Origin of the sequence: Allobosea sp. Root483D1, from assembly GCF_001429505.1 — a bacterium.
GTDB lineage: Bacteria > Pseudomonadota > Alphaproteobacteria > Rhizobiales > Beijerinckiaceae > Allobosea.
Window position 1 is genome coordinate 674,182 of sequence record NZ_LMJW01000001.1, and the last position, 54,275, is coordinate 728,456.

A 54,275-nucleotide genomic window follows, 5' to 3' on the forward strand; every position below is an offset into this window, starting at 1 on the left:
TGCCCTCGTCGCAGGCGCGCCCGACATAGAGTGCGTCGGCGAAGGTCCGAAGCTCGTTGGCCGGGTCGAGCATCAGCGTCATGCGATGGCCGACCATCTTCGCGACATGCAGGACGTTGGCCGCCTCCTCGCGCGCATCACCATCGTGCCAGCCATGGACCTTGAAGGCGCGGTAGCCGAGATCGTAGCAATGTTCGGCGAAATCGACGAAGGCCTGCGGCGAGTCGAGCCCGCCATTGCGGTCGCCGTGATAGGTCGAGGCGTAGGTCTTGAGCTTGCTGCGGAAGCCTCCCAATAGCTGCGAGACCGAGGCGCCGAAGCGCTTGCCGGCGAGGTCCCAGAGCGCGATGTCGATCGGCCCGATGCCCATGCCGTCATGCTGGCGGAGTTCCCGCTTCATGTCGTTCCAGATCTCCTCGCGGTGATCGGGATTGCGGCCGAGAATGTTGGGCGCGAGCGAGAGCGTCTGGGCCATGGTGGCGCGGGTGCCGCCCCAGTGCATGACATACTGCCCCTCGGCGCCGTCCTCGCTGCGGATGATCACGGCGAACTTGGTCAGTTGCAGCTCGGAATTCGGCTTGTAGCCGATGTTGTAGATGGCGCGGGCGTTCTCGGCCGACGGCCCTAGATTCTTGGCCTTGAACGAGAACTCGACGATCTCGACTTCGCTGATCCTGGTCATGTGAATTCCCTTAGAAGCCAGCCACATGCGGCAGCCACAGGCTGAGCGCGGGCACATAGGTGATGATGGCGAGCGCGACGATGAGAGCGATCAGGAAGGGCCAGAGCTCGCGAAAGAGCGGACCGAGCCTGACTTTCGTGATCGCCATGGCGACAAAGCAGAGCACCCCGACCGGCGGGTGGACCTGGCCGATGACGAGGTTGACCAGGAGCACGATGCCGAAATGCACGAGGTCGATCTGCAGCGACATCAGCAGCGGCAGCAGGATCGGCACCAGGATGATCATGATCGCGATCGTCTCCATGAACATGCCGGCGATCAGCAGGGCGATGTTCAGGATCAGCAGCACGACCAGCGGATCGGTCGAGATCGAGCTCATATAGGCGGTGACGAGCTGCGGCGTCTGGCCGACGGCGAGGATCCAGCTGAACGGCGAGGCCGCCGCGACGATGGCGAGGATCACCGCCGTCTCGCGCGCCGTGCCGACCAGGATCGCCGGCAGATCGGCGAGCTTGATCGAGCGGTAGACGAACATGCCGACGATCAGCGAATAAGCGGCGGCGACGCCGGCGATCTCGGTCGCGGTAAAGAGCCCGGCGCGGAAACCGACGATGATCAGCACCGGCATCAGCAGCGCCAGAGAAGCGTATTTGAACTCCTTCCAGAGATTGCCGAGCGAGAAGGCGCCCGCTGGCCGGAAGTCGCGCTTCAGCGCCAGGATCGCGATCGTGGCCATGATGCAGCCGGCCATGACCAGGCCGGGGATGATGCCGGCGACGAAGAGCTTGCCGAGCGAGACATTGGCCTGCCAGGCATAGACCACCATCAGGATCGAGGGCGGGATGATCGGCCCGAGCGTGCCGGCGACGGCCGAGAGCGCCGCGCCGAAGGCGCGCGGATAGCCCATCTTCTCGAGCTGCGGCACGAAGACCCGCGCCGCCGCGGCGGTGTCGGCGACCGAGGAGCCGGAAATGCCGGAGAGGAAGACCTCGCCGACGACCAGCGTATGGGCCGGGCCGCCGCGGATATGGCCGACCAGCGCCTTGGTGAAGCTGAACAGCCGCTCGGAGATGCCGGACGCGTTCATCAGCGAGCCGGCGAGCGTGAACAGCGGGATCGCCAGCAGCGGGAAGGACTGCACGCCGGCAACGATACGCTGCGCCGCCACGGTGAGCGGGATGCCCTCCATTGAGATCGCGAGCAGGGCCGAGCCCGCCATGGCGATCCAGATCGGCGTGCCGACCACGAGCATGACGGCAAAGGAGACGAGGAGAATGGTCACCATGGCCGCTAGTCCCGCGTCGTGATGTCGGACCAGAGGACGCCGGTGACGCCTTCGTCGATCAGGTTGCGCAGGAGATGCAGCAGCGAGAGCACGCTGCCGAGGAAGAGCGGCGCGATCGCCCAGCCGGCGGATATGCCGAGCATCGGCGTCAGGTTCGGCATTTCGCGCTGGAGATAGCGCCAGGAGAAGAAGGTCAGGGTTCCCAGCACCACCGCAGTGGCCGTGAAGGCGAGCAGGCCGAAGGCGAAGCAGAGCCAGCGCGGCGCGAACAGCACGATCACGTCGATGATGATGTGCGTGCGGGCGTGGAAGGCGTTGGCGATGCCAAGGAAGATCATCCAGCCGAACAGGATGAGGATGAGCTCCTCCGACCAGGTCAGCGGGTCGCTTAGCACGTAGCGGAAGACCACGGCGGCGCAGACCAGCGCGGCGATGGCGCCGTGCAGCAGCGCGAGGGCGAGGCTCTCCACGCGGCTCGACCAATCGTCGAGCCGCCGGATCAGGGTGATGGCTGTCATCGCCGGGACTAGCGCTTGCGCTGCGTCTCGATCGCCGCGAGCACACGATCGAGATGGGCCTTGCCCCAGCGCCCTTCCATCGCGGTCGCGACGACCTTGGACTTGGCGGCGAAGGCGTCCCGATCGACGTCCTCGATGATCTTGGAGCGGCCGGACTTGCGGATATCCTCCAGCATCGAGGCTTCGCGCTTCTGCTGGAGATAGGTGTTCATCGCCGAGGCGCGGGCTGCTTCGGCGAACAGGACCTCGCGATGCTCGGGCTTCAGCCGCGCCAGGCTGTCCTTGTTGATGACGATCATGTTGTTCTGGAGCATGTGCCGGGTCATCGCGACATAGCCCTGCACCTCGTAGAACTTGCGCGAGAAGATCGTCGGGATCGGGTTCTCCTGGCCGTCGACCGTCTTCTGCTGGAGCGCGGTATAGACCTCGCCGAACGGCACCGGCGTCGGGGCCGCGCTATAGGCCTTGATCATCTCGACCCAGACCGGGCTCTCCGGCACACGGATCTTGAGGCCGTGCATGTCCTCGGGCTTCTTCACGGCGCGGTCGAGCGTCGTCATATTGCGCCAGCCCCAGTACCAGATGCGGGTGACCGGCACGATGTTGTGCTTGTCGCGCAGCTCGTCGAAGACCGGATCGAAGGCGTCGGAGCGAATGATCGCCTCGGCCTCGCCCCAGTCCTTCCAGAGGAAGGGTGCGCTCGGGATCTCCAGGGCCGGCACCAGCGAGGATGCAGCTGCCATCGAGGGGGCGGACAGGTCGAGCGCGCCTTCCTTGACCTGCTTGAAGAGATCGACCTCCTTGCCGAGCTGCTCGGCCGGGAAGACGTTGATGGTGACCGCGCCGCCCGTGCCCTTCTTCACCCGGTCGGCGAACTCCTGGAAGAGCTCGCCGGCGATCTCGGCGGTGGTGTTGGCGTGGCCGAAGCGCAGGGTCTGCGCCTGCGCCGCGCTGGCGAGGAAGCCGCCGGCGATCAAGGCCGCGGCGGCAATGCGTCTCAATATCATGCGTCTTCTCCCTGATGTTGGACCGGGCCGTTTTCGGCCTCGGGGCGTTCCGGCTATTTGATCAGCCGCTCGTAAGAGCCTTCGAGATGCAGGCGCATGGCTCGCGCCGCTGCATCGGGATCGCCCGCCTCGAGCGCGTCGACGATGCGGAAATGCTCCTGATGGGTCAGGCCGACATCCTGCTCGCGCGTCAGGTAGAGCCGCGAGATGTGCAGGTGGAAGCGCAGGTCGTCATAGCTCTTGAGCGCGACCTGGTTGCCGGCAGCCTGCAGGATGATGCGGTGGAAGCGGTCGTCGCCCTCGGTGAAGCCGCGATGGCTGCGATACTCGCGCGCTGGCTCACCCGCCATCATCGCCGCGACCTCGTCGCGCAGCGCCTGGATGACATCCGGGCCGGGCCTGCGCCGTGCCGCCTGCGCTGCCGCCCAGGGCTCGATCACGCCGCGGAAGCTGTAGACATCCTCGTAATAGCGCTGGTCCGGCAGCGGCGCCGTGGCGAAGCCGATGAAGGGCTCGGCCCTGACCAGTCCTTCGGCGACGAGCCGCGCCAGAGCCTCGCGGATCGGCGTCGAAGAGACCTGAAGCTCGCGGGCCAACCCGTCGACATTGAGCTTCTCGCCCGGCGCATAGGCCTGGTCGAGGATGCGCTCCTTGATCGCCTCGTAGACCTGGTCGCCGAGCACGACCCGTTCGATCCTGCGCGCACCGCTCAAAGCTCTATATCCTATATCTTGGATCGTGCACGATCCTGAGACGAGCCCTCGCTGGAGTCAACCCATTCGTGGGACAGGCTGGTGCGCGCTGGATCGCTGGCCTGAGCACCCGCGCTGATCGAATCGCACGATTCGGTCAGCTCACCCCTCACCGGATCATGGCCGGGAACGGTCCATGCGCCGGACAAAACGCCGCATTCACAAGGGCCGTCGGCCCTGGTCAGGGCATGGGAGCCGCAGCCACACGCGCCTGCGTGCCCTTGCGGCCGGAAGCGCCGCCACACCGGCCCACCCCGCTACCCCCAGCTTCGTACCCCAGCGCGGCCAGCATTCCACCCCTTTGATAATCAAAGCTTATTCTTACTGACCTCGGCATCCGGCACGGACTTCTCCCCGGAAAGCGGCCGAGTGATTTACCGCTCGTTAACCATTCGCTTCCTACATCTGGGCAACCGAAAATTTACCAAGATGACCGCCGTGTTAACCAAACCCCGGCCGATCCGCCTCAAGGGGCGATCCTACCTTGCGCTGACGCTGACACCCGAGCTGCCCTTCGAGGACTGGCTGGTGCGGCTCGACGATCTCGCCGGCCGTTCCGCCGGTTTCTTCCTGCGGCGGCCAGTGGTGCTCGATGTCGAGGGCCTGGAGATCGACCGTGCGCAATTGCGCGACCTCGTCGGCAAGCTCGGCGCCCGCAATGTCCGGATCATGGGGATTGAGGGCGCACGCCCCTCAATGCTCGGCAACGATCTGCCGCCCGCCATGTCGGGCGGAAAGACGACCGGGGATATCGAGGAACCGACGGCCGAGCCGGCCAAGGAAACCCCTGTCGCCGAAAGCGTGGTGGTGACACCTGCCGCCCCGCTGCCCGCGAAAGCCGTAGCTTCGATCATCGTGACCCAGCCGGTACGCTCGGGGCAGTCGATCTTCGCCGAAGGCGACGTGACCATCATCGGCTCGGTCGCCTCCGGCGCCGAAGTCATCGCCGGCGGCTCGATCCACATCTACGGGACGCTGCGGGGGCGGGCGATGGCCGGCACCATGGGCGACGCCAGCGCGCGCATCTTCTGCCGCAAGCTCGAGGCCGAGCTGGTCGGAATCGACGGCTACTACAAGACGGCCGAGGACCTGGAGCCTGGCCTGCGCGGCAAGCCCGTCCAGTTCTGGCTCGAGGGCGAAATCTTCACGGCCGGGTCACTGGCCTAGCGCGCTTTCCGTTCGATCGGAGCCGGTCGGGCGACAGGAATTCGCGCAACTCAGAATGTCGACCAAACAACGCGTCCACCGGAACTAGGAGAGGTCAATGGGCAAGGTCATCGTGGTCACATCGGGCAAGGGCGGCGTCGGCAAGACGACCTCCTCCGCCGCCCTGGGCGCAGCTTTGGCGCAGAGCGGCGACAAGGTCGTGGTCGTCGACTTCGATGTCGGCCTGCGCAATCTCGACCTGATCATGGGTGCCGAGCGGCGGGTGGTCTACGACCTCGTCAACGTCATCCAGGGCGAAGCCAAGCTGACGCAGGCGCTGATCCGCGACAAACGGGTCGAGACGCTCTATCTGCTGCCGGCCTCGCAGACCCGAGACAAGGACAACCTCACCTCCGAGGGCGTCGAGAAGGTCATCAGCGCGCTGAAGAGCCATTTCGACTGGGTGATCTGCGACAGCCCGGCGGGCATCGAGCGCGGTGCCACTCTCGCCATGCGCCATGCCGACATCGCGATCGTCGTGACCAATCCGGAGGTCTCTTCGGTGCGCGATTCCGACCGCATCATCGGCCTGCTCGATTCGAAGACGCTGAAGGCCGAGAACGGCGAGCGCATGGAGAAGCACCTGCTCCTCACCCGCTACGACCCTGCCCGCGCCGAGCGCGGCGACATGCTGAAGGTGGACGACGTCCTCGAGATTCTGTCGATCCCGCTGCTCGGCATCATCCCGGAGAGCATGGATGTGCTGCGCGCCTCCAATATCGGCTCGCCCGTCACCCTGGCGGATGAGCGCAGCGCCCCCGCGCTCGCCTATTTCGATGCCGTGCGCCGCCTCAAGGGCGAGAACCTGCCGATGACCATCCCCGGCGAGAAGCGCGGCTTCTTCGGCAAGATCTTCGGAAGGAAAGCGGCATGAACCTGCGTCGTCTCTTCTTCCGGCCCCAGTCGGCTCCCGCCGCGCGCGAGCGCCTGCAGGTCCTGCTCGCCCATGAGCGCCTGTCGGCCGATGGCTCCGACCTCGTGACCAAATTGCGCGACGAGATCCTGCGCGTGATCGCCAAGCATGTGCAGGTCGACGACGACAAGGTCACCGTCCGGATGGAGCGCGGGCCCCAGGTCTCGACGCTCGCCGTCGACATCGAGATTCCGTTCGATGCGGGCAAGAAGGCGGCCTGAGGGCCGCCTTCTCATCGTCCAAGGCGTTGTAGCCTCACATCACGGCCGGCCCTCGGCCGTCATATTCGGCGTCCGAGACCTTATCGAGCCAGTCGACGACCTTGCCGTCCAGGGCTTCCTGCACGGCGATATGGGTCATCGCCGTCTCCGGCCCGGCGCCATGCCAGTGCTTCTCGCCCGGCGGAAACCAGACCACGTCGCCCGGCCTGATCTCCTCGACCGGGCCACCCCAGCGCTGCACCCTGCCGAAGCCCGCAGTGACGATCAGCGTCTGGCCGAGCGGATGGGTATGCCAGGCCGTGCGCGCGCCAGGCTCGAAGGTGACGCTGGCGCCCTGCACGCGCTCTGCTGCATGCGGATTGAACAGCGGATCGATGCGGACGGTGCCGCTGAACCAGTCGCTTGGGCCTTTCGCCGACGGCCGGGTTCCGGCGCGGATGATGTTCATGGTGTCTCCTTAGGCCTGCGTGCGCGAGTAAATTCGATGCCGGTACTCTAGGGCGCTTTCGCTCAAGGCTGCACCGTCATTGCGAGCGCAGCGAAGCAATCCAGGGGCGGCAGCGCTCTAGGTCTTCCTGGATTGCTTCGTCGCTTTCGCTCCTCGCAATGACGACAAACCTCCTTTTCAATGGAAATCGCGCGACTTCGGCAGGATCCGGACATTCCGCGGATGGCGCGCCCGCGGAATCTGCGGATGCTGGAACTCGTCGGCGCGGGTGAGCACGATCTCGGCGCGGTGGGTATCGGACAGGCTGAGCAGGTCGGCCGAACGGTCGACGACCCGCTTCGCCATCAGGTGGATCACGCCCTCGGGGCTCTTCTGCACCCTGCCCTCGACGAGGAGCAGCCGCGCCGCCATGACCTCGCGACGGAAGCGCTCGAAATCGCGGGCCCAGAGCACGACATTGGCGATGCCGGTCTCGTCTTCCAGCGTGATGAAGATGGCATTGCCCTTGCCGGGGCGCTGGCGCACCAGCACGACGCCGGCGACGCTGGCCCATGTCCCGTCGCGCATCGCTGACATCTGCTCGCAACTGGCGACGCGCTCACGGACGAAGCGGGGCCGCAGCAGGCCCATCGGATGCCCCTTCAGCGAGAGCCGCGCCGTCTGGTAGTCGGCGACGACATGCTCGGCGAGCGGCATCACAGGCAATGCAGCGGCCTGCTCGGCGCCGAGCTCGCGCGCCTGCGCGGCCTCGAACAGCGGCAGCGCCTCGTCATCCGGCAGGCGGCGCACCGCCCAGAGCGCTTCGCGCCGGTCGAGCCCGAGCGAACGAAAGGCATCGGCATCGGCGAGCATGCGCATGGCGCGAGCGGGCAAACGGGCACGGCGGGCGAGGTCCTCGACATCGCGATAGGGTTCGCCGCGGGCCTCGACGAGGCGCTTCGCCCAGTCCTCCTTGAAGCCATCGAGCTGGCACAGGCCGAGGCGTAGCGCCCAGGGGCTTTTCCAACCCGGCGCTCCCGGCTCCAGCAGATTGTCCCAGGCACTGGAATTCACGTCGATCGGGCGTGGCTCGACGCCGCCATTCTCCTGCGCTTCCCGCACGATCTGGGCCGGGGCGTAGAAGCCCATGGGCTGCGAGTTCAGCAGCGCCGCGGCGAAGATCGCCGGGTGATGGCATTTCAGCCAGGAGGAGACATAGACCAGCTTTGCGAAGGAGGCGGCGTGGCTCTCGGGAAAGCCGTAGCTGCCGAAGCCCTTGATCTGCTCGAAGCAGCGCTGGGCGAAGTCGCGCTCATAGCCGCGCCCGACCATGCGCTCGACCATCAGCCCCTCGAAATGGCCGATGGTGCCGACATTGCGGAAGGTCGCCATGGCGCGACGCAGGCCATTGGCCTCGGGGTCGGTGAATTTCGCCGCCGTCATGGCGAGCTGCATCGCCTGCTCCTGGAAGAGCGGCACCCCGAGGGTCCGCTTGAGAACCTGGAAAAGCTCGTCCGCTTCTCCATGAGCCGGCGACGGCGAAGGGTAGCTAACCTCCTCGATCCCTGCCCGCCGCTTCAGATAGGGATGGACCATATTGCCCTGGATCGGACCGGGGCGAACGATCGCGACCTGGATGACGAGATCGTAGAACTCCCTCGGCTTCAGCCGCGGCAGCATGTTGATCTGCGCCCGGCTCTCGACCTGGAAGACGCCGATGGACTTGCCCTCGCAAAGCATGTCGTAGGTCGCTTCGTCCTTTTGCGGGATCTCGGCGAGGCCGTAATCCTTGCTCTCGTGCTCGCGCAGCAGATCGAAAGCCTTGCGGATGCAGGTCAGCATTCCGAGCGCCAGCACATCGACCTTCATCAGGCGCAGCGCGTCGATGTCGTCGCGGTCCCATTCGATGAAAGTGCGATCCGCCATTGCGGCGTTGCCGATCGGCACGGTCTCGTCGAGGCGCCCGCGCATCAGGACGAAGCCGCCGACATGCTGCGAGAGATGGCGCGGAAAACCGAGCAGGCGCACGGCGAACTGCACGGCTTGCGCGATCACCGGATTGTCGGGGTCGAGCCCGGCCTGGCGAATCTGGTTGCGGGTGATGTCGGAGCCCCAGCTGCCCCATTGCGTCGAGGCAAGGCGGGCCGTGACGTCCTCAGTCAATCCCAGCGCCTTGCCGGCCTCGCGCATGGCACTGCGCGGCCGGTAATGGATCACGGTGGCGGCGATGCCGGCGCGGTGGCGGCCGTACTTTTGGTAGATCCACTGGATCACCTCCTCGCGCCGCTCATGCTCGAAATCGACGTCGATATCGGGCGGCTCGCGCCGTTCTTCCGAGATGAAGCGGGCAAAAAGCAGCGTGTGCTCGTCCGGATCGACCGCGGTGATGCCGAGCGCGTAGCAGACGGCCGAATTGGCGGCCGAGCCCCGGCCCTGGCAGAGGATGCCGCGGCTCTCGGCGAACTCGACGATCTGGCGGATGGTCAGGAAATAGCGGGCATAGTCGAGCTTGCAGATCAGGACGAGTTCGTCGTCGACCTGCTTTTGAACTTTCTCAGGGATACCAGCGGGATAGCGCATCGGCAGGCGCCGGCGCACCAGCTCCTCCAGCCAGCCCTGCGGTGTCCAGCCGGGCGGCACCGGTTCGTCGGGGTATTCGTATCTGAGCTCGCCGAGATCGAACGCGATGCGGCCGAGCAGGTGCTGCGTCTCGGCGATCGCCTCCGGCGCCTCCTTGAAGAGCCGGGCCATCTCCTGCGGCGCCTTGAGATGGCGTTCGGCATTGGCCTCGAGCAGGCGGCCGGCCTTGTCGATCGTCATGCCCTCGCGGATGCAGGTCAGCAGGTCCTGCAGGTCGCGCTGCTCCGGCGCGTCGTAGAGCACGTCGTTGGTGGCGATCAGCGGCGTGCGGGTCGGCGCTGCGATCGCCTTCAGCCGGGCGAGGCGGCGGCGATCGTCACCGCCACGCGACATGCTGGCCGCGAGCCAGACCGCGCCGGGCGCGGCGGCCTCGAGCCGGGACAGCAGTGCAGGCAAGCCATCGAGGCGGCGCTCCGGCATGACGATCAGCAGGAGGTCGCGGGTGTCGTTCAGGAGATCATCGAGATTGAGGATGCACTCACCCTTGCCACCGCGCAGATTGCCTGTCGTCAGCAAACGGCAGAGCCGGCCCCAGCCGGCGCGATTGGCGGGGTAGGCGACGATGTCGGGCGAGCCATCGGCGAAGACGAGGCGGCTGCCGGTGACGAGCTTGAAGGCTTGCGCCAGCGCTCGCATCTGCTCCTCCGTGAAGGGCAAATCGGCGAAGGCCGGGTTCTCGACCCAGATGTATTCGCCTGGGCTGCCGCCCTCGCGCACCTTCTCCGGAGACGGCATGCCGAGCTCGCGCAGATCACGGAGCGCGATCCAGGCCCGCACTACGCCGGCAACGGTGTTGCGGTCGGCGATGCCGAGGCCGGTCTGGCCGAGCAGCAGCGCGGTCATCACCAGGTTCGGCCCGGGCGAGGCGCCCCGCAGGAAGGAGAAATTGGTCGCGGCGACGGGCTCGGCATAGGCGGTCATGCGAACAGCCCGTGCAGGTACCAGCGCGGCGCGGTCGTCTCGCGACCATAGAGACCGGCACGGAAGAGCCAGAAGCGGCGCCCTTGCGCATCCTCGACGCGGTAATAGTCGCGCGTGTGTTCGCCCGGCCCATCGCGCCACCAGTCCGGCGCGATCCGCTCCGGTCCTTCGGCGCGAGCGATCTCGTGCAGCACGCGACGCCAGCGAAAGCGCAAGGGCGGACCATCCGGCACCTCGGCCAGGGTCTCGACCGGCTGCGGCGGTTCGAAGAGCTGGAGCGGGCGGGCCGGCGGCTCATCCGGCTGGGAGATGGGCCAGGGTGCCTCGTTCGGGCTGCCGGCGGCGGCCGGAACCAGCGCAGCTCCGCGCTCGGGCTGATGGCTGTCCTGCGCGACAAAGCGCAGCACGCGCTCGCGGCCGAAACGGGCGACCAGCCGGTCGATCAGATCGGCCACCGCCTCCTCCTCGACGGCGCGCCCGTCGAGGCTCGCCTGCGGCGTCCCGAGCGGCTCGCAGACCAGCACCCCGAGCCTGATCGCGTCGAAGCCGAAGCCGGGATCGAGCGGATCGGCCAGGCTATCGATGCGTTCGCGATAGAGTCGCAGGATCGCGGCGGTATCGCGCGAAGGCCGGCCGGTCTCCAGCGCCAGCCGGCGCACCGCGCCATCGCTGCGGAAGAAGCTGATCTCGAAGGCGCGCCCGCCCTCGCCCCGTGCCTCGAGCAGGCGCCCGGCTTCGCCGAGCAAATGGGTGACGATCGCCTCCAGCCCGTCGGTATCCTGCAGTGGATCGGGAAAATGCCGCTCGACCACGCAATCGGGCGGCGGCCGCAAGGGCGTGATGCGGGCATCCTCATGGCCGAGGATGCGGCGTAAGCGCGTGACGAGCGATTCGCCGAAGCGGGCGGCGAGCGTGTGCGAGGGCCGGCCGGCGAGATCGCCCAGCGTCTTCAGCCCGGCGCGCGACAGGGCGATCACCGTCTCGGAGGAAGCCTCCAATGCCGAGACCGGCAGCGGCAGTGTCCGCAGCTCATCCTCGCCCGGAAGCGAAATGGCGCAGCGACCGAAGCGAGAGAGAGCACGCGCCGCCTGCGGCGTGCCGGCGATGCTTGCGAAGAGGGTCAGGCCCATCCGATGCATGCCCATGCCGAGCCGCTGGCGCAGGGCCGCCTCGCCGCCGAAGAGATGGGCGCAGCCGGTGATGTCGAGCACCAGCCCATGCGGCGGATCGAGCGCGACGAGCGGGGTGAAGCGGTCGCAGAGCGCGGCAACCCATTCGATCAGGCGCTGATCAGCGGCAGGATCGGCCTCGACAACGGTCAGTTCCGGGATACGAGCGCGGGCGTCGGCCAGGGTCAGGCCGCGCGTCAGGCCAAGCCCAACGGCGCGCTCGTCACAATCGGCGAGGCGCAGCGCGCCGCGATCCTTCTCGACCAGGACGAGCGGACGCTCACCCGGCCCGGCGGAGCCCCGCCGGCGCAGGCGCTCGCTCGCCAGATAGGGAAACCAGAGGGCGAGATAGCGGCGCTGCATCCCCCGCTCCATTTTTGCTGCCTCCCTCTCTCCCGATCCTGTCCTGGAAACATCGTTCGTCACGGTTCCACTCCACACGCCACTCACGCTCACCAAGGCCGCCGCGATGACGCAGCAGCCGCAATCCGAAGGCGGGATCGCCCGGCGCCTCCGCCTCACGCGCCCGTGACGGCAGAGCGCGCACCTGCCAGCGCGTGCTGGCGGCGCTGGGCTCAGGCTGCGCCGCCACCCGCAACAGCAGGGTCAGGACGCCGGAGGCCTCCGCCGCCAGCGCCAGACGGCGACTTGCGGTCAGGTCGAACTGGCGCGGTGCGCCCCAGGGCTCGATCAGGGTCGCCCCGAGCGCGGCGCAACGCGCCGCTTCCGCCCCTGCCCGCAGCGCCCCCTCGCCGTCCCTGACCCTGACCAGCAGGATCTGCGAGGGATCGAGACCAAGCTCGGCCAGGCCCGGCGGATGCAAGCGCCCGGCCTCCGCATCGAGAAAATCCTGCCGGACCCAGAGCACGGGCCGCGATCCGGCGGCGCGCAGGGCCAGAGCCGCAGCGAAGCCCGCCGCGGCGGGAAGGTCGGCCCCGGCCGGGGCGTAGACCTCATGCAGGGCGGCGCGCGCAATCCCCCCACCCAACGGCTCATCCAGCGAGGGCGCCCCGAAGGCGACGCGCTCCACCGGCGAAAGCTCGCGCGCCAGCCCCACCAGAGCGAGGCTCTGCCGCAGGGCAGCCAGGGATCGGGTTGAAGCATCGGCCATTGGTATTTATGTTCACTTTTTGTTCTGTCTATAAAGCGACTCCAAACCGCGCCGGAGTCAAGCCCGCATCCGCTTGCGCTTGCCTGCGGGCGCCTCGCTGCTGTCATATCAGGGCAAATCGGATCGCTTATCAGCTACGTGCCGCCCGACCCGCGGCCTCGCCTGGAGACCGCCATGAGTTCGGGACTGTTCGCCCTTCTCGACGACGTCGCAGCCCTGGCCAAGGTCGCAGCAGCCGCGCTCGACGATGCCGCCGCGCAAGCGACCAAGGCCGGCGCCAAGGCGGCCGGCATCGTCATCGACGATGCCGCGGTGACGCCGCGCTACGCCGTCGGCTTCGCGGCGGAACGCGAATTGCCGATCATCGGCAAGATCGCGCTCGGCTCGCTGAAGAACAAGCTGCTCTTTCTGCTGCCCGCAGCGCTGGTGCTCAGCCTGGTCGCGCCCTGGGCGATCACGCCGCTCCTGATGGCGGGCGGTGCCTATCTCTGCTTCGAGGGCTTCGAGAAGGTCTATGAGCTCGTCGTACCGCATGCGGATCACGACGAGGCCGCCGGCGAAGGCGGCGCCGACATCCTCGACGCCAGGCAGCTCGAGGATCAGAAGATCGCCGGCGCGATCAAGACCGACTTCATCCTCTCGGCCGAGATCATGGCGATCACGCTGGCCGGCATCACCGCCTCTTCCTTCTGGATGCAGGCGCTAGTGCTGGCCGTGGTCGGGCTCGGCATGACCGTGCTGGTCTATGGCGTCGTCGCCCTGATCGTGAAGGCGGACGATGCCGGCGTCGCGCTGGCGCGCAGCAGCCTTCTGCCGATCCGGCTCATCGGCCGCGGCCTCGTCAACGGCATGCCGCCCTTCCTCAAGGTGCTGAGCGCGGTCGGCACGGCGGCGATGCTCTGGGTCGGTGGCGGCATCATCATCCACGGCCTCGCCGGCTACGGGCTCGCCGGGATCGAGCATGCCATCCATGGCGTCGCCGTCGCGGTCGGGCAAGTCTGGCCGGCGCTTACCGGCGTGCTCGAATGGCTGACCACCGCCGCCGCCTCGGCGGTGTTCGGGCTCGTCGTCGGCGGGCTCTGCCTCGTCGGCATGCACTTCATCGTCGAGCCGGTGCTGAAGGCGCGGCGCGGCGATGCGGCCAAGGTGGCAGGGGCGGCGGCTAAGCGGCATTAACGCCGCCCAAGCGCAGACCCCATGCGTCTGTGGCAGCCGCGGTAGCCGTCAAAATCTGCTAGCGCGGTCTCATGAGGCCCGCCGCGCGGGCGACCGGTCCGCCCATGCTGCAATTCCTCGCCACCAGCACGCCCTTCTTCGCGGTGATCGCGCTCGGCGCCTTCACCGCCTGGCGCGGGCTATTTACCGCCGATGCGGTCAGGGTGTTCAACACCTTCGCCTTCATGGTGGCGACACCGGCGATGGTGCTGCGGGTGATGTCGCGCCAGCCGATCGCCGAGTTGTGGAACGGCGTCTTCTTCGCCGCGCTCGCGCTGATCGGGGTTGGAGTGCTCGCCCTCGCCATCGCGCTGCAGCGGCGCCTGCTCGGCCTGCCCTTCCCCAACGCCGTGTCACGGGCGCAGGCGCTGGTCGGCGGCAATTTCGCCTTCCTCGGCATCCCGCTGATGCTCGCTTTCCTCGGCGACAGCGCCGCGGCGCCGATCGCAATCGGCCTGATCTGCGACACGGCCCTGATCGTGCCGCTCTCGATCGGGCTGATCGAGGCCGGGCGCGGCCAGGGTTCGCCGCTTGCGATCACGCTCAGGCTTGTCCGCGGCACGCTCGTCAACCCGTTCATGCTCTCGATCCTGGCCGGGATCGCCCTGTCGCTGAGCGGGGTCGCGCTGCCGGAGCTGGTCGACCGTTTCCTGCTCTTCCTCGGCGCGTCGGCGGCGCCGGTCGGTGTCTTCGCGCTCGGCATCGCCGCCTTCCAGTGGAGCCGCGAAGGCAGGCTGCCTTTGCGCGGCGTCCTGCCGCTGGTTGTCGGCAAGCTCATCCTGCACCCCTTGCTGACCTGGGTGGTGTTGGCGCTGGTCCTCAAGCTCGATCCGTTCTGGGTCCAGGCCGGCGTGCTTTATGCGGCGCTGCCGATCGCGGCCAATGTCTTCGTCATCTCCGAGCGCTTCGACACCGGCAGCCGCCCGATCGCGGCTGCGATCGTGATCTCGACCGTAGCGGCAGCCCTCACCTTCCCGCTAGCGATCTGGCTGATCTCGCCCTGAACCGCCATCATACGCGCCCAAAACCGCCTGTCCGGAGACGTTCATGCCCAGCCAGCTCTTCCAGCCCTTCGACCTTGGCGGCCTTCATCTGGCGAACCGAATCGTGATCGCGCCGATGTGCCAGTACTCAGCTGAAGAGGGCTCGGCCACGGACTGGCACCTGATCCATCTCGGCAATCTTGCTCTATCGGGCGCCGGGCTCCTGATCATCGAGGCGACCGCGGTCGAGCCCGACGGGCGGATCAGCCCGGATGATCTCGGCCTGTGGAGTGATGCGAACGAAGCGGCGCTGGGGCGCGTGCTCGAAGCGGTCCGCCGCCATTCCGACATGCCGATCGGCATCCAGCTCGGCCATGCCGGCCGCAAGGCCTCGGTCCATTCACCCTGGACCGGCGGTGGGCAACGCCCGCTCGAGGATCGTGGCTGGCAGACGCTCGCCCCCTCGGCGCTGCCGATGCAAGCCAATGACCGGCCGCCGCTGCCGCTCGACGCTGCCGGGCTGAAGCGGATCCGCGAGGCCTTCGTCGCCACGGCGCGCCGGGCCGTGCGGCTCGGCCTGCGGGCGATCGAGCTGCACTGCGCCCATGGCTATCTGCTGCACCAATTCCTGTCGCCGTTGGCGAACCAGCGCGACGACGCCTATGGCGGCTCCCTGGAGAACCGCATGCGCTTCCCCCTCGAGGTCTTCGACGCAGTCCGAGAGGCGGTTCCGGCAGCGATCCCGGTCGGCGTGCGCGTCTCCGGGACCGACTGGGCCGAGGCCGGCTGGGACATCGCGCAAACCATCGCCTTCTGCGAGGCGCTGAAGGCGCGCGGCGTCAGCTTCATCCATGTCTCCAGCGGCGGCGTCTCGGCCGCGCAGAAGATCGCGCTTTCACCGGGCTATCAGGTGCCATTGGCGCGGGCGGTGAAGGCGGCGACAAGCGTGCCGACCATCGCCGTCGGGCTGATCACGGATTACGAGCATGCCGAGGCGGTGATCGCCGGCGGTGATGCTGACATGGTCGCGCTGGCGCGCGGCATCCTCTACGAGCCGCGCTGGCCCTGGCATGCCGCCGCCCATCTCGGCGCCAGCGTCAAGGCGCCGAAACAGTATCTGCGCTCGCAGCCGAACCGGTTCCGGACGCTGTTCGAGAGCTGAGCAGTCTTCCCGTTACGACAAAAGGGATCATCCCGGACAAGCGGCGAAGCCGCGCCGATCCGGGATGACTTGAGGGAGGTCTGACGAATGCGAGAGCCGGGCTCAATCGCCCGGCTGCGCGCCCTCATAGCCTTCGATGATGACGAGATCGATCGGGCCTACCTTGGCGAGGTGCTGCACGGCCGCCTGATACTCCGGCGATTCGTAGCAGGCGCGCGCCGTCTCGATGTCCTTGAACTCGATCACGACGTTGTGCTTGCGGCCCTCGCCGCGAGCCAGCTTGTACTCGCCGCCGCGGACGACGAACTTGGCGCCGTATTTGGCGAAGGCGATGGCATTGAGCGAGCGGTAGGTCGCGTATTCCGACTCGTTCTGCACGTCGAGGCGGGCGATCCAGTAGCCTTTCGCCATGGTCAGGCCCCTTCGACCGCGATCAGGTCGATCTCGCCGGCGCCCTCGCGCAACTTGCGCGCCTCGCCATACTCGACCGAAAACAGATAGGCCTTGGCCGCTGCGTAATCGGAGAATTCGAGGACGACGTTGCGGGCCCGGCCCTCGCCTTCGCCGACCGACATCTGGCCGCCGCGCACCAAAGGCGTGCCGCCATATTGCTTGATCACCTCGGACGCCTTCGCGGCGTAGACCGCCCATTGCGTCGCATTGGTCACCTTGGCGCGACCGATCACATATCCCTTGGGCATTTACCGCTTCCGTATCCGGTGGAAAGGAGCGGCAGACTAAGCGGCGCCCGCGATCTCGTCCATGACCGCGGCGGCCGCTGCGCGCGGGTCTGCCGCGCGGATGATGGGACGCCCGACGACGAGATGATCGGCGCCGGCGCGGATCGCCTCGGCGGGGGTCAGCGTGCGCTTCTGGTCGCCGACAGCGCTGCCGGCCGGGCGGATGCCGGGCGTGACGATAGCCATGTCGGGGCCGATCACACCGCGGACGATCTCGGTCTCGGCGGCGGAGCAGACGATGCCGTCGACGCCCGCCGTGCGAGCCTGCTGGGCGCGCATGCGCACGAGATCGCGTACCGCGAGCCCATAGCCGGCATCCTTCAGGTCGCCATCGTCATAGGAGGTCAGGGCGGTGACCGCGAGCAGCTTCAGCGCCGCATCGCCGCGCCCCTCGACCGCGCCGCGCATGGTCTGCGGGTAGGCGTGCACGGTGAGGAAGGTGACGCCGAGCTTGGTCAGCGAGTCCACGCCTTCGGTCACGGTGTTGCCGATGTCGTGCAGCTTGAGGTCGAGGAAGACCTTCTTGCCCTCGGTCACGAGCTGGCGGGCGAGGTCGAGCCCGCCGGCGAAGGCGAGCCGGTAGCCGATCTTGTAGAAGCTCGCCCCGTCACCCAGCGTCGAGACGATGCGGTAGGCGTCCCAGACCGTCGGCACATCGAGCGCGACGATCATGCGGTCCCGGAGATCGTTGATCTTCTGCGTCATCGCCCTGCCCTCCGCCTGTTACCGGGTGAAAGGCACGATTCGAGCGGCAGCGCAAGGATTTCTCATTTTTGAGACAGATCTTTTTTAAGATCTGTCAGCAGCTTGCTCGCGATTGGCCGCCAGGACCTGCGCAAAGACCTGTGTCCAGACCTCCGGCGGCTGCGCGCCGGAGACCGCGAGCTTGCCGTCGACGATGAAGAAGGGCACGCCGGTGACGCCGACCTTCTGGGCATGCGCTTCAAGCCCGATCACAGTCTCGCGCAGCTCGTCATTGGACAGCTCGTCGCGCGCCGCCTGCTCGTCGAAGCCCTGCTCGCCGGCGATCGCCACCAGCGTCTCGAGATCGCCGATATCGCGCCCGTCCTGCCAATAGGCCTTGAACAGCGCCGCGGTCATCTCGCTGCCGCGCATGACAGTTGCGGCGGCGGCGACGAGCATATGCGCCATGCGGGTGTTGACGCTCTTCGTCACCTTCGCCCAGTTGAAGGTGACGCCGCTCTCCAGCGCCGCCTCGGACAGGCGCAGTTCGATCTCGCGGCGCTTGCCGGGGCCGAACTTGCCGTCGAGATAGGCGGTGCGGTCCATGCCGTCCGCCGGCATCTCCGGGTTGAGCTCATAGGGCAGCCAGGTGATGGCGACGCGCTCGGTCAGGTTATGATTGGCGAGCGCCGTCTCGAGCCGGGTCTTGCCGATGAAGCACCAGGGGCAGGCGATATCGGAGACGATCGCGAGCGGCAATTTGTCGGATGCGGCGGGGTTCAGCATGGCTCAGTCCTTCGCGGATCGCCGCGACAAGGGCCTCTTCAGACCGGCGGATAGGCATGGAGGTCGCCATGGCGATCCTCCGCGAAGCCTTGCGCGCCGGGCATCTCGCAGCCCGAAAGGAAGGCGGGACCGACCGGGATCTTGCCGGCCCCACCGGGGATGTCGAGGATATAGGTCGGCTGGCACAGTCCGGAAAGGTTGCCGCGCAGGCTTTTGACCAGCGCTTGCCCCTCGGACAGCGAGAGCCGGAAATAGCTGGTGCCCGGCGCGAGATCGGGATGGTGCAGATAATACGGCTTGACCCGGTTCTCGACGAAGGCGCGCATCAGCGCCGACAATGTCGCGATATCGGCGTTGACGCCCTTGAGCAGCACGCTCTGGCTGACGAGGACATGGCCGGCGTCGACGAGGCGCGCCAGCGCCGCCTTCGCGTCCTCGGTGAACTCGCGCGGATGGTTGGCATGGACGGCGATGTAGCTCGCCTTGCCGGGGATGCGCAGCGCGCGGGCATAGTCCTCGGTGATCCGCTCCGGCTGCACCATCGGCACGCGCGTATGCCAGCGCGCCACCTTGATATGCGGGATCACGGCGAGACGCCTGGCGACCTCGCGCACCCGCCGGGCGGAAAGGATCAGCGGGTCGCCGCCGGTCATGATCACCTCCCAGATCTCCGGCCGGGAGGCGAGATAGGCGAGCGCGGCGTCGAGCTTGTCACCGGTGAGCGCATCGCCGCCGGGGCCGACCATCTCGCGGCGGAAGCAGAAGCGGCAATAGACCGGGCAGGCATGGACCAGCTTGAGCAGGGCCCGGTCCGGATAGCGATGGACCACGCCCTCGACCGGCGAATGCGCCTCGTCGCCGATCGGGTCGGCGAGCTCCTCCGGCAGTGTTTCCAGCTCGGCCGGGGCGGGAATGAACTGGCGGGCGATCGGGTCGGCATCGTCGGCCGGATCGATCAGCGCCGCGATCGCCGGCGTCACCGAGACGGCATAGCGCCTGGCGACCTCGGCCAGCGCCTGCCGCCGCTCGGGCGCGACGAGACCACGTTCGACGAGGGCGTCGACCGTCCTGAGCGGCTGGCCGGGCAACTGGTGGATCGTCATCGCCCTCCCCTGCCCGGTTCCGCGACCGGCGTCCAGAGCACATCCTCGATCCGGCGCGCGCCGGTCGCCAGCATGACCAGCCGGTCGAAGCCGAGCGCGATACCGGAAGCCTGTGGCATCAGGCTAAGCGCAGCGAGGAAATCCTCGTCGATCGGATAGCGCTCGCCATAGATGCGCTGCTTCTCATCCATATCAGCCTCGAAGCGCCGGCGCTGCTCGTCCGGGTCGGTCAATTCGCCGAAGGCATTGGCGAGCTCGACGCCGCAGGCATAGAGCTCGAAGCGCTCGGCGACGCGGAGGTCGCCCGGCTTCGGCCGGGCGAGCGCCGCCTCCGAGATCGGGTATTCGCACAGGATGGTGGCGCGGCCGCGGCCGAGCTGCGGCTCGATCTTCTCGGACAGGACGCGGCTGAAGATGTCGGACCAGCTGTCATCCTCGGCGAGACGGATGCTGGCGGCCCGCGCCTGTGCGGCCAATGCCTCTCGATCCGTCGCGCCGTCCCCCGCGATCGTGGCCATCAGGTCGATGCCGGCATGGCGGGCGAAGGCCTCGTGCAGCGTCAGCCGCTCGGGCTCGGCGAAGGGATCGGCTTCGCTGCCGCGCCAGCGCAAGGTCGTGACGCCGGCAGCGCGAGCGGCCTCGGCCAGCAGCGCCGCGCAGTCCTGCATCAGCGCCTCGTAATCCTCCCCGGCGCGATACCATTCCAGCATGGTGAATTCGGGATGGTGCAGCGCGGTGCGCTCGCGATTGCGGAAGACGCGAGCGAAATCGAAGATGCGCGGCTCGCCGGCCGCCAGCAGCTTCTTGGCGGCGAATTCCGGTGAGGTGTGCAGATAATAGGGATGGCCGGCGCCCGCATCGTCGATCAGCGTGGTGGCAAAGCCGTGCAGATGCGTCTCGTTGCCGGGTGACAACTGCAGGATCGCGGCCTCGATCTCGACGAAGCCGCGTGCCTCGAACCAGCGCCGCAGCGCCGTCTTGATCCGCCCCCGCGCCAGCAAAGCGGGGCGCCTATCGGCATGGATGTCCGGCCGCCAGAAGGGCGGGTGGGTCTGGCTCATCACATCTCTCTGCGGCGAAAGCCGTGCGAACCGGCCTGCGCGCTTCCGTTTACGTCCTGAATGCGGTAGTGGCGCGGCACAGGAATTCGCATAGCGCGCGGATGCAGCCCGCGCCAGCCAGGGAAAATCCACGTGGTCAAGGTCATCGCCTCCTCCGTCCGCAAGGGCAACGTCCTCGAGCTCGACGGGCATCTCTGCACGGTCATCTCGGCCGAGAGCTTCTTCCCGGGCAAGGGCACCCCGACGACGCAGATCGACATGCGCCGCATCGCCGACGGCGTGAAGATGACCCAGCGCTACAAGACGACCGAGCAGGTCGAGCGCGCCTATGTCGAGGACCGCGACTTCACCTATCTCTACCAGGACGGCGAGCAATACGTCTTCATGAACCCCGAGACCTTCGACCAGATCCCCGTCGACGGCGGCGTCGTCGGCGACATGGCACCCTACCTCCAGGAAGGCATGAAGGTCTCGCTCTCGGTGTTCGACGATCGGGCCGTCGCGATCGAGCTGCCGCAGCGCGTGACCTGCGAAGTCGCCGAGACCGAGCCGGTCACCAAGGGCCAGACGGCCTCTTCCTCCTACAAGCCGGCGATCCTGACCAATGGCGTGCGCACCTCCGTGCCGCCGCATATCGGCCCCGGCACGCGCATCGTCGTGATGACCGAGACCGGCGCCTATGTCGAGCGCGCCAAGGACTGAAGCCGGCGCCCGCTGACATCGGCGGGGAAAGGCTTATATCACGAACGCAGCGGGCCCTTTCCGGGCCCGTTTTTCGTTTGCTGAGGAACACGTCATGCCGCTTTCCGCCTATGCCGCCGTCTTCCCGGGCTTCATCCAGACCCTCAAGGCGCTCGACGCTATCCTCGACAAGGCAGGGGCTGAGGCGTCCGAACGCAAGATCCAGGCAGAGGTGCTGCTGTCGAGCCGGCTCGCCCCGGATATGCTGTCCTTCACCCGGCAGATCCAGCTGATGTCGGACTTCGCCAAGAACGCTGCTGCACGGGTCAGCGGAGCCGAGAATCCGCGCTTTCCCGACGAGGAGAAGAGCTTCGAGGAGCTGAAGGCGCGGATCGCGAAAACTCTCGACTTCATCGCCTCGGTCGACAAGGCGGCCCTCGATGCCGGGCTCGACAAGGACGTCACCTTCCCGCGCGGTCCCTCGGCGACCGTGACGATGAAGGGCGTCGACTACCTCACCCGTTTCGCCGTGCCGAACTTCTATTTCCACGCCACGACGGCCTACGACATCCTGCGCGAGAACGGCTTCCAGGTCGGCAAGCAGGACTTCCTCAAGGGCGTGTTCGACGCCTGAGAGCCGCCCCTCACAGATAAGGCGAGCAGAGCCAGAGCATCCGGTCGAGCAGCCGCAGGGGAAAGGGCCGCGAGCGCAGCTCCTTCAGCGTGACCGGGCGCGCTCTGGCGATCGCGGCATCGATGCGCTGCTCGATACCGACGGCGAAATCGGCGTCGAGCACTTCGAGGTCGATCTCGAAGTTCAGCCTGAGCGAGCGCGCATCGAGGTTGGATGAGCCGACATAGGCCCAGGCCCCATCGATCGCGAGCAGCTTGGAGTGATCGAAGGAGCCGGTGGCGCGCCAGATCTTGCAGCCATCCCTCAGCACCTGGTCGAACTGCGCCCGCATGGCGCGATCGACCAGGACGAGGTTGTTGACATCGGGCACAACGATATCGATGGCGACACCGCGCCGCGCCGCGGTGACCAGCGCGCTGATCAGCTCGCGATCCGGCAGGAAATAGGGCGACATGATCCGGATCGAGGTCCGCGCCACCGAGAAGGCGCCAATCAACAGCTTGTGGTTGGTCTCGAGACTCGCATCCGGCCCCGAGGCGACGGCGCGCATCAGCACGGTCGGGCCCTGCGCTGCGGCCTGCGGCGTGACCGCCCAGACATCGCCAGTGAGGTCCTCCCCCGAGGCGAAGCGCCAATCCTCGGCCGCGACCCCGAACAGATCCTCGACGACCGGTCCCTCGATACGGAAATGCGTATCGTGCCCTGCGGCCTCACCGGCGAACTCGGTGGTGAAGCCCTGGCGGATGTTCATGCCGCCGGCGAAAGCGATCCGCCCGTCGACGATCAGCAGCTTGCGGTGGGTCCGCAGGTTCGCATAGGGCAATCTCAGGCCGATGATGATGTTGCCGTTGAAGACGTCGACCGGGACGCCGCCCTTCTGCAGGTAGCCGACGATGCTCGGCACCGAGTAGCGCGCGCCGACGGCGTCGATCAGCACCCGCACCGCGATGCCGCGCCTGACAGCCGCGATCAGCGCATCGGCGACGCGCAGGCCGAGCGGGTCGCGATCGAAGATATAGGTCTCCAGGATGATCGAGCGCTCGGCCGCTGCGATCGCCGCGATCATCGCGGCATAGGCCTCGTCGCCGGTCCTGAGCACCGCGATGGCGTTATCGGTCTTGAGATGGCGGCGCGTCGCCTTGTCGCCCAGCGTCTTCAACGCGGCGAAGCGCCGGCCGACATCGCCGGCGACCTCCGCATCCGAGACCTCGAATGTCTGCGCGAGCGGGCCGCTACCCAACTTCTGCTTGCGCTGCGAGACGATCGAGGCGCGGCGGATGCGGTTGATCCCGCCGACCGCGTAGATCAGCGGCCCGACGATCGGCGAGAGCACGATGACGCCGACCCAGCCGATGGCGGCGCGGACCTCGTCCTTGGTCATCGCAGCATGGCTGGCCGCGACGACGGTCAGCACCAGCGAGGCAAAGCCGAGGATATGCGGCCAATAGGCGGACAGAATCTCCCACATAGGCTGCAACTATCGCATGGGCAGCGAAACCAGCAATGCGAGCAGCCGCCAGAGGGGCATTCAGACTTTCACGCCGCCGCCCCTTGCAATCGCAGGACCATAGTCCCATATCCGGTTCACGCGGATGTCGAGGGCGTTCCACGGCCCTCCGTCCCGTTGAAGACGGCCATGAACCCGAAGACAGCGACGCCGGATGTACGCGCGCCCTTCCGGACATGGCCGTTGGCGTTTCTGGAGCCTTTCAACTCACGTCATGCTCGGGCTCGCCCCGAGCATCTCAGGCTGAAAGAGGCTCCGATCAGCACCTTCTCGTCATGAGATTCTCGGGTCTGCGCTTCGCTTCGCCCGAGAATGACGGCCCCGGCGCTCCCTCACCCCTGCAGGAACGGATTGGTCTGGCGCTCTTCGCCGAGAGTGCTGGCGGGGCCATGGCCGGGCAGGAACTGGACGTCGTCGCCAAGCGGCAGCAGCTTGCCCTTGATGCCGCCGATCAGGTCCTTGTGGTTGCCATAGGGAAAATCGGTGCGGCCAACCGAGCCGGCGAAGATCGTGTCGCCGGCAAGCAGGAAACGCAGATCGTTCTGGAAGAGCGTGACGTGGCCGGGCGTATGTCCCGGCACGTGCTGGACGGAGAAGCCGATATCGCCGACCGAAACGGTCTCGCCTTCGGCGAGCCAGCGCGTCGGGGTCACGGCTTGCACACCGCGCATCTCGAACATCAGGCCCTGCTGCGGCAAGGCGTCGAGCAGGAACTTGTCGGCCTCGTGCGGGCCGATGATCGGCAGGTTCAGCACGCCGGCGAGTTCGGTCGCGCCGCCGGCATGGTCGATATGGCCATGGGTCAGCCAGATCGCGACCGGCGTGACGCCGAGTTCCGTCAGCGCGCCGCGGATGCGCTCGACATCGCCACCGGGATCGACGATCGCCGCCTCCTTGGTGCGCGTGCACCAGACGATCGAGCAGTTCTGCTGGAAGGGCGTCACCGGTACGACGGCGATGCCGAGCGGGCTTTCTGTCTGGTCGGTCATCGCATGCCTTTCGTCAGGAGAGCCGGAGCTGTCTACCGGCCCCCGCAGCGATTGGCGAGCAGCACGCGGTAGTCGGCGAGCGACTGGTCCATCTGGCCGACATTCTCCTCGCGCTGGCGGCCGGTCTGGCAGGTGGCGAAGACGGAGCGGGCCTTCTGCATGAAGGCGACATGGTCGCGCCAGGCAGCGCATTGCGTCGCCTGGTCGGCCGTGGCGACCTGCTGCATGCGGTATTGCCGCTGGCGCATCGCCGCCTCGTTCTGGAACAGGTCGCGCGTGCACGTCGCCGGAACGGGACGCGGCTGTGCCAGTGCGAGAGTCGGAACCAGGGTCAGCAGGGCGGCGATGGCAACGCGGGCGGTCATCCGAGATTCAGCTCCTTGAAGAAGTCGTTGCCCTTGTCGTCGATGACGATGAAAGCCGGGAAATCCTCGACCTCGATGCGCCAGACCGCTTCCATGCCGAGCTCGGGATATTCGAGCACCTCGACCTTGCGGATGCAGTCCTGGGCGAGACGCGCCGCCGGGCCACCGATCGAGCCGAGATAGAAGCCGCCATGGGCCTTGCAGGCTTCGCGGACCTGGGCGGACCGGTTGCCCTTGGCGAGCATCACCATCGAGCCGCCGAAGGACTGGAACTGGTCGACGAAGGAATCCATGCGGCCGGCCGTGGTCGGACCGAAGGAGCCCGAGGCCATGCCCTCCGGCGTCTTGGCCGGGCCGGCATAATAGACCGGGTGGTTCTTCAGGTAGTCCGGCATGCCCTGGCCGTTCTCCAGCCGCTCGCGGATCTTGGCATGGGCCGAGTCGCGCGCGACGATGATCGTTCCGGTCAGCGAGAGCCGGGTCTTCACCGGGTATTGCGTCAATGTGGCGAGAATCTCGCTCATCGGCCGGTTGAGGTCGACCTTGACGACGTCGCCGCCGAGCCCGGCCTCGTCGATCTCCGGCAGGTATTTCGACGGATCGGTCTCCAGCGCCTCAAGGAAGATGCCGTCTTTGGTGATCTTGCCCTTGGCTTGGCGGTCGGCCGAGCAGGACACGCCGAGCCCGATCGGCAGCGAGGCGCCGTGCCGCGGCAGGCGGATGACGCGCACGTCATGGCAGAAATACTTGCCGCCGAACTGGGCGCCGACGCCGAGCGCCTGCGTCAGCTTGTGGACCTCCTCCTCCATCTCGAGATCGCGGAAGGCGTGACCGGAGGGTGAGCCCTCAGTCGGCAGCGCGTCGAGATATTTGGTCGAGGCGAGCTTGACGGTCTTGAGGTTCTGCTCGGCCGAGGTGCCGCCGATGACGATGGCGAGGTGATAGGGCGGACAGGCGGCGGTGCCGAGCGTCAGGATCTTCTCCTTCAGGAACGCCATCATCCGGTCCCTGGTCAGGAGCGAGGGCGTCGCCTGGAAGAGGAAGGTCTTGTTGGCCGAGCCGCCGCCCTTGGCGACGAAGAGGAATTTGTAGGCGTCCTCACCCTCGGCATAGATGTCGATCTGCGCCGGCAGGTTGGTCGCGGTGTTCTTCTCCTCGAACATGGAGAGCGGCGCGACCTGCGAATAGCGCAGATTGCGCTTGAGATAGGCGTCGTAGACGCCCTCGCCCAGTGCGGACTCGTCATCGCCCTCGGTCCAGACCTTGCGGCCCTTCTTGCCCATGATGATCGCCGTGCCGGTATCCTGGCACATCGGCAGCACGCCGCCGGCGGCGATCCCTGCGTTCTTGAGCAGGTCGTAGGCGACGAAGCGGTCGTTTGAGGTCGCCTCCGGATCGTCGAGGATCTTGGCGAGTTGGGCGAGGTGACCGGGCCGCAGCAGATGGTTGATGTCGATGAAGGCCTGCTCGGAGAGCTTCCGGATCGCCTCGCGCGAGACGCTCAGGACCTCGCGCCCGCTGAGCGTCTCGACCGTGACGCCGTCGCTGCCGAGCGAGCGGTAGGGCGTCTTGTCCTCGCCGAGGGGGAAGAGATCGACATGGGTATAGGCCATCGGCGGCACTCCGCGGTTCGACGGCGCCGCGCACGGCGCCTCTTTCGCCGCGTCATAGCCCCTCGGGGCAAGGCCTCCAAGTCCAGACTGAAATCATTCCAAGTCGAGCGACGCCGTGCCGCGTCAGGCCGCCTTGGCGGCGGTCTCCGCCAGGATGGCGTAGATCGCGGCCGGATCATGCGCATGGCGCACCTGCTCCAGCACCGCCTGGTTGCGCAATACGCGAGCGACGCGGGCCAGCGCCTTGAGATGGTCGGCCCCCGCCCCTTCCGGAGCGATCAGCACGAAGATGATGTCGACCGGCTGGCCGTCCAGCGCCTCGAAATCGATCGGCTTCTCGGCGCGGGCGAACAGACCGACGAGCCGGTCGATCCCGGCCATGCGGCCGTGCGGAATCGCGATGCCGTCGCCGATCCCGGTCGAGCCGAGGCGTTCGCGCTGGAGCAGGGCTTCGAACAATTCGCGCTCGGGCAGGCCGGTCAGCAGGGCAGCATGCTGCGCCAGCTCCTGCAGGGCCTGCTTTTTGCTGTTGGCGCGCAGCGGCGAGATCACCGCATCGGGCCGGAGAAGATCGGTCAGCGTCATAACCCAATCCATGCATGTCCCGTGCCGGAATGCGGGCGCCACCGGCATCCCGGCAGGCACCCGAATTCCATCAGCGGCGAGACTTCAAGAAAGAGAAGCCGGCGGATCGATCCAGCCGATATTGCCGTCGCGGCGGCGGTATACGACGTTCATGCGGCCATTGCCAGCATGGCGGAAGATAACCACAGGCGCGCCGGTCAGATCGAGTTCGGCGACCGCGTCGCTAACCGTCATCTGGTGCAGGGATTTGGTCGATTCGGCCACGATCACCGGGTTCTCGCCAGCGTGATCGGCCTCGTGCTCCTCGACGTCGTCATCGGGGGCGGCGATCACATAGCTGGGGATTTCCATCAGCGGCTCGCGCCCGTTCGCCGTGGCGGAGCGATCCTTCAGCCGGCGCTTGTAGCGGCGCAGCCGCTTCTCGATGCGCTCGGCCATCTTGTCGAGGCTGGCATAAGGGTCGTGCGCGGTGGCGGAGGCTTCGAGGGTGATGCCGGAAGACAGATGCAGGACACCGTCGGTCTTGAAGGCGGTGCCGTCCTTGCCGACGGTGATGTGACCCTGATAGCCGCCCTCGTAGTACTTGCCCAACGCCGCGGCGACCCTGGTTTCGGCCTGCCCGCGCAGGGCCGCGCCGACATCGAGATTCTTGCCGGAGATTCGCAAGCTCATGGAGTGCTTCCCCTTCTTGCCGCCATGGTCAGTAGCCGACCATCCCAAGGAGGTAAGAACGCCCTCATGGGGTTGTCAATGTGCGGAACGGCGCAGTTGCCCGAGCGGCAGGACGAGGCTGCGGGCTGCTCATGACGTGACGAGCGCTTTACGCTGCGGCGCAAAATCGACCTGTCGGGGCGCGTCCGTCAGCGCCCGGCGAGCGCCATCGCCGCCTTTTCGCGCCGCCGCTCCATCGATGAGGGAATGCGTAGCGATTCCCGGTACTTCGCCACGGTGCGCCGGGCGATGTCGATCCCGTTCGCCTTCAGCTTCACGACGATCGCGTCGTCGGAAAGCACGTCGCGGGGAGCCTCCTCGTCGATCATCTGCCTGATGCGGTGGCGCACCGCCTCGGCCGAATGCGCCTCGCCATAACCGGTCGCGGCGATCGCGGCGGAAAAGAAGTATTTCATCTCGAAGACCCCGCGCGAGCAGGCGAGATACTTGTTCGAGGTGACGCGGGAGACCGTCGATTCGTGCATGCCGATCGCATCGGCGACGGTCTTGAGGTTGAGCGGGCGCAAATGCTCGACGCCATGGGCGAAGAAGCCGTCCTGCTGGCGCACGATCTCGCTGGCGACCTTGAGGATGGTGCGGGCGCGCTGCTCGAGCGAACGTGTCAGCCAGTTCGCCGTCTGCAGGCATTCGGCGATGAAGGCCTTGTCCGCATCGTTACGCGCCGATTTCGAGACGCGGGCATGGTAGGTCTGGTTGACCAGCACGCGTGGCAAGGTGTCGGGGTTGAGATCGACCAGCCAGGAGCCGTCCGGCGCGGCGCGGATGAAGACATCCGGCACCACCGTCTCGGCCGCCGAGCCGCCGAAGGCGCGTCCCGGCTTGGGATCGAGCCGCCGGATCTCGGCGACCATGTCAGCGATATCCTCGTCATCGACCGCGCATATCCGCTTGAGGGCGGCATAGTCGCGCTTGGCGAGCAGCGGCAGGTTGGCGACGAGGGCCTGCATGGCCGGATCGTAGCGACTGCGGTCACGCAGCTGGATCGCCAGGCACTCGCAGACATCGCGAGCGGCGACTCCGCTGGGATCGAATCCCTGGACGATGGCGAGGACCTGCTCGACCTTGGCGAGATCGACGCCGAGACGCTCGGCGATGTCGGCCAGCGGCTCGATCAGGTAGCCGGAATCGTCGACGCCATCGATGATGTGGCGGCCGATCAGCCGCTCGGCCGGCGCAGTGACGGCGAGGTCGAGCTGGGCGCTGAGATGCTCGTGCAGCGAGATCTCGCTGGTCAGCCCGCTTTCGAAGCCTTCCGGCCCCTCCTCGAAGGAGCCGCCGGAGCCGCCATAGGCGCCGCCGATGATCGGCAGGCTGTCGGTCCCTTGCGTCTCCAGCCGCGCCGCCTTGGGCTGCTCGTTCTGGAAGACGTTGTCGAGCCCGGTGCCGAGCCGGCCCTCGATCCCCTCCTGGGTGTTGAGGCTCTCGGCGCGGGCGTAAGCCTCGGCGTCGGCGGCGTGCGGGCTCTCGCCGGAACCGTTGAGCGCGGCCGCCTCGGGCGCCTCGTCGCTGCGCTCGAGCAGCGGATTGCGCTCCAGCTCGCCTTCAACGAAGCTCTGCAATTCGAGATGGGAGAGCTGGAGCAGCTTGATCGCCTGCAGCAATTGCGGCGTCATCACCAGGGACTGGCCCTGGCGCAGCTCCATGCGTGGCATCATCGCCATCGCGATCCCGACTCCTTAGCCTGCGGCAATTCGGCACGGTTCTTGCCTGTCGAACAGACTAGCTGTGCGGTGCAGCGGCGTCAAAGCCCGATCCGGGCTTTTGCGTCGGGGAGTTAATGCACTGCAACACCCGCAATCCGGATAGTCGCAGCACCAGCCCGCTCAGAGACGGAAATCCTCGCCGAGATAGACGCGGCGGACATCGGCGTTGGCGATGATCTCGGCCGGCGAGCCCTCGGTCAGCACCCGGCCGGAATGGATGATGTAGGCGCGATCGACCAGACCCAGCGTCTCGCGGACATTGTGGTCGGTGATCAGCACGCCGATGCCGCGGTCGGTCAATTGCCGCACCAGCTCCTGGATGTCACCGACCGCGATCGGGTCGATGCCGGCGAAGGGCTCGTCGAGCAGGATGAAGGAGGGGCGGCCGGCGAGCGCGCGGGCGATCTCGCAGCGACGGCGCTCGCCGCCCGAAAGCGCGATCGACGGCGCCTTGCGCAGGCGGCTGATATTGAACTCGTCGAGCAGCTTGTCGAGCTCGCGCTCGCGCTTCTTGCGGTTCGGCTCGACCACCTCGAGCACGGCCCGGATATTGTCCTCGACCGAGAGGCCGCGGAAGATCGAGGCCTCCTGCGGCAGGTAGCCGATGCCGAGCCGGGCGCGCTGGTACATCGGCAGGTTGGTGATGTCGTTCCCTTCGAGCGAGATCACGCCCATATCGGCGCTGACCAGGCCGGTGATCATGTAGAAGATCGTGGTCTTGCCGGCGCCGTTCGGCCCGAGCAGGCCGACAGCCTCGCCATTGCGGACGTAGAGCGAGGCCTCGCTCACGACATTGCGGGCGCCATAGGTCTTGCGCAGGCCGCTGACCGCCAGGATGCCAGCGCCGCCGACAGCGGCACTCGCGATGGGACCGGACGACGCGTCGTCCTCAGCCGTGAGGCTGTCCTTGCCGTTTTTCTTGCCTTTGCCGAAGAGCCTCGCGAACACGCCTGCGCGCGCCGCCGGCGCCTTGGCCGGTCGCGTCGCAGTGGACTGCGCCGGCTGGGCAGCCTCGGGAGGGGGAGAAAGAGACACCGTCACAGGAGAAAGCGCGAGCTGCTAGCGTTCGACATGGGTCCGCTCTGGTATGCGAGGCGAGCCGGACTGGCAACGCCTTCCTGCGGCGTCACAGTCGCCAGGGGCATCAGTTGGTCGGCGTGGCGGCCGGCTTGGCGCCTGCCTTGTCCTTCTTGTCTTTGCCTTCCTCGCCCTGGTTCGGCACGAAGAAGCCCTGGACGCGCCCCTTCGAGGTCACGTTGGCGACGCCGGTCTGGGTATCGTAGACGAGTTGATCGCCGCGGGTGATGTTCGGGCCGTCGTTCAGCGCGACGTTGCCGGTCATGATCACTTTGTTGTTGGCGCGGTCGAAGACGGCGTTGTCCGAGGTCGCGGCCTGGGTCTTGGAGACGACGGTGACCGGGCCGGCGCATTCGATGCGCTTGATCGCACCGTCACCCTGCCCCTGCGCCGCTGGCTGGGCCGGCTTCGGCGTGCCGCCCTGGCCGCGGCCCTCGTAGAACACCGTCATCACCGAGCAGCGCACAGTCGTCTCGCCCTGCACGGCGACGACGTTGCCCGAGAAGATCGCCTTGTTGTCCTTGTCGAGCACGTCGAGCTTGTTCGCGTCGATCTTGATCGGCTCCTTGCTGTCGCCGCCCATGCCGCCGAAGGGCGAGCCCGGCGCGCCGCCGCGCGGCTTGGCCGGCTTGGCCGGCGTTGCGCTCGCTGCAGCCGGCGCAGCCGCCGGAGCCGAGCCGGAGCGTGCCGGCGGCTGTTGAGCGAGGGCCGCGGCGGACAAAGCCGGCGCGATCAGGGCGGCGAGAGCGAGAGCGAGAGGTTTCATCGGCGATCCGTCACTGGTCTCTTCTGGCGCGATGCGGCGGCCTCACGGCTTCGCCGCCCGGCTGAGTGCTTCGAGGTTGGGTGTGCTGCCCTCGCGCTCGGGCCCGGCCAGGCTGCGCGCCGGCGCGTTCTCGATCAGGACGTGCACACGTCCCTCGAAGGTAATGAGCGCACCGTTGTCCTTCACGTCGAGCGTGTCGGCATCGACCGTGGTCGTGCCGAGATTGACCTTCACCGGCTCGCGCGAGTTGACGGTCCCGCCCTTGAAGTCGACATCGGCCGTGCGCATGCGGATATCATAGCCCGAATCGGTGCGGATCTTCACATCGTCGACCAGCTTCAGCTTTTCCTTCTGCTGGTCGAAATGGCCGCTCTGGGCATTGATGTTGATCCAGCCCTCCGACTTCATCAGCACGCGGGCCGTCATCTTGACCAGCTCGATCTGCGTGGGATTGCGCACGTCCTGCAGGGCCGAATCCGCCGTGACCTCGTAGGGGCTGTTGTCCTTGCGATAGCCGGCGAGCTTCGGCGCCTCCATCACGACCTTGCCGCCGGACATGCTGATCCCGCCGAGCGAAAGATTGCCGACATGGCGCAGCGGATTGAGGAAGGGAACGACGATCAGTCCGACCACCGCGACCACGGCCCCGACCGGGATCAGCCGCCGCAGCAGACGCACGAGCGCAGAATGCCGGCGCGCCGCCCGGAAGGCGCTCTGCCGCATCTGCGCCCGAATCGCCGCCGGGCTGCGCGTCTCAGGGGATGTGATCGCCAAGGTCATGCCCGCCCATTGCCAGTCACCAGCGGCTTTTTCATGTCAAACCGGCGCGCGCCGACGGACGCCCGCGGCCGATCCGACGACCGTCCGGCACATGGCCTAGCTCAAATACATCAACTTTACGTATGCGCGAAGATATCGACCTCCGGCCAGCCGGCAAGATCGAGCGCGGCCCGCGTCGGCAGGAAGTCGAAGCAGGCCTTGGCGAGGTGGGTCCGTCCCTCGCGCTCCAGCAGCACGTCGAGCCTGGCCTTCAGGGCGTGCAGGTGCAGCACATCGGAGGCGGCGTAGCCGAGCTGCGCCTCGGTCAGCGTATCGGCGCCCCAGTCCGAGGATTGCTGCTGCTTCGACAATTCGACACCGAGCAACTCGCGGACGAGGTCCTTCAGCCCGTGCCGATCGGTATAGGTGCGCACCAGCTTGGAGGCGATCTTGGTGCAGTAGACCGGGGCGGTGACGACGCCGAAGGCCTTTTCCAGTGCGGCAATGTCGAAACGGGCGAAGTGGAACAGCTTCACCACGCCGGGGTCGGTGAGAACGCGGCATAGGTTGGCCGGCGCCGGGGCGCCCTTCGGGATCTGCACGACATCGGCGGTGCCGTCGCCGCGCGAAAGCTGCACCACGCAAAGCCGGTCGCGCTGAGGATTCAGGCCCAGCGTCTCGGTGTCGATCGCCAGGACCGGCCCCGGCTCAAACCCGTCCGGCAGATCGCCGCGATGCAGACGAATGGTCATGCCCAAAACCTCGCTTGGCAGCGCGACGGCGCCGCTCAGTCAACCCGCCATCGGCCAGCCAGGCCGAATGGCCTCCTCAAAAATCCGGAGAACGTTTCGCAGCTAGCGGCGCGGCGCGCCGCATTCAAGCTTTTTCTCTGCCAGAACAATCGGTTCGCGCGCATTAACCTTTTATTCACCATAAGCTTCATTCGAGCACCCAGGCATGCGAGGATGCGGAATCGGAGCTTGACCCATGTCCGCAATCCGCCTGTTCACCGATCTCGACGGCCGAATCGGCCTGCGCCAGTTCTGGCTCGGCAGTATCGCGCTCGCTTTCTGCCTGCTGGCGATCCAGTGGGGCGCGCCGCAGATCACGGACAAGCACAGCGCGGCGCAGATCGTCGGCTTCGCCAACGCCTTCGCCCTCTTCCCCTGGGCTGCGCTGGCCGCCAAGCGCGCCACCGACCGGGGCGGCTCGTCGCTTTTCGGCATCCTGCTGGTCTGCACCATCGTGCTGCCGCGGGAATTGCAGCCGCTGCTCGGCTATGCCTGGGCGCCCTCGCTGATCGCGATCTCGACGATGGCCTGGCTGGTCGCGCTGGTCGATCTTGGACTGATGCCGGGTGCGGGCCGCGATGCGCCGCTTGCAGAGCAATCGCGGACTGCTAAACCGGCTCGATGAGCCAGACTGCACCCGCCGCCCTCGATTTCGACCCCACCGATCCGGTCGCCCTCACCCAAGCCCTGGTGCGCTGCCCCTCGGTGACGCCGGCGGAAGGCGGCGCGCTCGCGCTGCTCGGCGCCGTGCTGAGCGCCGAGGGCTTCGGCGTCGAGCGACCGGTGTTCTCCGAACCCGGCATGCCCGATGTCGAGAACCTCTATGCCCGCATCGGCAGCGAGGGGCCGGTCTTCGTCATCGCCGGCCACACCGACGTCGTTCCGCCCGGCGACCTCGCCGCCTGGACGCGTGATCCATTCTCAGCCGAGATCGAAGGCGGCGTGCTCTATGGCCGCGGCGCCTGCGACATGAAGGGCGGGCTCGCCGCCATGGTCGCAGCCGCGATCCGCTACCGCCGCGAAAACCCGGATGCGCCGGGCTCGATCGCCTTCCTGGTCACCGGCGACGAGGAGGGCCCTGCCGTCAACGGCACGGTCAAGCTGCTGGCCTGGGCCGATCAGCGCGGCGAGCGCTTCGACCATTGCCTGCTCGGCGAGCCGACCAATCCGGCTGCGATGAGCGACATGATCAAGATCGGCCGGCGCGGCTCACTGACCGGCAAGCTCACCGTCCAGGGCGTGCAGGGCCATGTCGGCTATCCGCATCTGGCCCAGAACCCGATCCGCGGCATGGTCCGGCTGCTGGCCGGGCTCGAGGCGACGCCGCTCGATGCCGGCACCGAGCATTTCGACCCGAGCAATCTCGAACTGACGACGCTCGATGTCGGCAATCCCGCGACCAACGTGATCCCGGCGCAGGCCAAAGCCGTGTTCAACATCCGCTTCAACGACCTCTGGACGCCGGAGACGCTCGCCGCCGAGATCGAGCGGCGGCTGCATGAGGCGGCCGGCAATGCCGTACGCTACGAGCTCAGCTTCGAGCCGACCAATGCGGCCGCCTTCCTGACCCAGCCGGGGCCGTTCGTCGCGATGGTCGCGGACGCAGTCGCGGCCGAGACCGGCAAGCGCCCTGCCCTGTCGACGACCGGCGGCACTTCGGATGCGCGCTTCATCAAGGACTACTGCCCGGTGGTCGAATACGGCGTCGTCGGCCAGACCATGCACAAGATCGACGAACGGGTCGCGATCGCCGATCTCGCGACGCTGGAGCGGATCACGCATCGTTTGCTGGCGACGTATTTTGCCGCAGCGCAGCGCGCTTGACGGAACCGACCCTGACGCCCACAGTTAGACGAAAGTCTAATATCGTGACGTCCGGAGGGTTGGGCCATGAGGCTTGCTGCCGACGATGTGACGCGAGCGCTCGCCGCCTCCTGGCGCCTGCTGCGGGCCGATGCGAAAGCCCTGCCTGATCTCGACCTCAGTCGCGACGGGTTCTGGCGCTCCTATCTCGCGCTGGTACTGGTCGTGCCGTCGATGATTCCGGCGCTGGCGGCCGAGCGGACGCTCGCGGGCCTGCCGAACAGCGGCGGGCTGTTCGATGCGCCCGGCCTGATTGCCGCGATCGTCACCGCCGAGATTCTGGCGATCCTTGCGGTTCCGGCGCTGCTGGTCGGGATAGCGCCCGGCCTTACCCGCAATCCGCGCTTCACAAGCTTTGTCATCGCCTGGAACTGGGCCGGCATCCTCTCGGCGGCGCTGATGGCGGTGCCGGCGACGGTGTTTGCGCTGGGCTGGTCGAATCCGGGCATCGCCGGCTTCCAGAGCCTCGCCTTCGCGGCGATCGTGCTGCGGCTGCGCTATTGCGTCGCCAAGGCCGCCTTCGGCTCGCACAGCAGCGTTGCGGGCGCGATCGCCTGCGCCAGCGTGCTCGCCGATTATACGGTGCTGAAGAGCTTCGGGCTGGCCGGGTTCTGATCCCACGCCGTCATTCCGGGGCATGGCGAAGCCATGAGCCCGGAACCCAGAACCGATGAAGCTGATCGTGAAGGCCCGGGGCCCGACCATCCCTTTTTTGAAATGGCATCGGCTCTGGATTCCGGGCTCGCCGCTTCGCGGCGCCCGGAAAAGACGAGGTGATTCTCAGTAATCCACGCCCGCCAGATAGAGCCCTCTGGAAGGCGCCAGCGCCGCGCATTGCGAGCGATCGCGCGCCGCCAGCACCTTGCCGACCTTGTTCTCCGGCCAGCGCCCCATGCCGACCATCTTCAGGCAGCCGACCATGGAGCGGACCTGATGATGCAGGAAGGAGCGAGCGTGGACGTAAGCGACGATCTCGGCTCCCTCGCGCCGGCAATCGAACCGGTCCAGCGTGCGCATCGGGCCATTGGCCTGGCATTCGGCGGCGCGGAAGGTGGTGAAGTCGTGATGGCCGATCAGGGCCTTGGCGGCGCGATCCATCGCCTCGTGATCGAGCCTGACCGGGACATGCCAGACGCGGTTCGCATCGAGGGCCGGCTGCGCCCGCCGGTCGAGGATGCGATAAATGTAATAGCGGCGCAGCGCCGAGATGCGGGCGTCAAACGTATCCGGCACCGCCTCGGCGCTCAGCACCGCCACCGGCAGACGCTTCAGCCTGGCATTACTGGCGTCACGGACCACGTCCGTGCGCCAGTCCTTGTCGAGATCGACATGCGCGACCTGATGGGTGGCGTGGACGCCGGCATCGGTACGGCCGGCGCAATGCAGGCGGACGGCGTGGCCGCAGAAAGCCTCGATCGCCTCCTCGACGCTCTGCTGCACCGACGGCCCGTTGAGCTGGCGCTGCCAGCCTGAGAAGGGCGTGCCGTCATATTCGATGACGAGCTTGTAGCGCGGCATCTCTAGAGCTTCGCGCCCGCCGAGAGCCGCGCCCCGCGCAGGAACTCCTGGGCGCTCATCGGGCCCTTGCCGGCGCGCTGGACCTGGAGGAGCTTCACCGCCCCGATCGCACAGGCGACCGTACCCTCGTCGTCAAGCAGCGTGCCCGGCTCAGCCGCGCCGCCGGCGCGGGCGGTGCGCAGCAGCTTCAGCCGCTCCAGTCCCTTGCCGAGATCGACCTCGATGAAGGCGCCCGGGAAGGGCGAGAGGCCGCGCACGATATCGTGGACCTGCTGCGCCGGCCGGTTCCAGCTCAGCTTCGCCTCGTCATTGCCGATCTTGCTGGCATAGGTGACGCCCTCTTCGGGCTGCGGCGTGAAGCGCAGGCCGCCGCGGCCAAGCGCCGGAAGCGCCCGGACCATCAGATCGGCACCGAGACCGGCAAGCCGGTCATGCATCTCGCCCGCCGTGGCGTTGCCGTCGATCGCCAACGTCTCGACCATGGCGACGGGACCGGTATCGAGCCCCTCCTCCATCTTCATCACGCAGACGCCGGTTTCGGCATCGCCAGCCATGATGGCGCGCTGGATCGGCGCCGCGCCGCGCCAGCGCGGCAGCAACGAAGCGTGCAGATTGAGGCAGCCGAGCTCCGGCACCTCGAGGATCGCCTTGGGCAGGATCAGGCCATAGGCGACGACGACGGCGACATCGGCCTGGTGCGAGGCCATGATCTCCGCCGCCTCGGCGTTCTTCAGCGTCTTCGGCGAGAACACCGGGATGCCGAAGCGCTCGGCCGTGACCTGGACCGGCGAGGGCCGCAGCTCCATGCCACGCCCGGCCGGCGCCGGGGCGCGGGTGTAGACGGAAACGACCTCGTGGCCCTGGCCGATGATCTCGGTCAAGGTCGGCACGGAAAAATCCGGCGTGCCCATGAAGATGACGCGCAAGCTCATGATCTGACGCTACCCATAGCCTTTGACTTAGCCGCTCAGGCCGCGCTGTCCCGTTTCGCCGCCTTGGCGAAGCGCTTGTTCACCCGCTCGCGCTTCAGCCGGGACAGGTAATCGATGAAGAGCACGCCGTTGAGATGGTCGATCTCGTGCTGCAGGCAGGTCGCGAGCAGGCCGTCGGCCTCGATCTCCTGCGCCTTGCCGTCGAGATCGCGATAGCTGACCTTGACCCGCGCCGGCCGCTCGACCTCCTCGTAATATTCGGGGATCGAGAGGCAGCCCTCCTCATAGGAGCTGAGCTCCTCCGAGCGCCAGGTCACCTCGGGATTGATGAAGACCATCGGCTCGTGCTTCTGCTCCTCGCCTTCCTCCGCCTTCTTCGAGACGTCGAGGGTGACGAGGCGGACCGGTTCGCCGATCTGGATGGCGGCGAGGCCGATTCCCGGCGCGTCGTACATCGTCTCCAGCATGTCATCCGCCAGCTTGCGGATCTCCGGCGTGATGTCGCCGATCGGCGCGGAAACCTTGCGCAGCATCGAGTCGGGCAGGATGACGAGGGGGCGGATAGCCATAGGACGCTCTGGAACGGTTTTCAGGAGTTGCGGCGACATAAGCTGTTGTGGGGAAGCGGTCAAACTGTTCCGCTTTCGTTCTAGAATTGCCGCTCGAATCGTGTAGGCTTGCGGCATGAACCAGATCGCCTTCGTCCTGCTGGAGCGCCCCGTGAGCTGGGCCGAAGCCGCCTTCGGCTTTGCCGGGCTGACGCTCGTCCTATTGGTGCTGGCGCTGTTCTCGTCCTGGCGCGGCCAGCGCCGACGCGAGATGGAGGCGGCGATAGCGGCCGAGCGCGCCCGCGAGATGGACGACAAGGTCGGCGAGATGAACCGGCAGCAGGCTGAACTCAACGGCCGCCTGCAGACGATGGCCGAGATCCTTTCGACCCGGCAGGGCGACCTCGCCCGTATCATGGCCGACCGGATGGACGGGTTGCGCCAGCAGGTCGGCGTCGGGCTGGAGCAGAATGTGCGCCAGACCACTGAGAGCCTCGGCAAGCTGCAGGAGCGGCTCGCCGTCATCGACAGCGCCCAGAAGAACCTGACCGAGCTCACCGGCGAGGTGGTGACGCTGAAGGACGTGCTTTCCAACAAGCAGGCGCGCGGCGCCTATGGCCAGGGCCGGATGGAGGCGATCATCCGCGACGGGCTGCCCGCCGCGTTTTTTTCGTTTCAGCCCACACTCTCGAGTGGCAAGCGGCCGGATTGCCTGGTCACCTTGCCGGGCGACGGGCGCGGCCTCGTGATCGACGCCAAGTTCCCGCTGGAGAGCTTCACCATGCTGCGCGAGGCGCGCGGCGACGAGGCCAAGAAGCAGGCCTCGGCACGGGTGCGCGGCGATGTCGGCCAGCACGTCAAGGATATCGCCGAGCGCTATTTCCTGCCGGGCGAGACGCAGGACATGGCGCTGCTCTTCGTGCCGTCGGAATCGATCTATGCCGACCTGCACGAGCATTTCGACGACGTCATCCAGAAGGCGCACCGGGCCCGGGTGATGATCGTCTCGCCCTCTCTGCTGGCCTTGGCGATCCAGCTGATGCAGTCGCTGGTGCGCGATGCCCGCATGCGCGAGGAAGCGCAGGTGATCCAGTCGGAGGTCGGCAAGCTGCTCGACGATGTCCGCCGCCTCGGCGAGCGTGTCGACAAGCTCGACAACCATTTCCGCCAGGCGCAGGACGACGTCAGCCAGATCAAGACCTCGGCTGGCAAGGTCACTGGCCGGGCCGAGAGGATCGGGGCACTCGAATTCGACGATGCCCGCCCGAACGAGCCAGCGCTACCTTTCGCCAAAGAGGTGAAGCTGAAGGCGGCGGAGTAAGAGGCGTATCGGACTTCAGCGGAGCCGGGGCAGTTGCCGCTCGGCCTCGCCGATCAGGCTATCCTGGCCATCGGTCGGGCCGCCATGAAGCGCTGCAACCCGGCGCAGCATCCCGAAGAGTTCCTCGAATTCCGCCCGGGTGAGACGAGGCCTCAGCAGGTCGCGCAAATCCATCAGCGCGATCGTCTTCGAGGGAGATGCCTTGACGGCGTGACGCGCAAGGACGAGGCGCTCCTCGATATCGGCGCCGTATTCCAGCATGACGCGCATCTCGCTGCGGATCAGATCGAGCTGCTCGGTGGTCGCCTCCCCGCGTTCATTGGCGACGAGGAACATCAGCGCGACGGCGCCGTCCCGGCTCTCGGGCAGCGTCTTCAATGCCGTGCGGCGTGCTTCGGCTTCCGACTCGGCACGGCGGCCGCTCAACAATTCGCGGCGCTTCTGCTCGCTGCCGGCGCTGAGCCGCTGACTGACATATTCCATGCCGCCGCCCCAGATCATCCAGTAGATCACCCCGGTGGTGATGGCGCCGACGATGGCTGCGAGAACCGGCATGCAAACCTCCTGTGCCAGCGCCTGCGATCGGGGCGAGCAATGCAAGACGGGTCTGTCTTGGTCAGATCAGGCCTGATATCGCAGTCGCGGGACCACTCTTGTGACGAAATCCGGCCCTCCTTCGTATCGGCGCAGGCGCGGCCTATTGTCCGAACCGGGCCGCATGCCATGGCGAGATCACATTCCGGCGTTGAGTTGCAGGCTTTCCCAGACTGCGCCGGAGGCCGCCAACCTTGCTCGTCCAGATCGGAACGCTCATCGCCGCAACGAGCCTCGTCCAGCTCGCCAACGGCTTCTTCAACACGTTCCTGTCGCTGCGGCTGACGACCGAGGGCTTCGGGGCGGCGCTGACCGGCATCGTGCTCAGCGCCTATTTCGTCGGCTTCACCATCGGCGCGGTCGGCTGCGGGCGGGTGATCCAGCGCATCGGCCATATCCGGGCCTATGCCGCCTTCGCCGGCATGGTCGTGGTCGGAACCGCGGCGATGCCGCTCTTCGTCTCGCCGACGGGCTGGATCCTGTGCCGGATGGCGATCGGCGTCGGCTGCGTCGGCCTGTTCATCACGACCGAAAGCTGGCTCAACGCCAAGGCACCGGCCGAGCAGCGCGGCCGCATCTTCTCGATCTACATGGTCGGCACCTTCCTGGCGCTCGCCGCTGGCCAATTGCTGATCGGCAAGCTCCCGGTCGAAACCGCCATCCCGTTCAACATCATCGTCGCGCTGTTCGCGTTGGCACTGGTGATGGTCAGCACCACGCGCGCAGAAGCTCCGGCGCTCCCGCCGGAAGCCTCTCTGCCCTATGGCGAGCTGACGCGGCAGGCGCCGATCTCCGTGATCGGCTGCGTGATCGCCGGCATGATCAGCAGCGCGTTCTACGCGCTGTTCCCGGCCTGGATGTCCAGGAACGCCATTCCCCAGGAGACGATCGCCCTGTTCATGCTGGTCGCGGTGCTCGGCGGCTTCGCCTTCCAGGTGCCGGTCGGCCGGTTCTCGGATCGTGGTGATCGCCGAATCGTACTGGCGGGGCTGGCGCTCGGCTTCTCGATCGCAGCCGTCGCGCTCGACCTCGTGCCGCGCCATCTCGGTGCGGTGCTGCCGGTCGCGGCTCTGCTCGGCGGTTTCATGTCGACGCTCTATCCGGTCTGCGTCGCGCATGCGCTCGACCGCATGCCGCAGGACCGCGTCGTCGCCGTCAGCGGCCGGCTGATCCTGGTCAGCGGTTTCGGCTCGGCGCTCGGCCCGATCCTCGGGGCGCAGGTAATGGCGCTGCTCGACATCAACGGCCTGCTCTACTTCATGGCCGCGATCAGCGCCCTGTTGGCCGCCCTCGCTGCGCTGCGCATCCGCCAGCGCGCCGCGCCGGAACAGATGGCGGAACGCCCCTTCGCAGTCCTCGACCCGATGACGGCACCGATCTCGCAGGAACCGGAAGCGACGGACGCGGACGGAACGCCGCGCCCGCTGCCGGCCTGATCAAGCCCGTGCGAGATTGGCCGAGAGTTCCGGCTTCACGTTCAGCGTCTGGAACACGACGCAATAGCGCTCGGTCAGCTTGAGCAAGGTATCGAGCTTCTCCTGCGGCGCGTCGGTCTCGACATCGAAGGAGAGGCGGATCGCCTTGAAGCCGACCGCGGCATCCTTGGCGACGCCGAGCGTGCCGCGGAAATCGAGATCGCCCTCGGCGCGGACCGTGCCATTCTTCAGCTCGATCTCGAGCGCGGTCGCAACCGCCTTCAGCGTCACGCCGGCGCAGGCGACGAGCGCCTCGAGCAGCATGTCGCCGGAGCAGAGCTCGGCGCCGGAGCCGCCGGTCGCCGGGTGCAGGCCCGCGAGCGCGATCGCCCGGCCGGTCTCGACCTTGCAGGCGATGTGCTGGTCGTCGAGCTCGCCCCTGGCCTGGAGCGTGATCACCGCCGCATCGGGCGCGTCACGATACTTGTCCTTGAGCGGGGCCTGGAGGGCGCGCAGCGCGGTTACGTCCATGATCGTGATCCTCGGCAGAACTGGGTCGCGGCTTGTCTAGCTGGTTCAGGCCGCCGCCTCCACCTCCGGCACGACATGCCGGCTTTCCTTTTCGAGCGCCCGCCGCAGCTCTCGGCGCAGGGCGACGAAGCCGACCGAGCGCTCGTCGCGCGGGCGGCTCAGCAGGTTGTCGAGACTGAAGGCGATCGGCCCCGCTCCTTGCGGCAGGACGAGGATGCGGTCGGCCAGGCGTACGGCCTCGTCGACGGAGCTGGTCGCAAAGACGACAGCGGGGCGCCCCTGCGTGCAGAGATCCGGCAGGAAGGCGGCCAGCCGCTCGCGCGCCTCGGCATCAAGCGCCGCGAAAGGCTCGTCGATCAGGAGCAAACGCGGCCTGACCAGCAGGAGACGGGCAATGGCGAGCCGCAGCAGTTCCTCGGGCGAGAGTGTGTCCGGCCGCTGCGTCGCCTGCGCAGCGAGGCCGACGCGGACCAGCACATTGGCGATCAGGCCCTCGCGCTCGAACGGCGTTGCCTTCGGCAAGGCAAAGGCGAGGTTCTCGGTGAGGTCGAGCCAGGGAAAGAAGCGCGGCCGGGCGCAGAGCAGGTCGATTTCGGGGGTCGGAACCGCCCCATCATTGGATGCAAGATCTGCAAACCCACGCAGCGCCGCCGTCCGCACCTCGGAGGCACCGAGCAGGGCGACGACTTCGCCCGCCACCGGGCGCGGCAGAGCGATATCAAGAGAGCGGGAGAGGCTGTGCAGAACGACCGACATCAACTGGCTCCATCCATGACAAAGCGGAAGGAGCGTCGACGGCCTCAGGCCGTCCCGTCGTCCCGCGCTTTAGCTGCATTTGTTTCGCGCCCGCAAGCTGAGGCTCAAATCGGCGCGTATGTCCTTTCATACGGTCTAGGCGTCCGTTTTGTCAAACAGCCAATCTCACTCGACGAACTCGTCGCGCGTCAGTCGGTAGCGGCATTGCAGCACGGTTTCACCGCGCGAGCGTGAGTGGCGCTCGACCTTATCGAGCAGCCGGAAACCCAATCCGGCCAGAACCCGCCCCGATACCGCATTGTCGGCTGCATGCGCCGAACGGAGTGCCGATAGTTCGAGCTCCGTGAAGGCGAAGCGAACCATCGCGCGGGCGGCTTCGGACGCGAAGCCCTGCCCCCAGGCCGTGCGTTCGAACCAGTAGCCGAGTTCGCCCTCGCCGCCGGCGATCTCGTCGATGTCGACGAGGCCGATCATCCGGCCCTCGTGCTCGACAGCGAAACGATAGGCCTCGCCTGCTACCCATTCGCGCGGATGATCGGCGAACCAACCCTCGACCTCCGCCCGGTCCGGCGGAAACGAGGCCATGCGCAGCATGCGCGTGACGTCCCAGTCGGACTGGATCTCGAAGGCGCGTTGCGCATCCGCCGCCGTCGACGGTCGCAAGTTAAGATGTTTGGTGGTGATCATCTCGAGGCCGGACAACTGCAAATCTCGCGCAGGCTGGCACGAAGCGCGCGCCCGCGGAACCGCCAGTCATCGAGCCGCGACGCCGCGCACGCAAGCCTCGATATTGTTGCCGTCGGGGTCGAGCACGAAGGCGCCGTAATAGTCGACGGCGCCCTCGCGCGGGCCAGGCGGCCCGTTGTCCCGGCCACCGGCCGAAAGCGCGGCTTCGTAGAAGGCATCCACCGCCGCCTTGTCCGGTGCGATGAAGGCGATATGGGCCTGGTTCAGCCCGGCGCGCGAACCTTCCACCCAATAGGACGGGCGGATCGTGCCGATCCAGAGATAGGGGATCGGCTCCTGCGCACTGCGGCCGAACAAGAACGATTCTTGACTGTTGGAGGCCGTGGCGAGGCCGAGCGGCCGAGCGATCGCGTCATAGAAGCGGCGCGCCTTGGCGAGGTCGGTGACGACGATGCCGGTGTGATCGATCATCTCGGTTGAACTGCGCCCCGCCGCGCTTGTTCCGTCGCGGCGCCTACCACCACATGCCGGCGCTCTCGGCCGCTTTGTGCTGGCGCGGCTCGCTATCGGTGAGCGAGCGGTCGAGCGTGCGCAACGCCTCGCGCTTGATCGCTTCGAAGGCCGGTGAGAGCCGGTCGCGCGGGCGGGTCAGGGGATTGTCGAGCTCGTCGAAGATGCGGCCGGGCCGCGGCTGCATCACCACGATACGATCGGCCAGCGTCACGGCTTCCTCGACATCATGGGTGACCATCACCACGGTCGGCCGGCTCTCCTCCCAGAGCGCCAGGAGATGGCCGTGCAGGCTGGCGCGCGTGGTCGCATCGAGCGCCGAGAAGGGCTCGTCCATCAGCAGCAGCTTCGGCCGGGTGACGAGGGCGCGGGCAATGGCGACGCGCTGCTGCTGGCCGCCGGAGAGTTCACGCGGCCAGCGCGCCTCATAGCCGGCGAGGCCGACGCGGGCGAGCGCGCCGGTGACGAGGCGGTTGCGCTCCGCCGCGGGCAGATGGCTGAGGCCGAAGCCGGCATTGTCGGCGACGGAGAGCCAGGGCAGCAGGCGCGGCTCCTGGAAGATCACGCCGACATCGGCGCGTGGCTCGATGATGGCGGCGCCGTCCAGCAGGATGCGCCCCTCGCTCGGCCGATCGAGCCCGGCGACAAGGCGCAGCAATGTGGTCTTGCCGCAGCCGGAGCCGCCGACCAGCGCCAGGATTTCGCCGGCGGCGACGGAGAGGTCGATGCCGGCAAGCGCGCGGGTGCCGTCGGCATAGGTCTTGGAAAGGCTGTCGAAGACCAGCATGGCGCGCCCCTCAGAGCCTGTCCCTGGCAGTGTCTTGCCAGGCGAGGAAGGGGCGGGTGAGGGCGAGCAGCAGTCCGTCGGCGAGCTTGCCGAGCACGGCGAAGGCGATGATCGCGGCGATGATGGTGTCTGGCCGGCCGAGCTGCTGGCCATCGACCAGGAGATAGCCGAGGCCCTCGCTGGCGCCCATGATCTCGGCGGCGACGACGAACATGAAGCCGAGCCCGAGGCCGCCGCGCAGCGCTGTGAACCAATCGGGCAGGATCGCCGGCAGCAGCACGCGCCTGGTCATGGCGAGCCGGCCGAGGCGGAAGACGCGGCCGACCTCGACGATCTTGCGGTCGATCGAGAGGATCGCGGCGGCGACGCCGAGATAGACCGGAAAGAAGACGCCGACGGCGATCAGCGCGACTTTCGACGCTTCGAAGATGCCGAACCAGAGGATGAAGAGCGGCACCCAGGCGATCGAGGGAATGGCGCGCAGGGCCTGCAGGGTCGGGTCGAGCAGGCCCCGCGCCAGCGGCAGGGCGCCGGTCAGGGCACCGAGCGCGGTGCCGACGGCAGCGCCGATGCCGAAGCCCGCGGCGACGCGCCAGAGCGTCGCCAGCGCATGGGTCCAGAGCTCGCCGCTGGCTGCGAGCTGCCAGAGCGTTTTGCCGACCACGCTGGGCGGCGGCATCAAGCGGCCATTGGCGAGGCCGGCCCGAACCAGGATTTCCCAGATGATCGCGAGGACGACGGGCAGCAGGAAGCCGGCGAGCCGCGAGCCGACACGAGAAGCCGGCCGCGCAGGAGGCGCGGCCGGCTTCTCGTCGATGGCTTCTGCGATCTCGATCGAACTCATTGCGACGGGATCATGCCCGCTCAGTTGGTCGCGGCAAAGCGCTTGTCTATCAGCGCATCGACCGTCGCCTTGACGTCAGCGTTCGCCGGCAGGACGCCAGCCTGCTGCAGGGCCAGGCCCGCGGCGAGGATGGTTTCGGCCTGCGCCGGGCCGATCGTGCTGTGGGTCAGTTCGGTGCGGGTAAGCTGGCGCTCGATGACCGCGTCGGAGAGCTTGGTCGCCTCGACCAGGGCCTTCCTGACCTCGGCCGGATTGGCGAGTGCGATGGCGCGCGCCTCCTCATAGGCCTTGAGCACCTTGCGGACGAGCGCCGGATTCTTTTCGGCGAACTCCTCGCGGACATTGAGGACGCCCCAGGTGTTGTCGGCGGCCTTGCGGTGGAAGAGCTTGGCGCCGGCCTCGACCTCGGCGGCGGCCATCATCGGGTCGAGCCCGGCCCAGGCCTCGACATCGCCGCGTTCGAGTGCGAGCCGGCCGTCGGCGTGCTGCAGAAGCACGAGCTTGACGTCCTTCTCGGTCAGGCCGGCCTCGGCCAGCGAGCGGACCAGGAAGATGTGCGGATCGGTGCCGCGGGTGACGGCGACGCGCTTGCCCTTGAGGTCCGCGACCTTGGTGACCTCGCTCTTGGCGCCGGTGACCAGAGCCGTCCATTCGGGGCGCGAATAGACATAGATCGACTTGATCGGGTTGCCGTTGATCTTGGCGATCAGCGCGGCGGCGCCGGCGGTCGAGCCGAAATCGAGCGAGCCGGCATTGAGGAATTCGAGCGCCTTGTTCGAGCCGGCCGAGAGCACCCAGCGCACCTTGATGCCGTCGGCTTCCAGCGCCTTCTCGAGGATGCCGCGATCCTTCAGCACCAGGCTGACGGGGTTGTAGGTCGCGTAGTCGACGCGGATCTCCTTCGGCGCCTGTGCCTGCGCACTGCCGAAGGCGAGCGAGGCTGCGGCAAGGCCGGTGAGCACGGCGCGGCGGGTCAAAGTTGAGATGAGCGGCATGGCGTTCCCCTTCGAAGACTTTGCGCGAAGGGGTGGAGGCAGATGCCTCCGGCGCCCCCGCTTTAGCTGCACTTGTTTCGCGCCCGCAAGCTGCTGGCTCAAATCGGCGCGTGTCCGATTTTTAGGTGCGCACGTTCTGTTTGTCAAACAAAACAGCCATCCATGTGAGATCGATATTTTCACATCTATACCATGTTGAATTAGAATTCCGCGCCTCGTCGCAATCGTGCTAGGAATCGCTGACAGCCGCCTCTGCCGAAAGCCTCGAAGAGCCTCGTTCAGTGCCGCCCTCCCCCGACAAGCCAGCACCCCGCCTCGCCGAGTTCATCGACAATCCCATGGCCGCGGTCGGCAAACTGGCGCGGCAGTTCGCCCAGGGCGATCGCGATAGCTTGCGCAGCGCCCTGGTCGATGCCCTGCGTGACAATCTCGATGAAGGGCGCCAGTCCGCCCGGGAAATCCTGGCGCGCACCCGCAACGGCCTGTCCTGCGCCAAGCGGCTGTCAGGTGTGATGGACAGCGTGGTCGCCAGCCTGCATGCGGCAGCGACGCGGCACTTCTACCCGGTCGACAATCCCTCCGCCGGCGAGCGCATCGCCGTCGTTGCGGTCGGCGGCTATGGCCGCGGCACGCTGGCGCCGGGCTCCGACGTCGACCTGCTCTTCCTCTTCCCCGACAAGCAGACGGCCTGGGGCGAGAGCGTGGTCGAGGCGATGCTCTACCCGCTCTGGGACCTGAAGCTGAAGGTTGGGCACTCCGTACGCTCGGTCGACGACTGCATCCGCGAGGGTCGGGCCGACATGACGATCCGGACCGCGCTGCTGGAGGCGCGGCTGATCTGCGGCGACGCGGCGCTGTTCGCCGATCTCGTCAAGCGTTACGGCGCCGAGATCGCCGAGGGCACCGCGCCCGCCTTCACCGAGGCCAAGCTCGCCGAGCGCGAGACCCGCGTCGCCCGCGCCGGCTCGTCGCGCTATCTGGTCGAGCCCAATGTCAAGGACGGCAAGGGCGGCCTGCGCGATCTCAACACGCTGTTCTGGATCGCGAAATACTCCTACCGCGTCGACGATTCCGCCGAGCTGGTCGAGGCGGGACTCTTCGACGCACGCGAATTCGCGATGTTCCAGCGCTCGGAGGAGTTCCTCTGGCGGGTACGCTGCTGGATGCATTTCATCACCGGCCGGGCCGAGGAGCGGCTCTCCTTCGACCTGCAGCGCCAGATCGCCGCCGCCATCGGCTATGCCGGCCGCAGCGGCCAGGCGCCGGTCGAGCGCTTCATGAAGGCCTACTTCCTGATCGCCAAGGATGTCGGCGACCTCACTGCGATCGTCTGCGCCGCGCTGGAGGCGCGCCAGCAGAAGCCGCGCGCCAGCCTGACCAGCCTGATCGGCACCTTCACCAAGCGCCGGCGGGTGCGCGCGCTCGGCCATCCCGATTTCACTTTGCGAGGCCAGCGCCTCGCCGTCATCGACGACGAGGCCTTCAAGCGCGACCCGGTCAATCTTCTCAGGCTCTACGAGATCGCCAGCCGCGACGATCTCGCGATCCACCCGGACACCAGCCGGCTGGTGACGCAGTCGCTCCGGCTGGTCACTCCGCAATTGCGGCAGGACCGCGAGGCCAACCGCATCTTCTTGGAGATCCTGACGGCGCGGCGCTCGCCGGAAGCGGTTCTGCGGCGGATGAACGAATCGGGGCTGCTCGGCCGTTTCATTCCGGATTTCGGCCGCATCGTCGCGATGATGCAGTTCAACATGTATCATCACTATACGGTCGACGAGCATCTGCTGCGCTCGATCGGCATCCTCGCCGAGATCGACGCCGGCAAGCTCGAAGCCGAGCATCCCCTGGCGAACTCGATCTTCGCGACGATCACCAACCGGCGCGCCCTCTATGTCGCACTGTTCCTGCACGACATCGCCAAGGGCCGGCCGGAGGACCACTCGGTCGCCGGCGCCCGCATCGCCCGCAAGCTCTGTCCGCGGCTCGGCCTGACCGACGCCCAGACCGAAACGGTTGTCTGGTTGATCGAGAACCATCTGGTAATGTCGACCGTGGCCCAGAGCCGCGACCTCGGCGACCCAAAGACGATCGAGAGCTTCGCGGCAATCGTGCAGACGCTGGAGCGGCTGAAGCTCTTGCTGGTGCTGACCGTCGCCGACATCAAGGCGGTCGGCCCCGGAGTCTGGAATGGCTGGAAGGGCCAGCTCCTGCGCACGCTCTATTACGAGACCGAGGTGGTGCTCGCCGGCGGCCATTCCGGCATCGAGCGCAAGGCCAGGGTCGAACGCAAGCAGCAGGCGCTGGAGGCCCGCCTCGCCGACTGGACGGAAGAGGAGCGCGCCGCCTATCTCGCCCGGCACTATCCGGCTTACTGGCTCAAGGTCGAGCCCGAGCGGCAGGAGCAGCATGCCCGCTTCCTGCGGGAGGCGGAGATCGCTGGCCGGACCACTGCGACCAAGGTCGAGACTGACCAGTTCCGCGGCGTGACGGAACTGACCGTGCTGGCTCCGGACCATCCCCGCCTGCTCGCCATCGTCACCGGCGCCTGCGCCGCGGCCGGCGGCAACATCGTCGACGCGCAGATCTTCACCACCACCGACGGGCTGGTGCTCGACACGATCTTCGTCTCCCGCGCCTTCGAACGAGACGACGACGAACTGCGCCGGGCCGAGCGGATCGCGGCTGCGATCGAGCGCGCGCTCAAGGGCGAGATCAAGATCGCCGACCTCGTCGCCCAGCGCCGCGCGCCGCCGCCACGCGGCGGAACCTTCCAGGTCGCGCCCGAGGTCATCATCGACAACGTCCTGTCGTCGCGGCACACGGTGCTGGAGGTTTCGGGCCTCGACCGGCCCGGCCTGCTCTACGATCTCACCACCGCGATCGGTAAGCTCAACCTCAACATCGCCTCGGCCCATATTGCGACCTTCGGCGAGAAGGCGGTCGACGTCTTCTACGTCACCGACCTCACCGGGGCGAAGATCACCTCGACCGGGCGGCAGCTCGTAATCCGCCAGGCGCTGCTCGCCGTGTTCGCCCTGGAGCTCGACAAGCAGGCCTCCGGCAAGGCCAAGACCATGGCCCGCGCTTGATTTCGCCCGGCCGAAGCCCGATATCGGCTGCGAAGCCGGTGTGCCCCCGAGGTTACGCCGCAACGATGCATGACGATCAACGATTGGGATGATGGAATGACGCAGAACCCTGCGAAGGACGATCCGAAGCCGGAAACCGAGAATCAGGACGCGGCCGAGACGAAGACGAGCGATACGCAGACGCCCGATCCGCTCGCCACGGCCGAAGCCGAGCGCGACGACTTCAAGGACAAGCTGCTGCGCACCCTCGCCGAGATGGAGAACCTGCGCCGGCGCACCGAGCGCGAGATCGCCGACGCCAAGGCCTATGCGGTGACCAGCTTCGCCCGCGACCTGCTCGGCTCGGCCGACAACCTGCGCCGCGCGCTCGAAAGCGTCCCGGAGACGGCCCGCACTGCCGCTGACAGCACGCTGTCGGCCGTGGTCGAAGGCGTCGAATTGACCGAGCGCGAGCTGCTGAAGACGCTCGAGCGCCATGGCGTGCGCAAGATCGACCCGCAAGGCGAGAAGTTCGACCCGAACCTGCACCAGGCGATGTTTGAGGCGCCCGATGCCGCGATCGCCAAGGGCCTCGTCTCGAAGGTGGTGCAGACCGGCTACAAGATCGGCGAGCGCGTGCTGCGCCCGGCTCTGGTCGGCGTCTCGGCCGGCGCGCCCAAGCCTGCGGCAAACGGCTCGGACAGCCCGGCCGCGGATGCTGGCGACAAGCCGGCGAACTGACAGGTGCTCGAAGCTGCGGGCGTCGTCGTCTTCGCCCTGACCGGGGCGCTGGTCGCCGCCCGCAAGCGGATGGACCCGTTCGGCTTCATCCTGCTCGCGATCGTCACCGGCGTCGGTGGCGGCACCTTGCGTGATCTCCTGCTCGACCGGCGTGTCTTCTGGATCGAGGCACCGTCCGACGTGATGCTGTGCACGGCCGTCGCCGTGGCGGCCTGGGCGATCGCCTATGCCAAGCCCGGCATGCTTGATGGCTGGGGCGCCAAGCGCCTGCTGATCTGGGCCGATGCCGCCGGGCTTGCACTCTTCGCCGTCGTCGGGGCCCAAAAGGGCCTCGCAGCGGGCGTTCCGATCGCCTCCGCCATCGCCTTCGGTGCGATGACCGCGACCTTCGGCGGCATCATCCGCGATCTCCTCGCCGGCGACCGGCCGATGGTGCTGTGGAGTCGCGACTTCTACGTCACCGCCGCGGCGGCCGGTGCTGGCGCGACGGTCGGCCTCGCACAGATGGGCTTCGCCCCGATGCTCGTCATGCTCGGCGGAATTGCCGCCGGCTTCGGCCTGCGCGCCGGCTCGATCCTATTCGGCTGGTCGTTCCCGAGCCTGCCGGGCGACGACGCGCCAACGCCCTCAGCCTAACGGCTTCGTCACCCGCCTCAGGGTCAGGTTGATCCGGCCGGCCTGCGGCAGCAGGCTCGACGAGCCCGCGAGGATGCGGTCGATGCCGTGAAAAGCGAGCCGCGCCTCGCCGCCGAAGGCGAGCGCATCGCCCGAGGCCAGCTTCAGCGAAACCGTCTTGCCGCCGCGGCTGGTGCCGCCGATGCGGAAGACGGCGGTGTCGCCGAGCGAGAGCGACAGCACCGGCGCGTCGAAATCCTGCTCGTCGCGATCCTGATGCAGGCCCATCTTCGCGGTCGGCTCGTAGAAATTGACCAGGCAGGCCTCTGGCAGATGCGGGTAGCCCGCGAGTTCCTCCCAGGCGCGCAGCAGCCGGTCCGGGATCGGGGGCCAGGTCGCGCCGGTCTCGGGATGCAATGGCTGGTAGCGGTAGCCGCGCTCATCCGAGACCCAGCCGAGCGAGCCGCAATTGGTCATTCTGACCGAGAATGGTTTTCCGGTCTTCGGCATGCGCGGCACGTAGAACGGCGCCTGCCGCGCCGCCTCGCGCAAGTCGGCGACCAGCGCCGCCTGCTCGGCCGGATCGAGATAACCCGGCCAATGCGTCACGCCCGGCGCAACGACGAGGGCGGTCATCCCGGCACTCAGATTTTATCGAGGCCGAGCACGTCGGCCATCGAATAGAGCCCGGGCTTGCGGCCGCGCCCCCAGAGCGCAGCCTTGACCGCGCCCTGTGCGAACAGGCTGCGATCCTCGGCGACATGGGCGAACTCGAGCCGCTCGCCGGCCCCGGCGAAGATCACCTTGTGGTCGCCGATGACGGTGCCGCCGCGCAACGCTGCAAAACCGATCGTGCCGGGCTGGCGGGCGCCGACCTGACCATCGCGCGCCGCGACGCGAGACTCGGCGAGATCGACGGCACGCCCCTGCGCCGCCGCTTCGCCGAGCAGGACGGCGGTGCCCGAAGGCGCGTCGACCTTCATGCGATGGTGCATCTCGACGATCTCGATGTCCCAGTCGGTGCCGAGCGTCGCCGCGACCTTGCGCACCAGCGCCGCCAGCAGGTTGACGCCGAGGCTCATATTGCCGGAGCGGATGATCGCGGCATGGCGCGAGGCCGCCTCCAGCTTCGCCAGATGCTGCGGCTCCATGCCGGTGGTGCCAGCGACATGGACGATGCGGGCCTGGGCGGCGAGGCCGGCGAAGGCGACACTGGCCTCGGGTGTGGTGAAATCGAGCACGCCCTCTGCTTCGACGAAAGCGGCGAGCGCGTCGTCGCTGACTTTGACGCCACTGGCGGGCAGACCGGCCAGCACCGCGGCATCCTGGCCGAGCGCGGGCGAACCCGGACGCTCGATAGCAGCCGAGAGCACACAGCCTTGCGTGTCATGGATCGCTTTGACCAGCGTGCGGCCCATCCGGCCGGCAGCGCCGACGACGACGAGACGCATGTCGCTCATGGTGATCGCTCCAGTCAGTATCCAGACCGGCGCAAGCCGGGCAGCGCATGCCTATAAGCCGCTTCGCTTCACGCTGAAACGAAAAACGGCCGGGCAAAGCCCGGCCGCGCAGATTTCGGGTGCCGCTACCGGCTTAGTCGACCGGCTGGATCGCCGCGACCTTCCACTCGCCGCCGCGCGAGCGCGTGAAGGTCCAGTGCTCGGTGACCTCGCGCGGGATCGTGGCATGGCCCTCGACGACCTTGCCGCCATTGCGCTCGACCATGGCGGTGAGCAGGCTGAAGCGCATCGCGACGGTGGCGTAGTCATAGCCGTCCTCGCGCCAGGACTCGGCGAGGTCGCCCTGCAGCAGCTTGACCTCGGCAGCGCGCTCGACCAGCCCCTTGCGGGCGTTCTCGGCGAACTCCTCCTCCAGCGCACCGGAGATCTCCGGCGTCGTGATCTGGCGCAGGCGCACGACGTTCTCATCGGAGATCGCGGCCTGCACCTCGGAGAGCAGGCGCTCGAAGTTGCCGTAGTCGGCGCCAACGAGCTCGAACTCGACCGGCTTGGCGGCAGCAGCCGCGGCAGCGCCGCCGCCGAGACCACCCATCGCCGGAGCCGCCGGCTGCGGCTCATAGGCCTGGCGGCCGAGCGGCCCACCGGCGCTGGCGAGCTGCGGCTCGCTGCGGCGGCGGAAGAAGCGCAGCGCCAGCCAGATCAGGCCACCGATCAGCGCGACCTGGAAGAGCATGCCGAGCATGCCGGCAAGACCGCCGAAGCCGGCGCCCGAGAGCAGGCCGAACAGGCCGGCGCCGAGCAGGCCGCCAGCGACGCCCATCATCAGGCTGCGCGCCATGGACGGGCGGGCCGCCTGCGCAGCAGCGCCTGCGGCCGGAGCCGCAGCCGACGGGCCTGCCTGCGTCTGGTTGCGCTGGAACGAAGAGCCGGGCGCAGTCGGCGTCGGCGCGACCTGCGACTGGGCGCGCGAGCCACGGCTGCCGAAGCTGCGGCCGCCCGGGGCGGCCTCGGCGATGATCGGCACCAGCAGGAGAGCGCCGGCGATAAGGGCGATTGCACGTCCACGACGGGCGAGCGAAATCAGTGACATGGTTCCTCCCGGAGCCGGGATCGGCTCACTGGACCCGAAATATGGTCGGGTCGTACGACTTTCGCAAGGAGGGGGTGGCCTGCAACCTTCGACGGAGGGCCAGGAGAACGTTGGGTTGCCGGCTTCACTATGCTATCGTTTCCGTCTCGTTACGCTGATCCAGCGAATGACGGGAGCGAGCCATGGTCCGATCCCCTCGGAGGCTACCGCGCTCTGGTGCCGCAGCGCTGCTGTTGTCGGCTCTTTCTGCGACGATTCTGCTACTATTTCCGCTTCCTGTCACAGCACAGGAGAAAGCCGTCGCCCTCGACCGGCCGCGCCTGGCGCAGGCGCCCGAGCCCCTTTGCTTCTGCTGGAGTGACGGAAAGAAGATCGCGGAAGGCAACATGGCCTGCATCCGCACCACCCTGGGCCGCCGCCTCGCCACCTGCGGCCGGGTCATCAACATGATGTCCTGGGAATTGACCGAGAACCCCTGCCCGGAAAGCTGAGCCGCCCCGCCGGGCCGTCACCCCTCTGACGAGCGCTCAAAGGAAAAGCGCCGCGGGGCCTCTCCCGCGACGCTTCCAATTGGCTTGTGGTCCTTCGACTTGAGACTGACTTCCTCGTCAGAACGCTCCGATCACGATCGCCAGAACCAGCGCAAATGCCGCACCCATGGCCAACCGGTCGAGACTTAGCGCGAGGTTCATGAGAACCCTCCTTTGTCATTGACCTGACATGGAAGCTAGCAGAAACGACGGCCTCCGCAAGTGCCTGCATGGCCGCAGCCGACGTCGCACCAGAGAAACGTTCTTAATCAGCGGTTAAATCATTGAACTGCTTTGTGGATAGTCCCGAACAAGACCTTCTCGACAGAAGCTTTTAGTATTTCCAAGTGCAGCATAAATCCTCAACGCCACAATCAAACCAAAGTTGTTGCAGCGCAATATTGTCCCACACGGAACGAGCGCCCAGGTCTCGCCGAGAAATCGTCATGCCGGCAGCAGGATCAGGCGCTCGAGCGCACGCGCCACGGCAATGACTTTCGCATCGTCACCGAAGCGTCCGACAAGCTGGAAGGAGACCGGCAGGCCTCGCGGACCGCGCATCAGCGGCACGGTCAGGCAAGGCGTGCCGAGCAGGGTCCAGAGCCGGTTGAACTTGGAATCACCGGTCGAGGCCAGGGTCTCCGGCGCCTCGCCCGGCGCGGCATAGGTCAGCACCAGG

Annotated in this window: 58 protein-coding genes (2 of these 58 only partly in view); 17 read left to right on the top strand and 41 right to left on the bottom strand. The window is 67.4% G+C overall.

The window, feature by feature from the left end; translation table 11 throughout:
- The 5 genes in view from ASE66_RS03205 to ASE66_RS03225 are tightly spaced (at most 53 nt apart) and all read right to left on the bottom strand, a layout consistent with a single transcriptional unit that may run on beyond the window.
- Positions 1-682: the 5' portion of an enolase C-terminal domain-like protein gene (locus tag ASE66_RS03205; RefSeq protein WP_057188097.1), read on the bottom strand. 500 nt of this gene lie to the left of the window's left edge; 682 of the gene's 1,182 nt are visible here — the first part of the coding sequence; the start codon lies at positions 680-682; its stop codon lies off the left edge, out of view.
- A gap of 10 nt (positions 683-692) precedes the next feature.
- Positions 693-1,967, bottom strand: coding sequence for a TRAP transporter large permease (locus ASE66_RS03210; RefSeq protein ID WP_057188098.1), 1,275 nt, complete (start codon positions 1,965-1,967; stop codon positions 693-695).
- Between the two features lie 5 nt (positions 1,968-1,972).
- Complete coding sequence (locus ASE66_RS03215; RefSeq protein WP_057188099.1) at positions 1,973-2,485, bottom strand: TRAP transporter small permease; 513 nt, start codon at positions 2,483-2,485, stop codon at positions 1,973-1,975.
- 8 nt (positions 2,486-2,493) lie between these two features.
- Entirely contained in the window at positions 2,494-3,492 is a 999-nt protein-coding gene (locus ASE66_RS03220; protein ID WP_057188100.1) for a TRAP transporter substrate-binding protein, read from the bottom strand.
- A gap of 53 nt (positions 3,493-3,545) precedes the next feature.
- The gene (locus tag ASE66_RS03225; RefSeq protein WP_082613159.1) at positions 3,546-4,205 is read right to left on the bottom strand and encodes a GntR family transcriptional regulator; all 660 of its coding nucleotides are present in this window, start codon (positions 4,203-4,205) and stop codon (positions 3,546-3,548) included.
- Positions 4,206-4,673: 468 nt separating this feature from the next.
- Here ASE66_RS03225 and minC point away from each other — a divergent pair, with 468 nt between their 5' ends.
- The 3 genes from minC to minE all read left to right on the top strand — a co-directional run bounded on the left by minC (position 4,674) and on the right by minE (position 6,584).
- Positions 4,674-5,411, top strand: a complete 738-nt coding sequence (minC, locus tag ASE66_RS03230) for a septum site-determining protein MinC (protein ID WP_057188102.1) — start codon at positions 4,674-4,676, stop codon at positions 5,409-5,411.
- A 97-nt stretch (positions 5,412-5,508) separates the two neighbouring features.
- Positions 5,509-6,324 carry a septum site-determining protein MinD gene (minD, locus tag ASE66_RS03235; RefSeq protein ID WP_057188103.1) on the top strand — a complete coding sequence of 272 codons (816 nt, stop codon included), beginning with the start codon at positions 5,509-5,511 and terminating at the stop codon, positions 6,322-6,324.
- Positions 6,321-6,584, top strand: coding sequence for a cell division topological specificity factor MinE (gene minE, locus ASE66_RS03240; protein WP_057188104.1), 264 nt, complete (start codon positions 6,321-6,323; stop codon positions 6,582-6,584). The genes minD and minE overlap by 4 nt, the downstream gene beginning before the upstream one ends.
- Before the next feature lie 34 nt (positions 6,585-6,618).
- On the opposite strand, the gene ASE66_RS03245 is transcribed toward minE, so the two are convergent.
- From ASE66_RS03245 to ASE66_RS03260, 4 genes are all read right to left on the bottom strand, one after another.
- Positions 6,619-7,032, bottom strand: coding sequence for a cupin domain-containing protein (locus ASE66_RS03245; RefSeq protein WP_057188105.1), 414 nt, complete (start codon positions 7,030-7,032; stop codon positions 6,619-6,621).
- Positions 7,033-7,209: 177 nt separating this feature from the next.
- Positions 7,210-10,572 carry an error-prone DNA polymerase gene (locus ASE66_RS03250; RefSeq protein ID WP_057188106.1) on the bottom strand — a complete coding sequence of 1,121 codons (3,363 nt, stop codon included), beginning with the start codon at positions 10,570-10,572 and terminating at the stop codon, positions 7,210-7,212.
- On the bottom strand, positions 10,569-12,104 hold the full coding sequence (locus tag ASE66_RS03255) for a Y-family DNA polymerase (RefSeq protein ID WP_082613160.1): 1,536 nt from the start codon (positions 12,102-12,104) through the stop codon (positions 10,569-10,571). Before ASE66_RS03255 ends, ASE66_RS03250 begins: the two co-directional genes overlap by 4 nt.
- The gene (locus tag ASE66_RS03260; protein ID WP_057188107.1) at positions 12,022-12,852 is read right to left on the bottom strand and encodes an ImuA family protein; all 831 of its coding nucleotides are present in this window, start codon (positions 12,850-12,852) and stop codon (positions 12,022-12,024) included. The genes ASE66_RS03255 and ASE66_RS03260 overlap by 83 nt, the downstream gene beginning before the upstream one ends.
- A 174-nt stretch (positions 12,853-13,026) precedes the next feature.
- Between ASE66_RS03260 and ASE66_RS03265 the strand changes: the two genes are divergently transcribed.
- The 3 genes from ASE66_RS03265 to ASE66_RS03275 all read left to right on the top strand — a co-directional run bounded on the left by ASE66_RS03265 (position 13,027) and on the right by ASE66_RS03275 (position 16,212).
- Complete coding sequence (locus ASE66_RS03265; RefSeq protein ID WP_057188108.1) at positions 13,027-14,028, top strand: DUF808 domain-containing protein; 1,002 nt, start codon at positions 13,027-13,029, stop codon at positions 14,026-14,028.
- A gap of 104 nt (positions 14,029-14,132) precedes the next feature.
- Positions 14,133-15,071 carry an AEC family transporter gene (locus ASE66_RS03270; protein ID WP_057188109.1) on the top strand — a complete coding sequence of 313 codons (939 nt, stop codon included), beginning with the start codon at positions 14,133-14,135 and terminating at the stop codon, positions 15,069-15,071.
- A gap of 43 nt (positions 15,072-15,114) precedes the next feature.
- Positions 15,115-16,212, top strand: a complete 1,098-nt coding sequence (locus tag ASE66_RS03275) for an NADH:flavin oxidoreductase/NADH oxidase (protein WP_057188110.1) — start codon at positions 15,115-15,117, stop codon at positions 16,210-16,212.
- A gap of 102 nt (positions 16,213-16,314) precedes the next feature.
- Here ASE66_RS03275 and ASE66_RS03280 read toward each other — a convergent pair whose 3' ends face one another.
- From ASE66_RS03280 to epmA, 6 genes are all read right to left on the bottom strand, one after another.
- A complete protein-coding gene (locus ASE66_RS03280) occupies positions 16,315-16,623 on the bottom strand; it encodes a DUF1330 domain-containing protein (RefSeq protein WP_057188111.1) in 309 nt (102 codons plus the stop codon).
- A 2-nt stretch (positions 16,624-16,625) separates the two neighbouring features.
- A complete protein-coding gene (locus ASE66_RS03285) occupies positions 16,626-16,913 on the bottom strand; it encodes a DUF1330 domain-containing protein (RefSeq protein ID WP_057188112.1) in 288 nt (95 codons plus the stop codon).
- A gap of 36 nt (positions 16,914-16,949) precedes the next feature.
- Positions 16,950-17,657, bottom strand: a complete 708-nt coding sequence (pyrF, locus tag ASE66_RS03290; protein ID WP_057188113.1) for an orotidine-5'-phosphate decarboxylase — start codon at positions 17,655-17,657, stop codon at positions 16,950-16,952.
- Positions 17,658-17,741: 84 nt separating this feature from the next.
- Positions 17,742-18,422 (bottom strand): DsbA family protein, encoded by a 681-nt coding sequence (locus tag ASE66_RS03295; RefSeq protein ID WP_057188114.1) that lies wholly within the window; start codon positions 18,420-18,422, stop codon positions 17,742-17,744.
- 38 nt (positions 18,423-18,460) lie between these two features.
- A complete protein-coding gene (locus ASE66_RS03300) occupies positions 18,461-19,525 on the bottom strand; it encodes a lysine-2,3-aminomutase-like protein (protein WP_057188115.1) in 1,065 nt (354 codons plus the stop codon).
- A complete protein-coding gene (epmA, locus tag ASE66_RS03305; protein ID WP_057188116.1) occupies positions 19,522-20,586 on the bottom strand; it encodes an EF-P lysine aminoacylase EpmA in 1,065 nt (354 codons plus the stop codon). Before epmA ends, ASE66_RS03300 begins: the two co-directional genes overlap by 4 nt.
- 132 nt (positions 20,587-20,718) lie before the next feature.
- Here epmA and efp point away from each other — a divergent pair, with 132 nt between their 5' ends.
- Positions 20,719-21,288 (top strand): elongation factor P, encoded by a 570-nt coding sequence (efp, locus tag ASE66_RS03310; RefSeq protein ID WP_057188117.1) that lies wholly within the window; start codon positions 20,719-20,721, stop codon positions 21,286-21,288.
- 94 nt (positions 21,289-21,382) lie between these two features.
- A complete protein-coding gene (locus ASE66_RS03315; protein ID WP_057188118.1) occupies positions 21,383-21,901 on the top strand; it encodes a DUF1993 family protein in 519 nt (172 codons plus the stop codon).
- 10 nt (positions 21,902-21,911) lie between these two features.
- Here ASE66_RS03315 and ASE66_RS03320 read toward each other — a convergent pair whose 3' ends face one another.
- From ASE66_RS03320 to ASE66_RS03370, 11 genes are all read right to left on the bottom strand, one after another.
- Positions 21,912-23,369: a phospholipase D-like domain-containing protein gene (locus tag ASE66_RS03320; protein WP_057188119.1), complete on the bottom strand. Its 1,458-nt coding sequence runs from the start codon at positions 23,367-23,369 to the stop codon at positions 21,912-21,914.
- A gap of 371 nt (positions 23,370-23,740) precedes the next feature.
- The gene (locus ASE66_RS03325; protein WP_057188120.1) at positions 23,741-24,397 is read right to left on the bottom strand and encodes an MBL fold metallo-hydrolase; all 657 of its coding nucleotides are present in this window, start codon (positions 24,395-24,397) and stop codon (positions 23,741-23,743) included.
- Between the two features lie 32 nt (positions 24,398-24,429).
- Complete coding sequence (locus tag ASE66_RS03330; RefSeq protein WP_057188121.1) at positions 24,430-24,762, bottom strand: hypothetical protein; 333 nt, start codon at positions 24,760-24,762, stop codon at positions 24,430-24,432.
- The gene (locus tag ASE66_RS03335; RefSeq protein ID WP_057188122.1) at positions 24,759-26,375 is read right to left on the bottom strand and encodes a fumarate hydratase; all 1,617 of its coding nucleotides are present in this window, start codon (positions 26,373-26,375) and stop codon (positions 24,759-24,761) included. Before ASE66_RS03335 ends, ASE66_RS03330 begins: the two co-directional genes overlap by 4 nt.
- A 123-nt stretch (positions 26,376-26,498) precedes the next feature.
- Positions 26,499-26,960, bottom strand: a complete 462-nt coding sequence (ptsN, locus tag ASE66_RS03340) for a PTS IIA-like nitrogen regulatory protein PtsN (protein ID WP_057188123.1) — start codon at positions 26,958-26,960, stop codon at positions 26,499-26,501.
- An 84-nt stretch (positions 26,961-27,044) separates the two neighbouring features.
- On the bottom strand, positions 27,045-27,632 hold the full coding sequence (gene hpf, locus ASE66_RS03345; protein WP_057188124.1) for a ribosome hibernation-promoting factor, HPF/YfiA family: 588 nt from the start codon (positions 27,630-27,632) through the stop codon (positions 27,045-27,047).
- 188 nt (positions 27,633-27,820) lie between these two features.
- A complete protein-coding gene (gene rpoN / locus ASE66_RS03350) occupies positions 27,821-29,353 on the bottom strand; it encodes an RNA polymerase factor sigma-54 (RefSeq protein WP_057188125.1) in 1,533 nt (510 codons plus the stop codon).
- A gap of 162 nt (positions 29,354-29,515) precedes the next feature.
- A complete protein-coding gene (gene lptB, locus ASE66_RS03355; RefSeq protein ID WP_082613162.1) occupies positions 29,516-30,343 on the bottom strand; it encodes an LPS export ABC transporter ATP-binding protein in 828 nt (275 codons plus the stop codon).
- Between the two features lie 196 nt (positions 30,344-30,539).
- Positions 30,540-31,238 (bottom strand): LptA/OstA family protein, encoded by a 699-nt coding sequence (locus tag ASE66_RS03360; RefSeq protein ID WP_057188126.1) that lies wholly within the window; start codon positions 31,236-31,238, stop codon positions 30,540-30,542.
- Between the two features lie 42 nt (positions 31,239-31,280).
- On the bottom strand, positions 31,281-32,018 hold the full coding sequence (gene lptC, locus ASE66_RS03365) for an LPS export ABC transporter periplasmic protein LptC (protein ID WP_057188127.1): 738 nt from the start codon (positions 32,016-32,018) through the stop codon (positions 31,281-31,283).
- Positions 32,019-32,134: 116 nt separating this feature from the next.
- Positions 32,135-32,749 (bottom strand): ribonuclease D, encoded by a 615-nt coding sequence (locus ASE66_RS03370; protein WP_057188128.1) that lies wholly within the window; start codon positions 32,747-32,749, stop codon positions 32,135-32,137.
- A gap of 235 nt (positions 32,750-32,984) precedes the next feature.
- Between ASE66_RS03370 and ASE66_RS03375 the strand changes: the two genes are divergently transcribed.
- From ASE66_RS03375 to ASE66_RS03385, 3 genes are all read left to right on the top strand, one after another.
- Positions 32,985-33,413, top strand: a complete 429-nt coding sequence (locus ASE66_RS03375) for a hypothetical protein (RefSeq protein WP_057188129.1) — start codon at positions 32,985-32,987, stop codon at positions 33,411-33,413.
- A complete protein-coding gene (gene dapE / locus ASE66_RS03380) occupies positions 33,410-34,612 on the top strand; it encodes a succinyl-diaminopimelate desuccinylase (RefSeq protein ID WP_057188130.1) in 1,203 nt (400 codons plus the stop codon). The genes ASE66_RS03375 and dapE overlap by 4 nt, the downstream gene beginning before the upstream one ends.
- Before the next feature lie 66 nt (positions 34,613-34,678).
- Positions 34,679-35,266: a hypothetical protein gene (locus tag ASE66_RS03385; protein ID WP_057188131.1), complete on the top strand. Its 588-nt coding sequence runs from the start codon at positions 34,679-34,681 to the stop codon at positions 35,264-35,266.
- 165 nt (positions 35,267-35,431) lie between these two features.
- On the opposite strand, the gene truA is transcribed toward ASE66_RS03385, so the two are convergent.
- From truA to def, 3 genes are read right to left on the bottom strand one after another with little or no spacing between them, the layout of a single operon-like run.
- Positions 35,432-36,169 carry a tRNA pseudouridine(38-40) synthase TruA gene (truA, locus tag ASE66_RS03390; protein ID WP_057188132.1) on the bottom strand — a complete coding sequence of 246 codons (738 nt, stop codon included), beginning with the start codon at positions 36,167-36,169 and terminating at the stop codon, positions 35,432-35,434.
- A 2-nt stretch (positions 36,170-36,171) separates the two neighbouring features.
- Positions 36,172-37,101, bottom strand: coding sequence for a methionyl-tRNA formyltransferase (fmt, locus tag ASE66_RS03395; protein WP_057188133.1), 930 nt, complete (start codon positions 37,099-37,101; stop codon positions 36,172-36,174).
- Positions 37,102-37,136: 35 nt separating this feature from the next.
- Entirely contained in the window at positions 37,137-37,670 is a 534-nt protein-coding gene (gene def / locus ASE66_RS03400) for a peptide deformylase (RefSeq protein WP_057188134.1), read from the bottom strand.
- A 115-nt stretch (positions 37,671-37,785) separates the two neighbouring features.
- Here def and ASE66_RS03405 point away from each other — a divergent pair, with 115 nt between their 5' ends.
- On the top strand, positions 37,786-38,970 hold the full coding sequence (locus ASE66_RS03405; RefSeq protein ID WP_057188135.1) for a DNA recombination protein RmuC: 1,185 nt from the start codon (positions 37,786-37,788) through the stop codon (positions 38,968-38,970).
- 15 nt (positions 38,971-38,985) lie between these two features.
- On the opposite strand, the gene ASE66_RS03410 is transcribed toward ASE66_RS03405, so the two are convergent.
- The gene (locus ASE66_RS03410) at positions 38,986-39,525 is read right to left on the bottom strand and encodes a hypothetical protein (RefSeq protein WP_057188136.1); all 540 of its coding nucleotides are present in this window, start codon (positions 39,523-39,525) and stop codon (positions 38,986-38,988) included.
- A 233-nt stretch (positions 39,526-39,758) separates the two neighbouring features.
- Here ASE66_RS03410 and ASE66_RS03415 point away from each other — a divergent pair, with 233 nt between their 5' ends.
- The gene (locus ASE66_RS03415; protein WP_057188137.1) at positions 39,759-41,000 is read left to right on the top strand and encodes an MFS transporter; all 1,242 of its coding nucleotides are present in this window, start codon (positions 39,759-39,761) and stop codon (positions 40,998-41,000) included.
- Here the strand turns inward: ASE66_RS03415 and ASE66_RS03420 are convergent, their stop codons facing one another.
- From ASE66_RS03420 to ASE66_RS03450, 7 genes are all read right to left on the bottom strand, one after another.
- Entirely contained in the window at positions 41,001-41,510 is a 510-nt protein-coding gene (locus ASE66_RS03420) for an OsmC family protein (RefSeq protein ID WP_057188138.1), read from the bottom strand.
- A 45-nt stretch (positions 41,511-41,555) separates the two neighbouring features.
- Positions 41,556-42,266: an ATP-binding cassette domain-containing protein gene (locus ASE66_RS03425; RefSeq protein ID WP_057188139.1), complete on the bottom strand. Its 711-nt coding sequence runs from the start codon at positions 42,264-42,266 to the stop codon at positions 41,556-41,558.
- A 165-nt stretch (positions 42,267-42,431) separates the two neighbouring features.
- Positions 42,432-42,968, bottom strand: coding sequence for a GNAT family N-acetyltransferase (locus ASE66_RS03430; RefSeq protein WP_244494786.1), 537 nt, complete (start codon positions 42,966-42,968; stop codon positions 42,432-42,434).
- A gap of 51 nt (positions 42,969-43,019) precedes the next feature.
- Positions 43,020-43,424 (bottom strand): VOC family protein, encoded by a 405-nt coding sequence (locus ASE66_RS03435; RefSeq protein ID WP_057188140.1) that lies wholly within the window; start codon positions 43,422-43,424, stop codon positions 43,020-43,022.
- Positions 43,425-43,467: 43 nt separating this feature from the next.
- Positions 43,468-44,250: an ABC transporter ATP-binding protein gene (locus ASE66_RS03440; RefSeq protein WP_057188141.1), complete on the bottom strand. Its 783-nt coding sequence runs from the start codon at positions 44,248-44,250 to the stop codon at positions 43,468-43,470.
- Positions 44,251-44,260: 10 nt separating this feature from the next.
- The gene (locus tag ASE66_RS03445) at positions 44,261-45,094 is read right to left on the bottom strand and encodes an ABC transporter permease (RefSeq protein WP_057188142.1); all 834 of its coding nucleotides are present in this window, start codon (positions 45,092-45,094) and stop codon (positions 44,261-44,263) included.
- Positions 45,095-45,114: 20 nt separating this feature from the next.
- Positions 45,115-46,089 (bottom strand): aliphatic sulfonate ABC transporter substrate-binding protein, encoded by a 975-nt coding sequence (locus ASE66_RS03450; RefSeq protein WP_057188143.1) that lies wholly within the window; start codon positions 46,087-46,089, stop codon positions 45,115-45,117.
- Between the two features lie 338 nt (positions 46,090-46,427).
- On the opposite strand from ASE66_RS03450, the gene ASE66_RS03455 reads away from it, so the two are divergent.
- The 3 genes from ASE66_RS03455 to ASE66_RS03465 all read left to right on the top strand — a co-directional run bounded on the left by ASE66_RS03455 (position 46,428) and on the right by ASE66_RS03465 (position 50,537).
- Positions 46,428-49,181, top strand: a complete 2,754-nt coding sequence (locus ASE66_RS03455) for a [protein-PII] uridylyltransferase (RefSeq protein WP_082613237.1) — start codon at positions 46,428-46,430, stop codon at positions 49,179-49,181.
- A gap of 69 nt (positions 49,182-49,250) precedes the next feature.
- Complete coding sequence (gene grpE, locus ASE66_RS03460) at positions 49,251-49,901, top strand: nucleotide exchange factor GrpE (RefSeq protein ID WP_082613163.1); 651 nt, start codon at positions 49,251-49,253, stop codon at positions 49,899-49,901.
- A gap of 3 nt (positions 49,902-49,904) precedes the next feature.
- Positions 49,905-50,537: a trimeric intracellular cation channel family protein gene (locus ASE66_RS03465; RefSeq protein ID WP_057188144.1), complete on the top strand. Its 633-nt coding sequence runs from the start codon at positions 49,905-49,907 to the stop codon at positions 50,535-50,537.
- Here the strand turns inward: ASE66_RS03465 and ASE66_RS03470 are convergent.
- The 3 genes from ASE66_RS03470 to ASE66_RS03480 all read right to left on the bottom strand — a co-directional run bounded on the left by ASE66_RS03470 (position 50,529) and on the right by ASE66_RS03480 (position 53,066).
- Positions 50,529-51,152 (bottom strand): alpha-ketoglutarate-dependent dioxygenase AlkB family protein, encoded by a 624-nt coding sequence (locus ASE66_RS03470; RefSeq protein WP_057188145.1) that lies wholly within the window; start codon positions 51,150-51,152, stop codon positions 50,529-50,531. The genes ASE66_RS03465 and ASE66_RS03470 overlap by 9 nt on opposite strands.
- Before the next feature lie 8 nt (positions 51,153-51,160).
- Entirely contained in the window at positions 51,161-51,967 is an 807-nt protein-coding gene (dapB, locus tag ASE66_RS03475) for a 4-hydroxy-tetrahydrodipicolinate reductase (RefSeq protein WP_057188680.1), read from the bottom strand.
- Between the two features lie 142 nt (positions 51,968-52,109).
- The gene (locus ASE66_RS03480; RefSeq protein WP_057188146.1) at positions 52,110-53,066 is read right to left on the bottom strand and encodes a TIM44-like domain-containing protein; all 957 of its coding nucleotides are present in this window, start codon (positions 53,064-53,066) and stop codon (positions 52,110-52,112) included.
- A gap of 233 nt (positions 53,067-53,299) precedes the next feature.
- Here ASE66_RS03480 and ASE66_RS03485 point away from each other — a divergent pair, with 233 nt between their 5' ends.
- Positions 53,300-53,557: a hypothetical protein gene (locus tag ASE66_RS03485; protein WP_162262436.1), complete on the top strand. Its 258-nt coding sequence runs from the start codon at positions 53,300-53,302 to the stop codon at positions 53,555-53,557.
- Between the two features lie 483 nt (positions 53,558-54,040).
- Here the strand turns inward: ASE66_RS03485 and ASE66_RS03490 are convergent, their stop codons facing one another.
- Positions 54,041-54,275, bottom strand: partial view of an amidase gene (locus ASE66_RS03490; RefSeq protein ID WP_057188148.1) — the 3' portion only. Its footprint extends 1,010 nt past the window's final position; the window shows 235 of its 1,245 coding nt (coding positions 1,011-1,245); its start codon lies beyond the right edge, outside the window; its stop codon occupies positions 54,041-54,043.

Bases quoted from the DNA above. Each gene is read 5' to 3' on its own strand.
- ASE66_RS03210 (WP_057188098.1), bottom strand. From the start codon at position 1,967: ATGGTGACCATTCTCCTCGTCTCCTTTGCCGTCATGCTCGTGGTCGGC.
- ASE66_RS03215 (WP_057188099.1), bottom strand. From the start codon at position 2,485: ATGACAGCCATCACCCTGATCCGGCGGCTCGACGATTGGTCGAGCCGC.
- ASE66_RS03220 (WP_057188100.1), bottom strand. From the start codon at position 3,492: ATGATATTGAGACGCATTGCCGCCGCGGCCTTGATCGCCGGCGGCTTC.
- minC (WP_057188102.1), top strand. From the start codon at position 4,674: ATGACCGCCGTGTTAACCAAACCCCGGCCGATCCGCCTCAAGGGGCGA.
- minD (WP_057188103.1), top strand. From the start codon at position 5,509: ATGGGCAAGGTCATCGTGGTCACATCGGGCAAGGGCGGCGTCGGCAAG.
- minE (WP_057188104.1), top strand. From the start codon at position 6,321: ATGAACCTGCGTCGTCTCTTCTTCCGGCCCCAGTCGGCTCCCGCCGCG.
- ASE66_RS03245 (WP_057188105.1), bottom strand. From the start codon at position 7,032: ATGAACATCATCCGCGCCGGAACCCGGCCGTCGGCGAAAGGCCCAAGC.
- ASE66_RS03250 (WP_057188106.1), bottom strand. From the start codon at position 10,572: ATGACCGCCTATGCCGAGCCCGTCGCCGCGACCAATTTCTCCTTCCTG.
- ASE66_RS03255 (WP_082613160.1), bottom strand. From the start codon at position 12,104: ATGCAGCGCCGCTATCTCGCCCTCTGGTTTCCCTATCTGGCGAGCGAG.
- ASE66_RS03260 (WP_057188107.1), bottom strand. From the start codon at position 12,852: ATGGCCGATGCTTCAACCCGATCCCTGGCTGCCCTGCGGCAGAGCCTC.
- ASE66_RS03265 (WP_057188108.1), top strand. From the start codon at position 13,027: ATGAGTTCGGGACTGTTCGCCCTTCTCGACGACGTCGCAGCCCTGGCC.
- ASE66_RS03270 (WP_057188109.1), top strand. From the start codon at position 14,133: ATGCTGCAATTCCTCGCCACCAGCACGCCCTTCTTCGCGGTGATCGCG.
- ASE66_RS03275 (WP_057188110.1), top strand. From the start codon at position 15,115: ATGCCCAGCCAGCTCTTCCAGCCCTTCGACCTTGGCGGCCTTCATCTG.
- ASE66_RS03280 (WP_057188111.1), bottom strand. From the start codon at position 16,623: ATGGCGAAAGGCTACTGGATCGCCCGCCTCGACGTGCAGAACGAGTCG.
- ASE66_RS03285 (WP_057188112.1), bottom strand. From the start codon at position 16,913: ATGCCCAAGGGATATGTGATCGGTCGCGCCAAGGTGACCAATGCGACG.
- pyrF (WP_057188113.1), bottom strand. From the start codon at position 17,657: ATGACGCAGAAGATCAACGATCTCCGGGACCGCATGATCGTCGCGCTC.
- ASE66_RS03295 (WP_057188114.1), bottom strand. From the start codon at position 18,422: ATGCTGAACCCCGCCGCATCCGACAAATTGCCGCTCGCGATCGTCTCC.
- ASE66_RS03300 (WP_057188115.1), bottom strand. From the start codon at position 19,525: ATGACGATCCACCAGTTGCCCGGCCAGCCGCTCAGGACGGTCGACGCC.
- epmA (WP_057188116.1), bottom strand. From the start codon at position 20,586: ATGAGCCAGACCCACCCGCCCTTCTGGCGGCCGGACATCCATGCCGAT.
- ASE66_RS03315 (WP_057188118.1), top strand. From the start codon at position 21,383: ATGCCGCTTTCCGCCTATGCCGCCGTCTTCCCGGGCTTCATCCAGACC.
- ASE66_RS03320 (WP_057188119.1), bottom strand. From the start codon at position 23,369: ATGTGGGAGATTCTGTCCGCCTATTGGCCGCATATCCTCGGCTTTGCC.
- ASE66_RS03325 (WP_057188120.1), bottom strand. From the start codon at position 24,397: ATGACCGACCAGACAGAAAGCCCGCTCGGCATCGCCGTCGTACCGGTG.
- ASE66_RS03330 (WP_057188121.1), bottom strand. From the start codon at position 24,762: ATGACCGCCCGCGTTGCCATCGCCGCCCTGCTGACCCTGGTTCCGACT.
- ASE66_RS03335 (WP_057188122.1), bottom strand. From the start codon at position 26,375: ATGGCCTATACCCATGTCGATCTCTTCCCCCTCGGCGAGGACAAGACG.
- ptsN (WP_057188123.1), bottom strand. From the start codon at position 26,960: ATGACGCTGACCGATCTTCTCCGGCCCGATGCGGTGATCTCGCCGCTG.
- hpf (WP_057188124.1), bottom strand. From the start codon at position 27,632: ATGAGCTTGCGAATCTCCGGCAAGAATCTCGATGTCGGCGCGGCCCTG.
- rpoN (WP_057188125.1), bottom strand. From the start codon at position 29,353: ATGGCGATGATGCCACGCATGGAGCTGCGCCAGGGCCAGTCCCTGGTG.
- ASE66_RS03360 (WP_057188126.1), bottom strand. From the start codon at position 31,238: ATGAAACCTCTCGCTCTCGCTCTCGCCGCCCTGATCGCGCCGGCTTTG.
- lptC (WP_057188127.1), bottom strand. From the start codon at position 32,018: ATGACCTTGGCGATCACATCCCCTGAGACGCGCAGCCCGGCGGCGATT.
- ASE66_RS03370 (WP_057188128.1), bottom strand. From the start codon at position 32,749: ATGACCATTCGTCTGCATCGCGGCGATCTGCCGGACGGGTTTGAGCCG.
- ASE66_RS03375 (WP_057188129.1), top strand. From the start codon at position 32,985: ATGTCCGCAATCCGCCTGTTCACCGATCTCGACGGCCGAATCGGCCTG.
- dapE (WP_057188130.1), top strand. From the start codon at position 33,410: ATGAGCCAGACTGCACCCGCCGCCCTCGATTTCGACCCCACCGATCCG.
- ASE66_RS03385 (WP_057188131.1), top strand. From the start codon at position 34,679: ATGAGGCTTGCTGCCGACGATGTGACGCGAGCGCTCGCCGCCTCCTGG.
- truA (WP_057188132.1), bottom strand. From the start codon at position 36,169: ATGCCGCGCTACAAGCTCGTCATCGAATATGACGGCACGCCCTTCTCA.
- fmt (WP_057188133.1), bottom strand. From the start codon at position 37,101: ATGAGCTTGCGCGTCATCTTCATGGGCACGCCGGATTTTTCCGTGCCG.
- def (WP_057188134.1), bottom strand. From the start codon at position 37,670: ATGGCTATCCGCCCCCTCGTCATCCTGCCCGACTCGATGCTGCGCAAG.
- ASE66_RS03405 (WP_057188135.1), top strand. From the start codon at position 37,786: ATGAACCAGATCGCCTTCGTCCTGCTGGAGCGCCCCGTGAGCTGGGCC.
- ASE66_RS03410 (WP_057188136.1), bottom strand. From the start codon at position 39,525: ATGCCGGTTCTCGCAGCCATCGTCGGCGCCATCACCACCGGGGTGATC.
- ASE66_RS03420 (WP_057188138.1), bottom strand. From the start codon at position 41,510: ATGGACGTAACCGCGCTGCGCGCCCTCCAGGCCCCGCTCAAGGACAAG.
- ASE66_RS03425 (WP_057188139.1), bottom strand. From the start codon at position 42,266: ATGTCGGTCGTTCTGCACAGCCTCTCCCGCTCTCTTGATATCGCTCTG.
- ASE66_RS03435 (WP_057188140.1), bottom strand. From the start codon at position 43,424: ATGATCGATCACACCGGCATCGTCGTCACCGACCTCGCCAAGGCGCGC.
- ASE66_RS03440 (WP_057188141.1), bottom strand. From the start codon at position 44,250: ATGCTGGTCTTCGACAGCCTTTCCAAGACCTATGCCGACGGCACCCGC.
- ASE66_RS03445 (WP_057188142.1), bottom strand. From the start codon at position 45,094: ATGAGTTCGATCGAGATCGCAGAAGCCATCGACGAGAAGCCGGCCGCG.
- ASE66_RS03450 (WP_057188143.1), bottom strand. From the start codon at position 46,089: ATGCCGCTCATCTCAACTTTGACCCGCCGCGCCGTGCTCACCGGCCTT.
- ASE66_RS03455 (WP_082613237.1), top strand. From the start codon at position 46,428: ATGGCCGCGGTCGGCAAACTGGCGCGGCAGTTCGCCCAGGGCGATCGC.
- grpE (WP_082613163.1), top strand. From the start codon at position 49,251: ATGACGATCAACGATTGGGATGATGGAATGACGCAGAACCCTGCGAAG.
- ASE66_RS03470 (WP_057188145.1), bottom strand. From the start codon at position 51,152: ATGACCGCCCTCGTCGTTGCGCCGGGCGTGACGCATTGGCCGGGTTAT.
- dapB (WP_057188680.1), bottom strand. From the start codon at position 51,967: ATGCGTCTCGTCGTCGTCGGCGCTGCCGGCCGGATGGGCCGCACGCTG.
- ASE66_RS03480 (WP_057188146.1), bottom strand. From the start codon at position 53,066: ATGTCACTGATTTCGCTCGCCCGTCGTGGACGTGCAATCGCCCTTATC.